The 57671-nt window shown below is 45.4% G+C and carries 45 protein-coding genes and 1 riboswitch (2 of these 46 running past the window's edge); of the genes, 11 read left to right on the top strand and 34 right to left on the bottom strand.

Annotated elements, in window-relative coordinates; genetic code table 11:
* The 6 genes from ABR189_RS04210 to ABR189_RS04185 all read right to left on the bottom strand — a co-directional run.
* Positions 1-2351, bottom strand: partial view of a SusC/RagA family TonB-linked outer membrane protein gene (locus tag ABR189_RS04210; RefSeq protein WP_354659195.1) — the 5' portion only. It extends 1060 nt beyond the left edge of the window; the window shows 2351 of its 3411 coding nt (coding positions 1-2351); the start codon lies at positions 2349-2351; its stop codon lies off the left edge, out of view.
* Between the two features lie 42 nt (positions 2352-2393).
* Complete coding sequence (locus ABR189_RS04205; protein WP_354659194.1) at positions 2394-3443, bottom strand: FecR family protein; 1050 nt, start codon at positions 3441-3443, stop codon at positions 2394-2396.
* Positions 3444-3494: 51 nt separating this feature from the next.
* Positions 3495-4145, bottom strand: coding sequence for an RNA polymerase sigma factor (locus ABR189_RS04200; protein WP_354659193.1), 651 nt, complete (start codon positions 4143-4145; stop codon positions 3495-3497).
* 58 nt (positions 4146-4203) lie between these two features.
* Positions 4204-5448, bottom strand: coding sequence for an NAD(P)/FAD-dependent oxidoreductase (locus ABR189_RS04195; protein WP_354659192.1), 1245 nt, complete (start codon positions 5446-5448; stop codon positions 4204-4206).
* Positions 5449-5496: 48 nt separating this feature from the next.
* Complete coding sequence (locus ABR189_RS04190; RefSeq protein WP_354659191.1) at positions 5497-6492, bottom strand: 4-hydroxyproline epimerase; 996 nt, start codon at positions 6490-6492, stop codon at positions 5497-5499.
* A gap of 139 nt (positions 6493-6631) precedes the next feature.
* The gene (locus ABR189_RS04185; RefSeq protein ID WP_354659190.1) at positions 6632-7555 is read right to left on the bottom strand and encodes a dihydrodipicolinate synthase family protein; all 924 of its coding nucleotides are present in this window, start codon (positions 7553-7555) and stop codon (positions 6632-6634) included.
* A 139-nt stretch (positions 7556-7694) separates the two neighbouring features.
* On the opposite strand from ABR189_RS04185, the gene ABR189_RS04180 reads away from it, so the two are divergent.
* Together ABR189_RS04180 and ABR189_RS04175 are read left to right on the top strand one after the other, a co-directional pair.
* A complete protein-coding gene (locus tag ABR189_RS04180) occupies positions 7695-8585 on the top strand; it encodes a helix-turn-helix domain-containing protein (protein ID WP_354659189.1) in 891 nt (296 codons plus the stop codon).
* Positions 8586-8752: 167 nt separating this feature from the next.
* Positions 8753-9550, top strand: a complete 798-nt coding sequence (locus ABR189_RS04175) for a M90 family metallopeptidase (protein ID WP_354659188.1) — start codon at positions 8753-8755, stop codon at positions 9548-9550.
* Here ABR189_RS04175 and ABR189_RS04170 read toward each other — a convergent pair.
* The 14 genes from ABR189_RS04170 to ABR189_RS04105 all read right to left on the bottom strand — a co-directional run bounded on the left by ABR189_RS04170 (position 9531) and on the right by ABR189_RS04105 (position 31177).
* Positions 9531-11366, bottom strand: a complete 1836-nt coding sequence (locus tag ABR189_RS04170) for a hypothetical protein (RefSeq protein WP_354659187.1) — start codon at positions 11364-11366, stop codon at positions 9531-9533. The two genes, ABR189_RS04175 and ABR189_RS04170, sit on opposite strands and share 20 nt — an antisense overlap.
* A gap of 1 nt (position 11367) precedes the next feature.
* On the bottom strand, positions 11368-12342 hold the full coding sequence (locus tag ABR189_RS04165; protein ID WP_354659186.1) for a hypothetical protein: 975 nt from the start codon (positions 12340-12342) through the stop codon (positions 11368-11370).
* Between the two features lie 23 nt (positions 12343-12365).
* The gene (locus tag ABR189_RS04160; protein WP_354659185.1) at positions 12366-13397 is read right to left on the bottom strand and encodes a hypothetical protein; all 1032 of its coding nucleotides are present in this window, start codon (positions 13395-13397) and stop codon (positions 12366-12368) included.
* Between the two features lie 25 nt (positions 13398-13422).
* The gene (locus ABR189_RS04155; RefSeq protein ID WP_354659184.1) at positions 13423-15045 is read right to left on the bottom strand and encodes a RagB/SusD family nutrient uptake outer membrane protein; all 1623 of its coding nucleotides are present in this window, start codon (positions 15043-15045) and stop codon (positions 13423-13425) included.
* 12 nt (positions 15046-15057) lie between these two features.
* Complete coding sequence (locus ABR189_RS04150) at positions 15058-18471, bottom strand: TonB-dependent receptor (protein WP_354659183.1); 3414 nt, start codon at positions 18469-18471, stop codon at positions 15058-15060.
* Positions 18472-18752: 281 nt separating this feature from the next.
* The gene (locus tag ABR189_RS04145) at positions 18753-19934 is read right to left on the bottom strand and encodes a FecR family protein (protein ID WP_354659182.1); all 1182 of its coding nucleotides are present in this window, start codon (positions 19932-19934) and stop codon (positions 18753-18755) included.
* Between the two features lie 92 nt (positions 19935-20026).
* Positions 20027-20611 (bottom strand): RNA polymerase sigma factor, encoded by a 585-nt coding sequence (locus tag ABR189_RS04140; RefSeq protein ID WP_354659181.1) that lies wholly within the window; start codon positions 20609-20611, stop codon positions 20027-20029.
* 453 nt (positions 20612-21064) lie between these two features.
* Positions 21065-21289 carry a hypothetical protein gene (locus ABR189_RS04135; RefSeq protein WP_354659180.1) on the bottom strand — a complete coding sequence of 75 codons (225 nt, stop codon included), beginning with the start codon at positions 21287-21289 and terminating at the stop codon, positions 21065-21067.
* Positions 21290-21790: 501 nt separating this feature from the next.
* A complete protein-coding gene (locus ABR189_RS04130) occupies positions 21791-25195 on the bottom strand; it encodes a DUF1080 domain-containing protein (RefSeq protein WP_354659179.1) in 3405 nt (1134 codons plus the stop codon).
* Between the two features lie 122 nt (positions 25196-25317).
* The gene (locus tag ABR189_RS04125; protein ID WP_354659178.1) at positions 25318-26595 is read right to left on the bottom strand and encodes a Gfo/Idh/MocA family oxidoreductase; all 1278 of its coding nucleotides are present in this window, start codon (positions 26593-26595) and stop codon (positions 25318-25320) included.
* 469 nt (positions 26596-27064) lie between these two features.
* Positions 27065-27706, bottom strand: coding sequence for a nitroreductase family protein (locus ABR189_RS04120; RefSeq protein ID WP_354659177.1), 642 nt, complete (start codon positions 27704-27706; stop codon positions 27065-27067).
* Between the two features lie 223 nt (positions 27707-27929).
* A complete protein-coding gene (locus tag ABR189_RS04115; protein WP_354659176.1) occupies positions 27930-28553 on the bottom strand; it encodes a TetR/AcrR family transcriptional regulator in 624 nt (207 codons plus the stop codon).
* A 185-nt stretch (positions 28554-28738) separates the two neighbouring features.
* Positions 28739-29818: a 3-oxoacyl-ACP synthase III family protein gene (locus ABR189_RS04110; protein ID WP_354659175.1), complete on the bottom strand. Its 1080-nt coding sequence runs from the start codon at positions 29816-29818 to the stop codon at positions 28739-28741.
* Between the two features lie 105 nt (positions 29819-29923).
* Positions 29924-31177 (bottom strand): DEAD/DEAH box helicase, encoded by a 1254-nt coding sequence (locus ABR189_RS04105; protein WP_354659174.1) that lies wholly within the window; start codon positions 31175-31177, stop codon positions 29924-29926.
* Between the two features lie 240 nt (positions 31178-31417).
* Between ABR189_RS04105 and ABR189_RS04100 the strand changes: the two genes are divergently transcribed.
* The 5 genes from ABR189_RS04100 (at position 31418) to ABR189_RS04080 (ending at position 38349) form a co-directional block, all read left to right on the top strand.
* Complete coding sequence (locus tag ABR189_RS04100) at positions 31418-31879, top strand: hypothetical protein (protein ID WP_354659173.1); 462 nt, start codon at positions 31418-31420, stop codon at positions 31877-31879.
* Between the two features lie 131 nt (positions 31880-32010).
* On the top strand, positions 32011-33399 hold the full coding sequence (locus ABR189_RS04095) for a TolC family protein (protein ID WP_354659172.1): 1389 nt from the start codon (positions 32011-32013) through the stop codon (positions 33397-33399).
* A 12-nt stretch (positions 33400-33411) separates the two neighbouring features.
* The gene (locus ABR189_RS04090) at positions 33412-36612 is read left to right on the top strand and encodes an efflux RND transporter permease subunit (protein ID WP_354659171.1); all 3201 of its coding nucleotides are present in this window, start codon (positions 33412-33414) and stop codon (positions 36610-36612) included.
* A gap of 68 nt (positions 36613-36680) precedes the next feature.
* On the top strand, positions 36681-37766 hold the full coding sequence (locus ABR189_RS04085) for an efflux RND transporter periplasmic adaptor subunit (RefSeq protein ID WP_354659170.1): 1086 nt from the start codon (positions 36681-36683) through the stop codon (positions 37764-37766).
* Positions 37753-38349 carry a TlpA family protein disulfide reductase gene (locus ABR189_RS04080; RefSeq protein WP_354659169.1) on the top strand — a complete coding sequence of 199 codons (597 nt, stop codon included), beginning with the start codon at positions 37753-37755 and terminating at the stop codon, positions 38347-38349. The genes ABR189_RS04085 and ABR189_RS04080 overlap by 14 nt, the downstream gene beginning before the upstream one ends.
* Before the next feature lie 81 nt (positions 38350-38430).
* On the opposite strand, the gene ABR189_RS04075 is transcribed toward ABR189_RS04080, so the two are convergent.
* From ABR189_RS04075 to ABR189_RS04025, 11 genes are all read right to left on the bottom strand, one after another.
* A complete protein-coding gene (locus ABR189_RS04075) occupies positions 38431-38946 on the bottom strand; it encodes a hypothetical protein (protein WP_354659168.1) in 516 nt (171 codons plus the stop codon).
* A gap of 89 nt (positions 38947-39035) precedes the next feature.
* Entirely contained in the window at positions 39036-39488 is a 453-nt protein-coding gene (locus ABR189_RS04070; RefSeq protein ID WP_354659167.1) for a hypothetical protein, read from the bottom strand.
* Between the two features lie 76 nt (positions 39489-39564).
* Complete coding sequence (locus ABR189_RS04065) at positions 39565-40332, bottom strand: ABC transporter permease (RefSeq protein WP_354659166.1); 768 nt, start codon at positions 40330-40332, stop codon at positions 39565-39567.
* Between the two features lie 25 nt (positions 40333-40357).
* Complete coding sequence (locus ABR189_RS04060; RefSeq protein WP_354659165.1) at positions 40358-41080, bottom strand: ABC transporter ATP-binding protein; 723 nt, start codon at positions 41078-41080, stop codon at positions 40358-40360.
* On the bottom strand, positions 41073-42320 hold the full coding sequence (locus ABR189_RS04055; protein ID WP_354659164.1) for a nitrous oxide reductase family maturation protein NosD: 1248 nt from the start codon (positions 42318-42320) through the stop codon (positions 41073-41075). The genes ABR189_RS04060 and ABR189_RS04055 overlap by 8 nt, the downstream gene beginning before the upstream one ends.
* Positions 42321-42327: 7 nt before the next feature.
* Positions 42328-42762 (bottom strand): nitrous oxide reductase accessory protein NosL, encoded by a 435-nt coding sequence (locus ABR189_RS04050; RefSeq protein WP_354659163.1) that lies wholly within the window; start codon positions 42760-42762, stop codon positions 42328-42330.
* Positions 42749-43333: a hypothetical protein gene (locus ABR189_RS04045; protein WP_354659162.1), complete on the bottom strand. Its 585-nt coding sequence runs from the start codon at positions 43331-43333 to the stop codon at positions 42749-42751. The genes ABR189_RS04050 and ABR189_RS04045 overlap by 14 nt, the downstream gene beginning before the upstream one ends.
* Positions 43334-43426: 93 nt before the next feature.
* Positions 43427-45409, bottom strand: a complete 1983-nt coding sequence (nosZ, locus tag ABR189_RS04040; RefSeq protein ID WP_354659161.1) for a Sec-dependent nitrous-oxide reductase — start codon at positions 45407-45409, stop codon at positions 43427-43429.
* A 53-nt stretch (positions 45410-45462) separates the two neighbouring features.
* Positions 45463-45948 (bottom strand): c-type cytochrome, encoded by a 486-nt coding sequence (locus ABR189_RS04035; protein ID WP_354659160.1) that lies wholly within the window; start codon positions 45946-45948, stop codon positions 45463-45465.
* A gap of 258 nt (positions 45949-46206) precedes the next feature.
* On the bottom strand, positions 46207-46965 hold the full coding sequence (gene ric / locus ABR189_RS04030; protein ID WP_354659159.1) for an iron-sulfur cluster repair di-iron protein: 759 nt from the start codon (positions 46963-46965) through the stop codon (positions 46207-46209).
* A 95-nt stretch (positions 46966-47060) separates the two neighbouring features.
* Complete coding sequence (locus tag ABR189_RS04025) at positions 47061-48314, bottom strand: hypothetical protein (protein WP_354659158.1); 1254 nt, start codon at positions 48312-48314, stop codon at positions 47061-47063.
* 199 nt (positions 48315-48513) lie between these two features.
* Between ABR189_RS04025 and ABR189_RS04020 the strand changes: the two genes are divergently transcribed.
* Positions 48514-49248 carry a lysophospholipid acyltransferase family protein gene (locus ABR189_RS04020; RefSeq protein WP_354659157.1) on the top strand — a complete coding sequence of 245 codons (735 nt, stop codon included), beginning with the start codon at positions 48514-48516 and terminating at the stop codon, positions 49246-49248.
* Between the two features lie 339 nt (positions 49249-49587).
* A riboswitch (cobalamin riboswitch) is annotated at positions 49588-49784 on the bottom strand.
* A 45-nt stretch (positions 49785-49829) separates the two neighbouring features.
* Here ABR189_RS04020 and ABR189_RS04015 read toward each other — a convergent pair.
* Positions 49830-51017, bottom strand: a complete 1188-nt coding sequence (locus ABR189_RS04015; RefSeq protein WP_354659156.1) for a multidrug effflux MFS transporter — start codon at positions 51015-51017, stop codon at positions 49830-49832.
* Positions 51018-51676: 659 nt separating this feature from the next.
* Between ABR189_RS04015 and ABR189_RS04010 the strand changes: the two genes are divergently transcribed.
* From ABR189_RS04010 to ABR189_RS04000, 3 genes are all read left to right on the top strand, one after another.
* A complete protein-coding gene (locus tag ABR189_RS04010; protein ID WP_354659155.1) occupies positions 51677-52918 on the top strand; it encodes a DEAD/DEAH box helicase in 1242 nt (413 codons plus the stop codon).
* 222 nt (positions 52919-53140) lie between these two features.
* Complete coding sequence (locus tag ABR189_RS04005; RefSeq protein WP_354659154.1) at positions 53141-53854, top strand: porin family protein; 714 nt, start codon at positions 53141-53143, stop codon at positions 53852-53854.
* Between the two features lie 12 nt (positions 53855-53866).
* The gene (locus ABR189_RS04000) at positions 53867-55075 is read left to right on the top strand and encodes a S41 family peptidase (RefSeq protein ID WP_354659153.1); all 1209 of its coding nucleotides are present in this window, start codon (positions 53867-53869) and stop codon (positions 55073-55075) included.
* A gap of 100 nt (positions 55076-55175) precedes the next feature.
* Here ABR189_RS04000 and ABR189_RS03995 read toward each other — a convergent pair whose 3' ends face one another.
* Positions 55176-56945, bottom strand: a complete 1770-nt coding sequence (locus tag ABR189_RS03995) for a hypothetical protein (RefSeq protein WP_354659152.1) — start codon at positions 56943-56945, stop codon at positions 55176-55178.
* A 69-nt stretch (positions 56946-57014) separates the two neighbouring features.
* Positions 57015-57671: the 3' portion of a RagB/SusD family nutrient uptake outer membrane protein gene (locus ABR189_RS03990; protein WP_354659151.1), read on the bottom strand. Its footprint extends 1077 nt past the window's final position; the window shows 657 of its 1734 coding nt (coding positions 1078-1734); its start codon lies beyond the right edge, outside the window; it ends in the stop codon at positions 57015-57017.

The following is a 57671-nucleotide window of genomic DNA, read 5'->3' as shown; positions in this document are numbered from 1 at the left end:
AGGTTCCAGGCAGCAGATCCTGGCCAGGAAGTACCACCAGAGCCTTGTACATAACCACCTGTCCAATCATTGTAAGTAAAGATCAGTGCCTGATGGTCATAATTTCTAAGCCCGCCTTCATTACCTAATTCACCATAGCTAGCTCTGAGTTTCAGCATATCCAGCCAGGTAACACTTTGCATAAAATCTTCTCTTTGCAGATTCCATCCTACAGAAATGGACGGATAAACGCCATATCTGCGGTTGCGGCCAAAGAGAGAAGAACCATCCCTGCGCACTGACATCTGCAGCAGGTATTTATCATCGTATGCATAGTTAATACGGCCTAAGGTAGACAACCGGATGTATTTATTGCGGGTACCGCTGTTACCAAAAGTACCGCCGGTACCACCATTGATGGTATTAAAGTTAGGATCCAGGAAACCGCCAGGTACTTCTGTTTCAACGATCTCCCCGTTTTCCACGGTACGCACAATAGTTTTACCTTCTGCCGTAGTGGCCATCCAGTTATTCGTTTTCTCCTGCGCGGTATAACCAGCTAATACATTAATACTATGTTTCCCAAATGCCACATCATAGTACAGCAGGTTTTCCATCAACCGTTCCCGGTAATTGGAACGTTTGTTCTCCAGGTAAGAATAAGAAATTTCAGGATCATTCTGATTAGAACGGAAAGGTGGATGAAAAGCATAATAGAAGTCATTGGCATTTACCATGTTCAGGTTGCTTACCACACGCAGGCCTTTCCATAATTGTAAACCCAGACGGACATTTCCATTAAAATACTGGGTGGTACTTTTGGTATCCCAGTAATGGTCTGCTGCCAAAGGGTTTTGAAATTTTGGCAATTCATCTACCAGCAAAGCATATCCATATTTTTCATTCTTATCAAATATGGGGAGCAAGGGTGACTGAAAGTAAGTGTCCGTTAAAGAAAACTTATAGTCCCTGGTAGCCGTTTCTGAATAGATAATGTTCGCCTCTGCTGTTAAACGGCCTTTTTTATATTCATTACGGGAGCGGATCGTTTTTTTCTTAAAATCGGATCCTATAAAAGTACCTTTATCATTCATGATATCACCACTCAGGGAATAGGTGAAATAGTCCCCGCCACCACGTAGATTAAGGTTATAGTTTTCCGTAATTCCCTGTTGCCTTACCTCATCCTGCCAGTTGGTATTCACCCCAGTATTCTTTGTGATATAAGCAGGCCAGTTGGCCGGATCTTCCCCTGCATTTTCATACATCATTTTATGCAGCGTCTTATAACCATTGGCATCCAGCAGCTTCAGTTTATTGGTAGGTGTTACTACGCCATAATAGGCATTAAAGTCGATCACCGGAGCGCCTTTCTTACCCTTTTTGGTAGTGATCAGAATCACTCCATTAGCACTCAAAGAACCGTAAATGGAAGCCGCAGCACCATCTTTCAAGACTTCTATGGAAGCGATATCATTATTGTTGAGATAAAAAGGGTTACCCGGTGTTCCATCAATAATATATAAAGGCTGATGTCCACCAATGGTACCTACTCCTCTTAACTTCACATCCGCCGCTGCACCGGGATTACCACCCGTGTTTGTAACGGACAATCCGGCCACACGCCCCTGCAGGGCATCTACCGGGTTGTTGGTTGCCATACTCTGAATAGCTTCCCCTTTTACGGAAGTAATCGCCGCACTTACATCTTTACGGCTTTGTGTACCATATCCCACTACCACCACCTGGTCCAGTATTTTGGAAGAAACCCCCAGAGATATTGCCAGTTCGGATTGTCCGTTCACAGGTACCTGTTTGGTTTCATATCCGATATAGGATATTTCCAGGACTGCATTAGCAGGAAGGCCTTTGAGCACAAACGCTCCTTTCACATCGGTGAGCACGCCTTTGCCGGTACCCAGCACCCGTACACTCACTCCTACCAGCAGTTCGCCGGAGGCAGCACGCACTACCCCCTTTACCTCACTGTCTGCCACTTTATCTATACCGGTAATAGCCTGTGTTGGAGCCGATACAGCTTTCACCAGGATCTGATCTTCCGTTATCTTAAACTGTAGATTTGTAACAGTCGTAATCTCATTCAGCAGCTCTTCCACTGTACGCACTTTTTTGTCAATAGACACCGGTGCCATACGTTCCAGATCATCACGGTTGTAAGAAAATTTAAGCCGGGTATTTCTTTCCAGATAAGCCAGCACTTTTACAGCGCTGGTATTTTTAAACCCAACATTTATTTTATCTTTTAGCCCTTCTGCTACCTGTACCCAGCTAAGCAGGGACAGTGCCAGGAGCAGGCAGATAAAGTTGCGGATGGTCCCCATTATGTTCAACGGGATAGTTCTTTTTTTCATAACGTTCGTATTTTATTAGTGGTATAGTGGCTTACGATGCCATTAAGGGTTTGCCTGTATATAAAGTGCCTGGTCTTTTTCTTTCACATAAAGCCCGTTTACAAAACAGATAGCTGACAGTACTTCATGCACTGATTTATTTACAAAAATGCCGTTGAAGCGGATAGGTTTATACTTTCCCGGAGTGAGATGCACTTTAACACCATACCAGTATTCCAGCGTAGCTGCAATATCCGTGAGGGAAGCGTCTTCAAAAATGAGTTTGCCGGAACGCCAGTTTAATTCGCGGTTCATATCAAAGGTGGTCCTGACAAACGTGTTACGGTGAGGTACTCCTGAGAGCTGTTGCCCTGGTGCCAGCTCCATAGCACTGGTTGCCTGCGCAGTATCCACTACCCTTACCCTGCCATTCACCAGCGCCACGTAAGTAGCAGTATCAAAAGCATACGCACGTACTTTAAAAGCAGTCCCTAATGCTTTTACGGCCAATTGATTGGCTGTTACCACAAAAGGTTTGGCAGCTACAGCTGCTACTTCAAAATAAGCCTCCCCTTCGAGGAATAGCTGGCGCTGTGTAACATTATAGGCAGCAGGTACTTTCAGTTTGCTATGGGTGTTCAATATCACCCGGCTGCCATCCGCCAGTACAATAGTTTTACGAATGCTGTCACCTGCTTCAAACAATGCATAATCAGCAGCACCGGTTCCTGTACTGTCGGGGTGGGTTGTTTTTCTTAACCAGGTAACGGTTGCCAACAGGAGTATGGCGGCGGCGGAAATGCGGAATATGGTTTTCCATCGCGACCGGATGGCAACAACCGAAGTGGCTATGGGAGGTTCCTCTGTAGCAGGTGTGATAGTGCTAATGCGCTCCTGGAGCGACTGAAACTCCGCTTCTTTTTCTTCAGGAGTAAGGCGAAGGCCGAGCATAAATATCCATTCCCTGGCCTTATCTACCTCAGCCTGCTTATGGGGATATCTCAGCAGCCAGTTTTCCCAGAATTGCACATCCGTATCATTACTGCGCAAACAGTAGCGTACAAAAGAATCATTAAGGATAAAATCTTCTGCTTTGTATTGTTGTAACTCCATGCCGGGCCTTTTTTATAAAGAGGCCCCGGTTTTGTACTTTTTACCAAAGAATCAGGAATTATTTTGCAAATCCAGCAAAAGCAGCAGCAGTGAGACGACAGCCACATCCGAATACACCTCCCGGATACGAACCAGGGCATTATGGATCGTATTATAGATCGTTCTGACAGAAGTAGCCGTTTTAAGAGAGATTTCTTCCATACTCAGGTTTTCATAGAACCGCATTCTGATGAACTCTTTCTGGCGCACGGTGAGCAACGCCAGCATACGTTCCATTTTCTGCTGCAGCTGGATATCAGTTTCCAGCTTTATCAGCACTTCTTCATAGGGCTTTTCTTCCGGCTCCCGGAATAACAGGCTATCCTGCTTTTCCAGCTCCCGGTGGCGGCGGGTCAACAATTTATACATCCTTCTTTTAAAACAAACAAAAATATACCCCTTTACATTCTTAGGCGTTTCCAGTTGTCCGCGTTTTTGCCAGAGCGAAACAAACACATCATTGATAGCTTCCTTTACCAGGGCTTTATCTAATACTACAGATACACCATAATGATAGAGATTATCATAGATGTCCTGGTAAATTTTATAAAGCGCCTGTTCATTATTTTGTTGTACTTCGTTCCAGAAACAGGCATAATCTTTTTCATATAAATGGCGGGGCTCTACATCTGCCATTGGCGGGGTTTGCTCCTGAATAACCATAATAGCAAGATTAAATAGTTGGTTGATAATAATCCGGGACTACTGATATACTTTGCTATCAGTTAAATCTACCGGGACTAAAATGGGATATCCCCACACTGGGTGCCTGATGTCCTGCCAGCTCTGCTATCAGCTTACCCGTAGCCGGACCAAGGCTTAGCCCCATCATGGCATGTCCTCCTGCCAGCAACAGGTTATCTGTTCCTTTCGCATATCCGATAAATGGCAGGCCATCCGGCGTACAAGGCCGGAAACCGTGCCACACTTCATTTTTATCCGGCATCGTGATATTTAAGTTCTCAAAATACTGACCAATAGACTGCACAATTCCTTCCACCCTTTTCATATTCACCGTATTATTAGCAGGCGCAATTTCCATGGTACCGCCAAAACGTAGTTTGCCACGCATCGGCGTAAGTGCTACCCTGGCCTCACACAAAATGGCAGGTACCTGCAGGCTCACGGCTGGTTGGTTTAAAGTGACAGAATATCCCTTCCCGGGTTGCAAGGGAATGTTAATACCAGCCATGCGGGCAATCGCCGCACTCCAGGAACCTGCTGCCACCACAAACAGATCAGCCGTATGACTTCCGGCAGCAGTAATCACTGCTTTCACTTTTCCATTACTGCTTATTATCTTTTCTACCTGCTGGCCTCCTGTTATTTTCACGCCCCGTTCCTGCAATGCCCGCAATAACTGTTGCATCAGGCCGTTTGGGTAGAGGTGTGCATCACAACGATAGTGTACCCCACCCAATACATTCAGTTGTACCGCCGGTTCTAATTGCTGCAATGCTGCTTTATCCAGTACAGCAGCATCCAGTCCCATTTTAACCGCTTTTTCTGCCAGGTGTGCTTCTTCATCGCGTACCGCCGCTGTTTTGTAATACATGATAATACCTTTCTGCTCCATGCCAAAGTTGAACCCTGGCGTAGTGGCCAACTGCTCATACAAATGCCTGCTCAGCAAATTAATATCCCGCAGTGGTGCAGCCGCCTGTTCTACTTTAGCAGCCGTAGCACTTTTCATGAATTGCCAACCCCAGGAAAATAACTCCCTGCTGAGCCTCGGCTTTACATAAAAGGGACTGCGGCTGTTGAACATCCACCGGATCCCTTGCTGTACCATACCAGGTGCAGCAAGTGGTACAAAGTGACTTGGTACAATCATTCCCATATTACCATAGGAACAATTGTTCGATAAATCACCTTTATCCAATACCGTTACCTCCCATCCATCCTGCAACAAATACCATGCACTGCAAAGACCTATGATGCCGCCACCTATTACAACTGCTTTCATGAATTATCTATTATTAATCAAAGACGGTTTCATCTCCTTTATCGTTGTTTATATTACCTGAAATCCATGAACATAAGGATCCTCCTCATCCATCAGGATAGTATTAAACCCCATCACCATGGCCCACCCTTCAATACCAGGTACAATAGCCGGTTTACCACCTACTGTGGTAACTGCTTCTACTGTTCCTGTAAACCGGGAACCGATAATACTTTCATGAATAAAACGGTCGCCTTCCTTTAGCTTTCCTTTAGCATACCACTGGGCCATCCTTGCAGACGTGCCTGTACCACAGGGCGACCTGTCAATTGCCTTATCACCATAAAAAACGGCGTTGCGTGCAGTAGCCTCCGGCGACAAGGTAGCCCCCGTCCATAACAAATGGCTCACCCCATGGATGTTTTCATTTTCGGGGTGAACAAAAGTGTATTTTTCATTTAACCGTTGCCGGCATACCCGGCTCCATGCTACCAGTTGTTCTGCCTTATAATGTTCCAGTCCGGGAAAGTTTTGCTGCGGGTCTACAATAGCATAAAAATTGCCCCCATAGGCCACATCTACGTGCAATGTGCCCAGGTCGGGGCATTCCACTTCCAATGCTGCTGCAGCTAAAAAGGATTTTACATTCACCAGCTTCACCGACTTTACTTTGCTGCCTTCCTGTACATAGGTTACCAGTACTAAACCTGCAGGCGTTTCCAACCGTAATTTACCTGGCACCTTTGGCGTGATCAATCCCTGCTCTATGGCAATCGTAACAGTGCCAATCGTACCATGCCCACACATAGGCAGGCAACCACTGGTTTCTATGTACAATACCCCGGCATCATTAGCCGGATCATGCGGCGGATAAAGAATACTGCCACTCATCATATCATGACCCCTTGGCTCAAACATCAACCCTTTTCTGATCCAGTCATATTCTGCCAGAAAGTGTAATCTTTTTTCCATCATATCATTTCCCTTCAACACGGGTCCCCCTCCTGCCACCAACCGGACAGGATTACCACAGGTATGCGCATCTATACAAAAGAATGTTTTCATTTGTTAAGCGATGAGCTATGAGCTGCTAATCTTGGGCTACTCATAGCAGAAATATTAACAATCAAATGTTAACCACGAACTGCCTACAACGTACTATTATCCGCTTTAATCAGCCTGAAACCCCATTCTCCGGTAATGATCATACAGGAATATTCAGATAAGCAGGCAACGCAGGGCGGTTGGCCAATGCGTCCTGGATCACTTTAGTTACCCGCTGGCGCTCTTCTCCTTCCAATACCAATCTTGGTGCACGTACATACTCCGAACCAATACCCGTTGCTTCAGCGGCCATCTTAATATACTGTACCAGCTTAGGTTGTATATCCAGCTCCAGTACCGGCATAAACCAACGGTAAATAGCCAGTGCTTCCTGTATCCGGCCTGCTTTAGCCAGACGATAGATAGCCACCGTTTCCTGTGGGAAAGCATCCACCAAACCAGCTACCCAGCCATCTGCCCCGATCAGCAAACATTCCAATGCCAGGGTATCTACACCGCCCAGGATACGGAACCGGTTACCAAAACGGTTAATCATCCGGGTCACATTCGTCGTATCACGGGTAGACTCTTTTACGGCCTGGATATTAGGCAACGCTGCCAGCTCCTCAAACATATCCAGGGTAACCATTATTTTGTAATCGATCGGATTATTATAGATCATCAATGACAGGGAAGTATTCGCTGCCACCGCTTTGAAAAAAGCTACCGTTTCCCTGTCGTCTGCCTTATAGCGCATTGGAGGTAAGAGCATCAGGCCATCTGCGCCTGCTTTTTCTGCAGCATGTGCGCTTTCTATGGCTGCCCGGGTAGTTTGTTCAGCAATATTCATGACCACCGGCACACTACCTTTCAATTGCGATTTGGCATGGGTTACCAATGCATATTTTTCTTCATTCAGCAAACTACTTGCCTCTCCCAGTGATCCCCCCAGGATAATACCATTTACACCAGCAGCCACCTGTGCCGCGAGGTTCTTATCAAACATGCTGTCATCAACCTGGTCATTGCTTGTAAAAGGCGTTAATAATGCAGGGAATACACCTTGCCAGTTCAGTTGTTTCATAATTATAGTGGAGATTTTGTTCTGTTAACAAATGTAACCGGCCTTCAGGGAACGTTTGGGGCTATAATTAATCATTTCTTTACCAAAATTAACCCCATTTCCGTATCTTGTAGATACAACATAAAAATTTCAGCAAATTTTGAAAGTCCTTTCTTTTAAAATACCTGTAGCAGAAAAAGCTACTGTCATTGTACAAGAGGACAAAATGCCTCATTTTTATGATCACCTCCACCAGCACCCGGAGATACAGATCAGCCTGATATTAAAAGGAGAGGGTACACTGATAGCGGGGAATTATATGGGTTTGTTTGCGCCGGGAGATATTTTCTGGATAGGTGCCAACCAACCTCATATCTTTAAAAGCGACCCCGCCTATTTTACCGGTGATCCTGCTTTATATATTCATGCACTTACCTTCTTTTTTCATCCCTCTCAAACGGGAGGAGAATTACTCCAGCTCCCTGAGATGCAGCAACTGCTGGAAATGGTAAAACATTCTGCCAACGGGTACCGGATCCTTCCGGGAAATAAAGCGCAGCTTACACAACTATTTGAGGACCTGTTCCGGCACGAAGGGGCCTATCGCCTGGTTTCCTTTATCCAATTGCTGGATAATATTTATAGCCGCTGCCAACTGACACCCTTATCTGCGGAAAAAAGCGACTGGAATTTCAGTGAAGAAGAAGGAATGCGGATGAATGAAATATACCAGCATAGCATCCGGCATTTTCACCGTGATATTACATTACAGGAAATTGCAGGTATTGCCCATATGACCGTACCTGCATTTTGCCGGTACTTTAAAAAACGTACCCGAAAAACATATATCCATTTTGTAAATGAATTAAGAATCAGTCATGCCTGTAAATTATTAAAGGGCGAAAAGGACCAGCCTTATGCGATGGTAGCTTATGAAGCCGGCTTTAATAATGTAACCAGTTTTAACCGCACCTTTAAAGCTATTATGGGGCATGCACCAGGTGCATATCAGAAACGTTATCAGCAAACAGAAGGTAGAAAAACTTCCTGATACGCCAGTGTGACAGCTATTCTGCGATGCCGGTGCAGCAATTGCCGGATAATAGTTACCTAAGCGTCACAGTGGCAGCAAAACAACCCACGAACGGGAAGGGCCCGAACCTTGTAATCAATAAACCTGCAGGTAATGATTGTTGATTTCATTTTCAAAAAAACGCCATGTACTTCCTGATCTCTTTAGTAAGCATTATATTGTTTTTCTTCATCCGCAGCCAGCTTAAAAAACGGGCAAAAAGAAGGAAGGCGGTACCTGTTGATCTTGTCCAGTTATTGGAGCAGGAAGTACCCTATTATCAACAGTTAAATGCGAATGAAAAAAATGTCTTTAAACAAAAAGCTACCAGGTTCCTGCGGCGTACCCACATTGAAGGAGTAGGAACTGCGGTCACCAATCTTGACAGAGTACTGATTGCTGCCGGTGCTATCATCCCTGTTTTTGGGTTTAAAGACTGGGAATATTTTAATCTTACCAATGTAATCCTCTATCCGGATACTTTTGATGAACAATACCAGTTTGAAGGCGACCGCCGTCATATATTAGGAATGGTAGGCAGCGGCTCCCTGAATGGCCAGATGATCCTGTCGCAATCTGCTTTAAGAGCGGGCTTTTCAAGTATATACGACTCCAGTAATACCGTTATACATGAATTTGTACATCTGCTGGACAAATCAGATGGCATAGTAGATGGTATGCCGCATAATCTGCTACAGGACCGCTACAGCGAAGCCTGGCTAAACCTGGTACACCAGGAAATTGCACGCATCAATGAAGGACTATCCAATATTAATCCCTATGGTGCAACCAATGACAGTGAATTTTTTGCAGTGATATCAGAATATTTCTTTAAACAACCGGTGCATCTGGCTGCCCATCATCCGGAACTATATGCTATGCTTAAACAAATTTTCCAGCAGGATCCGGCCAGTAAAGTTACAGCTACCTGGGTTGCAGGTTAAAGGCTAACACATTATCATCAATAGCATAAAAGGGCTTGCCTGTAGCAGACCGGCTAAGTATCCCCGGTGTAGTTCCGATTCCCAGCCGCTCCCCTTTTTTTACAACAAGTTCTTTTTCTACAAGCGCCTGAAAACAGGCAGCTGTGCCAGCCGCAATATATCCTTTCTTTAAAACACGCCCCTTTTCTCCCGGCAGCATATCATCCAAGGCAATACCTCCTATCTTATGCTCAATACCGGTTGCTCTCCGGAGTTTTCCGGCAGGATCATATACTACGGCCATCCCTTTCTGAATAGGTTCTTTTGCTACTGCGCGCGTTACATAATCCGTAAATTCAGGGAAATAGTCATTCCCGGCTATCCATAGTGATACCTCTGCTACCTCTCCAATTACCGCCTGAATAGCTGCAATGATCTGCTGATTGGAATAGGCCGCAGGAATACTATCACTCTTTATACCCTCCCCAATGTAATCCTGGTTAAAGACTACCTCATACTTTTTGCCGTTTACTATCATGCGCAGTGTTTTAGGAGTAACTGTACAATTCCCTAACCGCTTACCCAGTGATTTAATATAAGTGTTCTTTACCGTGCTTTCCTCCCCTACATCAACACAGCCCCTGGCATATGCTTTTATAACCCCTTTTCCTTTTCTGCGTACATAACCTCCTGATTGTACCTCGCCCGTTACCGTGGTGGAATACCGGTGGCTATTTTCATTATTCCCCATTATCAAAGCAAAAGCGCTGCTCGTGGTATCTATACTTACGGCACCACCATCTGATGCTTTCGAGGTAATTTTCAATACTTCCCCTCTGAAAGCTGGCAACCACAAAAAAGGGCTGTTTCCATGACCGGTTATTTTCAGGTCACAATGATTATAATGCTGGTCCTCTCTTTTATAGGACAAATAAGGCACATCATTCGCCTGCATGATATAACCATCATCCCAGGTGCAATTTTCCAATCTTACCTCATCCTGCTGATGGCTGCCCAGGCTTTGCAAACAGGCCAGCAACCTATGTTCGCCCGTTCCATTAAACCGGCAATTTCTGAAGATCAGTTTACTGGCCTTATTGAAATTACTATTGGTATGCATATAGAGCGGCCAGGAAGGAGATTGAAATATACATTCTTCTGCTACTATTACCTGTCCCTGTGATAATCCCAATCCGAGGGGATGCCAGCTTTTCCAGCGGGCAGCATCCCCCTCGTTGCCATAATGGATCAATGTTACCTCTTTGAAAGAGGTATATACATCAGACAATCCTGTAGCTCCGCCATCAATATGAACAGGATACCGCAAATTATGGGCTGTTATGGTAAGGTTCTTTATGCTGCTGTTATGGGCATGCCAATACATTGTCTGATAACTCTCATAAGAGAATGTAGCGCCCAGATTATCAGGCAATTCTCCGCGGATGATCACTTGCTCCCGGTCTGTACCTTGTAAGGACACATAGTCTTTTCCCCGGATAAAGGCGTAGTTGCCGGGACCGCTCTCCTTACTATTGAAAGCAGCTACTTCCAATGCCGCATACTCCCCCGGATAAACCTTAATCAGATAAGGTTTATCCGGACCGGCATCCCTGATATTTTCTATCGCATCCTGAATAGCCCTGTTGCCGGAAAAATCACAATCCTTACCCGCAACCCCATCTTTCCTTACAATGATCACCACCGGCATAACAGTATCCTGCTTGCTGACAAGTGAAATACTTTTCATGCTACCTGGAGAAGCAATCTCTTTGTGCATCCCATACACATCCGTATACCAACTACCTGTCAGGCTTAAAAATATAAACAGCTTCCACATACTATTTGCTTTTAGTGACTGCCTTTAAGCTGATTCCTTCCAGCTGTATGCCGGCATCAAAGGTGCCAGGTACTTCCCAACCGATATTCATTCCGGATACATACATATCTTCCAGTGTTGAAGATTTCAGAAAGCCGTTTTGCTGTGCTGTTTCGAATGCTTTTTTTATTGCCGGATGCAGATCTATTGATATCGGAGTCCATTGCCGATCATGCAAACTGCCATCAAACACTTCTTTTCCGGAAAGGCTGTAGATAAATTTGCCGGTAGCATCTTCCTTCCCCTGATCTTTTTCCTGGTATGCCGGGATATCTTTATAACGGTAATCATACAACGGCACACCAAACCAGATAAAATCTTTGTAACCGGCAGAGTTTTTATTCAGGTTATTTACAACCAGATACAATGAAAACTGGGCAGTATGCAATCCTTCATCATACTTACCTGCTTCGGTTTTATTATCACAATACATGAGCCTGGCACCCATCTTTAGCAACAATGCATTCATCTTATTCACACTTATCACCTGATTAAACTCCTGTTCGAGCAACAGATGTGGCCAGTCTTCATTAGCCTTTCGTGGGGCCTTAAATTCGCGGGAAGCCAGTACTTCAAAACTGATCTTCGCAGTGTTACCTTCCTGTTGAAACGTAATTTTCTTTCCGGTATCGCCATAAGCGATACCACTATCCAGTTGTTGCGGTTGCCTGGCGTCTAAACTATACCGGCTCCCCCATTCCGCCAGCTTCCATACTGATTGCCCGTTCTTCCTCTTAAAAGGAAATAGCGTATCCTTATCACCGGGAGCAGCGGAATTTGCACCTCTCAAAACAATCCCCTGTGTAAAACCAGGATCTGTAATGAGCGATACCGTTCCTGGCGGATCTGCTTTTGCAGCCGAACCGGATGTAATGGGCTGGGTGCTTGTACAAGCACCCAGTATAGAAACAAAAATGATCGTTAACCTATTTTTCATGTCTTGTATTTAAATCCTCCTGATCAGTTGGCTACCAGGCTCAGGTTTTTTATTTGCATCGTACCAATATTCAATCCCGGACATTCCCACCCCATTGTAAACAGCGAAATCTTATAATCATTGAAGCTCTGGGACTCTGTTAAGATACCACGATTCCAGGCTTCATTAAGGCCATCTTTTATCAACGGCAGAATATCTCCGCTAACCGTCTTCCACTGCCCTACCGTAAGACCGGTAGCAGAAAATGGGGCGAGCCCTACGTCATAAATGAGTTTCCCGGTAAAAAGGTCCGTAGATATAGACTTCCCTGGAAGCGGATACCTGTCATCAAATAACATCACCAGGAAATACATCGACTTTCCATAACCTGGATTGCCCGGTCGCAGGTTTTGTATCAGAAAAGTACAACTGAATTGAATAGCATGGATGGCTGCATTGTAACCTGCTTGCTGATTGCGGGTATGATATTGTAACAGCGCATCAATGTTGAACTGCACATTCGCAAGACTACCAATAAAAGGTGTTGCAGTACCCAGCCAACCATCAGGGTCTGCAATCTTCTGATCTGCCAGCAATGCGGGGAATGGATCTGTTGCTCCCCGGTAAACATTATTGAACTCACTTTGTCCGTTCATCGCAAAGATCAGGCTTCCATCTGCCGAGGTAACCGGCCCCAGGGTAACCGCCTTATTGGGGTTAGCAAATTGGGAAGAGCCGGAACCTAATACCACCGGTGTAGCACCATAAATACTGGATGCACTATACCACTGTGCCAGGTTCCATACCGGCGTTCCCAGTCCGGAATTATACTGCAATGGCCCCTGTACTACTCCTGTAACAGGATGTAACACATTAAACCCCTTTTGAAAATCCTGGTCCGTCAACAATGATAACGGGCTCAGCAGCGTCGCGCCTGCCCCCTTCATGGACGACTCCTGCATATTCACCGTTGCAGGAGTATCTGCTTGTACCTGCTGTTTAGTACAGGATATTAAACCTCCGCTACACATTGCCAACACCATCCCAGATAAATAGACTTTAATTGTATGGATCATGTTTTTGCGTTTTAAGTATCAGTTATTAATAACCTGGATTTTGTTCCAGCGGGCTTAATTCAATTTCTGTTCTGGGTATCGGGAACCATATTTTGTAAGGTTTCCAGTTTGTTTTAATGACCGGCACAATGGTATTCCATCTTCCTTTATCATTACTTAATCCTGCCAGGGAGGCCCCCAGTTTTCCAAACCGCACCAGGTCTATTCTCCGCCAGCTCTCAAAGCAGAGCTCACGGGAGCGTTCTTCCAACAATTCTTCCTTAAAATCTGTTTTGAAATAAGCAGTGGTTAATCCGGCTATATCAGCAGGTGCAGCTGCCGCCCTTTGCCGTACTTCTTTTAAGAGGGCTCTGGCACCTGGCTCATCTCCGGTATAATACAATGCCTCTGCATGTAATAACAGGATATCTGCATAGCGAAGCAGTAAGATATTTCCATCTGACCACGCCTGGGAAATCGTTTTGGTAACAGGGTCGCGGTACCTGAATTTACCCACACAGAAGTTGCCATTCCTGGGATCTGTACAGGGCAGCGGAATAAAGTATTTTATTCCTTCAATAGTTTCTGTCTGTCCTAACGGATCCAGGTAAAGCGTCATATTGTGCGCCCTTCTGATATCCGCCTCTTTATACTTATAAAAAAGCTCTCCTGTGGGCCGGAACCATCCATATCCGCCACCAGCAACACTGCTGCCTATTGGCACCTGCCAGAACAACCAGAGGTTATAATTACCGTTTACGGAGCTGGTACTTCCCTGAACGGTAAACAGGCTTTCTTCTTCCTGTTGTTTCCTGGTAGTTTCCCTGAAAAGATAATCGTAATGTTCCGTAAGTTTATAGCCGCTTTTGCTGACAATATCTGTCGTCACTGTCTTTAGTTTGTTATACATATCATCCGCGTCCACCCAGCTAAAGCTATTCAGTGCAAAGTTCAGCTCCTGTCCTACATTGTTCTTCTTACAAGCAGCCAGATAGGCATACACCTTCGCCAGATATCCTGCCGCCGACCATTTATTGGCTCTGCCTGACAGGCTTGCACGATGAGGCAGGGTTTCATAAGCTGCCTGAAGATCAGCAATAACCAGCTCATACACTTCCTGCAGGGGTGCACGCGGTACCGCAGGATCCTGTACGGATGATTTGTACACAGGTACGCCACCATACGTAGTAGCCAGATACATATACAGCATGCCCCGTAAAAAATGTCCCTCCCCGATCATCTCTTTTTTCCGGCTCTCATTTACAGCAGTTTGTGATATATTTTCCAGCAGGTAATTCACCCGGTTTATCCCTGCATAAAGAAAAAACCAGTTGTTCCGGATCGTTTCATTCTGACTGGTCACATCGGCAGTACCAAAGGGTGCATAGTTAGGATTGGTAAAACCGTCCTGCGTTACCAGTTCATCAGTCCCGGCACTTAACATAAAGGGCATTGCTACCGCAAAAGATTCACCAAACCCTGTTCCCTGAACAGCTGTAGTGTTCAGTATACTGTAACAACCTGTTAGTCCCAGTTCAGCATCTTCCGCTGTTTTATACAAACTTTCTACTGTATTAAAAGAATAAGGTTTGGTATCAAGATACTTGCTGCAGCCAGTGATCGTAATGATCAGCAATAACAGGTATATTTTATTATTAACTATTTTCATGGCAGGTTTTAATTAAAATGAAACATTCAATCCAAATACATACAACTTAGACCTTGGATAGGAAATACGGTCAAATCCAGGCAATAAGGGATTACCTGAATCCAGCTCCGGATCATAACCGGTGTATTTTGTCCAGGTGATCAGATTAGTTCCGGTAAAGTAGAGCCTTACACCGGAGATGCCTATCCTGTTTGTTAAAGCTCCTGGAAGCCTATACCCCAGCGATACATTTTTGAGTCTTAAATAAGATGCATCTTCCACATAATAACTCGAAGCCAGTGTAGCCGTTTTATTCAGTGCGTTAAAATCTCCGTAGCGGTTGGTTGGGTTTTCCGGTGTCCAGCGGTTATAAAAGAAGTCTTTGGTGATATTCATCCAGGTATCCAGTACTCCTCCTTCCAGCTGGTACAATGATTCATTAAAAACCTGGGCGCCATAGGAACCTTCGAAAAACAGGCTCAGATCAAATTGTTTAAAGGAGAAGCTGTTCGTGATCCCTCCAAAAAATTTGGGCTGACTTCTGCTGATAGTGGTGCGGTCATGGTCCAGATCTATTACCCCATCGTTATTCAGGTCTTTGAAACGGAACGATCCCGGACGCACATTTACACCTGCTACCTTCAGTAGTTTATCCTTCAGCTGATATTGCCTGTCTTCATGCGGGATAGCCGGATCATTATTATTCTGCCAGGTAAAATCGTTAAGCTGATATACGCCGTCAAAGACCAAACCATAAGCGGTACCTATTGGCTGGCCTACAGTAACCCTGCCTACATCCTGTATCCACCCACCTCCCATTGTAACAGGGATAAAGTTGATATTACCGATGTTCTTTACTTCGTTCCTGTTGCTGCTGATGTTAAAATTTGTCTGCCATTTGAAATATTTATTATCAATATTGGTGGAGGTTATCCCCAGCTCAATGCCTTTGTTGTCCACTCTTCCCAGGTTTTGCCATTGCTGCATATATCCGGTACGGCCGGGCACATATGCAGGCAGCAGCATATCTCTGGTTATTTTGTTATAGAGGTCCAGGGTGAGCGCTACCCGGTTATTGAGTATACCTATATCCAACCCCGCATTATACTGTATGGTTGTTTCCCATTTCAGGTCAGGGTTGGCACGGGAAGCCGGGGCCAGTCCCAGGTTGCCGTTATAATACGCATTTTCCAATGCCGAAAGATATCTGTAGGAAGCAATACGTTCATTGCCCGTTTGCCCGTAACTAAGCCTTAATTTCAGGTTGCTGAAAGTTTGTTGTGCTTTCATGAAAGGTTCTTCTGTTACCATCCAGGAATACGCCAGAGAAGGGAAATAACCGAATCGCTTACCCGGACCAAATTTATCAGAGCCATCCGCCCTTAAAGTGGCTGTAAATAAATGTTTGGCCAACAGCGTATAGTTAATTCTTCCGAAGTAGGAAAGCCGCTTGTTAACATCGCGGTAAGATCCGGTGGCTTTTACATTAGTGCCTTTATTAATATCATTGATACCGGTGGATTCATCAGCAAAATTTGATTTCTGCAATGAAAAGAACTCGTAATTATACATATTCGTTTCGAAGGCAACCATCGCATTTAAATAATGGTTTTTATTGAACCATTTCTGATAGGTCAGCTGATTGGTATTAAACAAGGAATAGGCACGCTGTTCCTGAATAATTCCCAGACCATTATCTCCAACACCCCAGCTGGTACGTTTACCATAGAATTCCTTTCCTTTGGAACTGGTCAGGATACCACCACCGGAAATATTCAATGACAGGCCCTTGGCCAGCTCATAATTCACATAACCACTCAGGTTACTTTGCATAAAAGAAACATTCTTATATGCGTTGTTGACCATAGTAACAGGAGAAATATACTGTCCGGCCCTGTCCCATACCGGGTCATAAAATTCTACCGGTTTTGAAATGACCAGATTTTGCACCACCCCGTTAAACAATGCATCTCCGCCTCCACTCTGGGTAGCCCCGTTCAGTTCACTGAATGCAGTACTTACATTCAACCCCAGCTTCAGATTGGTGTTCTGCTCATGATCAATTTTTAAACGCAGGTTATACCGCTGGTAATTATTATTTTTTATGATCGCTTCCTGGTTAAGATACCCTGCGCCACCTGCAAAAGAAGTCCCTCCTTTCTTTCCGCTTACAGACAGATTATGTGTTTGGCTCACACCTGTCTGAAGGATTTCATCCTGCCAGTTATGCTTTTCCAGTTTATCCAGATCCACCGGTTCATCCTGGTCATTATACAAACCATCTTTGTTTGTATCCTTGTAGAATAATATTGTATTCGGACTTACTATTTTCCGGTAGGCCAGATATTCTTCCGCACTGAGTACCGGTAATTTCCTGGTACTGGATGAAAACTGCAGGTTCCCGTCATAGTTTATTACAGATTGTCCTGCTTTTCCCGATTTGGTAGTGATGATCACCACGCCATTTGCACCACGGGAACCATAAATAGCAGTAGCAGAAGCATCTTTCAGTACATCCACCGATTCGATGTCTGCAGGATTAAGCGTAGCCATAGGATTGGAGGCGGTACCGTTGCCTATGCTCGCCGCAGCTACCTCATTCGAATTAGCATCATAAGGTACCCCGTCAATTACAAATAAAGGGCTGGTCCCCCCATAGATTGTGTTGGAGCCCCGGATAGAAATATTCATGGCAGAGCCTGGTTCACCGGAAGAAGAAGCTACTTTTACACCCGCCAGTTTACCCTGAATGGCTTCCTGAAAAGAAGTGGCCTTGGATTGTCCGATCTCATCTGCCCTGATACTAGCCACCGAGCCCGTTAAATCACGCTTGTTTACTTTTCCGTAACCTACTACTACTTCCACCTCGCTTAATCCGGTACTTTGTGTCTTCATGGTAACATCCAGCGATGTCTGGCCACTCAGAACCACCTCCCGGGTAGTATATCCCAGGTAGGTAAATACGAGTATTCCGCTATTGGCGGGTAAATGCAGGGAGTAGTATCCCGTTTCATTTGTCACAGTACCCACCTGGGAATCTTTCCATCTCACACTCACCCCAATAAGCGGCGCCCCTTTCTCATCGGTGACCTTCCCTTTAATATCAACCGGAGGAGCGATCTCTTTTTTTTCATTAACTGTAACCGGCACGTTTTCCAACTGCCGCACTACTACCGTTTTCCTGATAATGGTATAGGTGAGCGGTTGCTGATGAAAACATTGATCCAGCACATTGCTCAGGGGCATATTACTGGCTGCAATGCTAACATTCCCAATGTTATTGAGCCATTCATCCCTGTACACAAAATGGTAACCGGTTTGTTTTTCAATTTTCTTAAATACTTCCTTCAGAGAGGTGTTCTTTTCTGAGAGTGTAACGTTTTGGGAAAAACCTGTAGCACTCACCTGTAAACAGATTACTAACAGGAATAAAGCCGTCATTTTCATTATCAACCCTATTTTGTTGACTAACAGGCATTGTTTTAACATGCCTTTTAAAAGCGCAATCAAATGCATAATTTTACAGTGTTTGGGTAAAGCCGGAATCAGTTAATAAATGGATCATTTGTTAATGGTTTGGCCCGGACGCCTGCCGGAGGTGGTCTCAACACTTCCGGCTTTTTTGGGCCAAAACATCCTTCATCTAAAGTTGTTTCAGTTCATAAGTGGTGTTTAATTTAAGTTTGGTTTTGGTTGATACGTGGAATAAATGGTTGTTTGTATAGCTATTACATGACAATTATTTTTTTATTCTCCAGCCGGTAATGAAGGCCACTTAATTCCAGTATTTTCAGTACTTGGGCAAGGGTGAGGTCCATGGCAATTTTTCCTGAAATATGTCCTTCCGGCATCTTTCCTTCATACACGACCTCTACGTTATACCAACGGGATATTTGTCTCATCACAGCGGGAATATCAGCACTGTTTAACTGGAATACCCCATTTTTCCAGCCTGTCACTTCTTCCAGGTCTACCTGGTCCAATACCTGCAGGGTACCCTGTTGATCTATATTCCCTTGTTGTCCGGGTTTCAGCAAAACTGCAGCTTCTCCGGTCTTTAACTGGATGGCTCCTTCCAGCAAAGTGGTTTGCTGCATTTTTTCTTCTCCATAGGCCATTACATTAAAGCTGGTTCCAAGCACGGCAATATCTGTCTGGTTTACCTTTACATGAAAAGGTTTTGCAGCATTTGCCGTCACTTCAAAATAACCTTCACCGGTCAATTCCACCACCCGTTGTTTATCTGTAAAAGCAGTAGGATAAGTAAGTGAGCTTGCAGCGTTCAGCCATACCCGGGTACCGTCTGGTAAGGTCACCCGGTATTGCCCGCCACGGGGAGTAGTGAGTGTGTTATAACTTACCTTGCCGGGGCTGCCGGTGTTATTGTAAGTAAGCTGTCCGTTACCAGCCTTTATAACCTGTGCATTACCCTGATAAAGTAGTGTACCATTTCCGGCGCTGTCCAGCATTATCTGAGAGCCGTCACCCAGTGTAAGTATTCCGCTATTACCACCGGGTGGCACATCATTTACCATCATACCCTGCAAATCTTCTTGCTGTGCTTTACGTCCATCATGGGACCACCAGAACCATATGCCCGCTGTAACGATTAAAAGTACTGCTGCAGCAGCGGTCAGCCGCTGCAGGGAAAATATACCGATATACTTTCTGTTTTTATGTACTGCCGGCAGTTGTTCAAATTGCAATATCTTATTCACAATATGCTCCCAATCCGCAGCTTTATATAAAGGATCCTTCTCTCCTGCTGCCATCAATTGCTGCAGGCTATCTCCCCATCCTTCCGAATGGTCGTGTGCGAGTGCTTCAAACAGCATAGTGCGTTCTTCAGCGGTTATATTGCCTGCAAAATATTGTTTTAGCAAATACTGTATCCGTTCCTTATTCAACATGTTAGGATTTGAGCTATGATTGATTGATGGATGCCCTCATTATATATATAACGCAGCAGAAAGTAAGAAGGACTGTTCTCTTTTAAAAAAAATCAGAGGAGGGATAACAAGAGCAGTACAGAGATAGACACACCCGATTCTTTCCGGATATATTCCCTTATATATTTCAGCGCAATCACTAATTGGTCTTTCACCGTATTTTGAGAAAGAGATAATTTTTCGGCAATCTCTTTATGGTTAAGGCCATCCTGCCGGCTGAGCCGGTAAATCTGCTGACGCCTGGGCGGCAGTTGCCTGGCTGCTTTTTCAATTAATAATTGTATTTCCTTAGTGGTCAGTTTATCTATAACATCATTACGGGCAGGCGCTGAAGTGGTAGCCAGGTGTAACAATTTTTTTTCATTCACGGCTTCCTTCCGCAGATAGGAAATAGCAAGATTAGCAGCGACTTTGTACAACCAGGATACAGGCTGGTCCATATTAGCCAGGTCTTCGCGGTTAATCCATACCCGAAGAAAGACTTCCTGCACAATCTCTTCCGCTATCAAGGGTGATTTGCAAATCTTAAGAATAAAGGGCAACAGTCTGGCATTATATTCATGGAATATTTCCCGAAAGGCATTTTCATCACCATCCGCCACCCGCTGGAATAATTCTTTCTCATTAAACGTACTCATGTATCCTCATTAGACTAACCCTTTACAGTACCCAATACCTATATGCCTGGCCGTCGTTTGGCTAAAGCAGGACCGGTTGGTCTGACAGCTCTAAAAGTAATGAAAAAAGTAATGAATCATTCCGGCAACCTTCTGAGGTGGTCTTTAATGGCTATTGGTGGTTTTATCGGCAGTCTGTAACTGCTCCGGAAGTATATAAAATAAAAAAAGCGGTAAGAATACCGCCTAATTTTTTAACCATATCCTATGAAAAACCTTAACAAAGATAGCCATTACAGTGAGGCACGTATCGCTGTCTTCGTCAAACGCTTAATATTCCTCGTGAACGTGTGGATTACTCCCGTGTTAACATCCACTTAACAAGCATTCATAAACATGTTTTTACATAAGAATATAATTATCAATAGATTAATAAAATTCAAGTGTTTTCTTACATCCATAAGACCTTATGTATCAGGCATAATGCGCGGCAATGCCATCTGCTATTGCATTCAACAGGCTGATATTATAGGCCCGACGGTGCGGGGTACCTTCCCTGGCGCGGATGCACCCATCTTCATCCGTTTCCAACATTACCTCCTGATCATCAATCAGTACTTTAAAACGGCTGGCACGAGTTTCAAAATAGGAAATAACATCAAACCGCCGGCTGCCTATTTTTACAGTGAATGCTTCCATATGTATCTTTTTTTATACTTAGGAACAAATCACAGGCCAAAACAAGCACTTCAATACCATCATGATTTCCATTATTCCAGGTATTAAAAACGGGGAAAAAGCGCCGTAAAGTGGGGAGCCCCCCAGCACACATGCTGATAAATAAAATGTGGAGATTTAATGGGTTAGGCTTCAATAAAACGCCCTTCAGATATATAAAATAAAAAAAGCGGTAAGAATACCGCCTAATTTTTTAACCATATCCTATGAAAAACCTTAACAAAGATAGCCATTGCGGTGAAGCGTGGATCGCTGTCTTCGTCAAACGCTTATTATTCCTCGTAAACGTGCGGATTGTTCCCGTGTTAACATCCACTTAACAAATACCTGAAATCACGTTATATCTTAAACAATTAATAATCAACCAGGTAGCAAAAAAAACGCTGCATATGCATCCTAAGATACACATGCAGCGTTCCGGAACTTACAGGAAAATGGTCCCTGCAGCCTCCTTTGATTCAATTATTTTTTACCACTCAGGTCTTTTACCCGGATGTTTTTAAATTTCACCACAGAACCATGTCCGAGGAAACCGAAGTGTCCTTTTTCACGATGGATACCCGGATGTTTGTTACCATCCATTGCACCATTTTTGCGGGCTTCCGCCAGGTCGCCGTCCAGGATCACAGTACCATTCAGGGTTACTTTTACTTTACTACCCTTCATGGTTACTTCTTCATAGTTCCACTCGCCCACAGGCTTTAAAAAGCCGCGTTTGGCTGGAATGACACCATATACAGAGCCATGGTATTGATATACGTGCAGGTTTTTATAGATATCCGCTTCGTTGTCCAGAATCTGCAGTTCCATTCCTTCGTAAGCAGCATCCCCATTCAACGGAGCACGCACCCCTAAACCATTGTTGGCACCAGGTGTAAGCATGAACTCAAAACGGAAAGTAAAGTCGCTGAATTCTTCTTTAGTGTACAGGTTACCGCCATTACCACCATTAGGGTAGATAACAATAGCACCATCTTCGATCACGTAATCTTTGGTATTACCGGTCCAATTGTGCATGTTAGTACCATCAAACAGTATTTTGTATCCTTCTTTCTTTTCCTGGTCACTTAAAGTGAAAGGTTTAGGCGTAGGAATTTCGCGGATGTACAGATCACGGTAAGCTACATAAGTACCATGTGCCTGCAGCTCAATCTGTTCAGCAATAAAAATAGGCAGGTTACGATCCCAGAAGTTTTCCAGGATAATATTGTCTACCACCAGTACTCCATTGAGATAAACCGTAACACGATCACCCTTCATGATGATATGGAAGTTGTTCCACTCACCTACCGGGTTATCTGCCAGTTTTAAAGGTTTGCTTTCGTTCACCTGATTATTATACAAGCCACCGGAGCCTACCTGAGCACCCACATCTACGCGGGCAATATCCCAGATCTGTACCTGTGGGGTGCCACGCAGGTAGATACCAGCATCGCCATCTTTGGTAATTTTCCAGTCTACAAACATTTCAAAATCGCCGTATTTCTTTTCAGTGCAGAGGTTATTGCCTTTGCCGCCGAATACTAACAGGCCATCTTTAGCAGACCATCCGCTACGCATTTCTTCATCTGCTTTTTTCTGTTCAGCAGCCAGTGTTTTAGCATCCATTTTGGCGCGTTTCACCGGATCAGCTACCAGTCCTTTCCAACCGGTCAGGTCTTTTCCATTGAACATAGATACAAATCCATCGCCGGCAGGCATTTCTGCCAGATGCTTACGGATAGATTCTTTCTGATAATCACTGTCCTGGCCTTTCAGCACCTGGATAGTTTTTTCCAGCAGGCTCCGTACGGTAGTACCCGTAAAAGCTTTGTTGGATAAAGCAATATTCATTACTGCAGCAGCAGCTTCCTGCTGTACAGCAGGCTGATCTAAATAACTACCGGCAAAGATCAGTGCAGGTAAAGTTTTACACTTTTGTACACCTTTCATGATAGCTTTCTGCTGTGCAGGTGTTTTAGCCACTTCCATGGCATTGCGCAACATTAAGAATTTTTGTTCCGCTGGCGCATCTGCCTTTGCAGTCAGGTTGATATATCCCTGCAGGGCCTGATCCAGGTAAGCACCATTGCCTGCATTACGGCTGATGTTTAATAATGCCTGTGCAGCACCATCATCCGACCATTGGGACAAAGCCTTTACTGCGGCTTCTTTCGTTTGTGCATTTCCTTTATCAAAACCATCAGCTACTACCTGTAAAGCATCTTTACCACCGATACCTGCGAGGATATCAAAAAAGCGGTATTGCTGATCCGCAGGTGATTGTTTCATTTGTGCCAGCACTGCAGCAGCACGCTGTTCAGGCGTACTACCACTGGTAGCTGCTACCACTGCACTTTGCAGATTAGCGATATCATCCGGCTGAGAAGCAGTACCCAACAGCGTAAACAGGCTAGGCAGGTTATTGGCGGTTACCAGGTTCTTTAATGCACCCAGTGCAGATTTACGCACGGTTTCATCCTGACCCTGTGCCAGTGGTAATACATTACCAATGCCACTGTCTGCCTTACGTGCAGCCAGTACATCGATCAATGCCACCTGTGCTGCAGACGGCATACCAGGCAATGCATTACCTACCTGTGCTGCCACGTCACTTCCTTTCATGGTAAGCAGTGCGTTCTTTACAGCAGACAATTCAGCGGCATTACCATTTTTAAGGATAGGTAACAAAGCCGGTAATACATCCTGCTGGCCTATTTGTCCGGCAGCTGTAATGGCAGCTAATTTCACACCAGCATCCTTGCTTTGCAACAGCTTTAAAACAGCAGGCAACGCTGCTTTTACACCGTTATTACCCAGCATGGTAACGATACCTGCTTTAGTAGTAGCATTCCCCTTGCTCAGTTGTTTTAACCAGGGAGCGATATTATTGGCTACATAAGGTGCTGCAAATTTCAATGCAGCTTCCCGGTAAGTATTATTCTTGTCGGCAGCAGCAGTGGTGAGTAAGGATACGCTTTTCTCCCCCTGCATATCTACCAGGAATTTCAATGCAGCAGCACGGGTGTGTGCCTGTGTATCCTGCGTACATTGCTTTAACAGGGCAGCAGCTAATTTAGATGCCTGTGCAGTATGACCATTTGCGATCAGCTGTTTGATATATAGCAGGTAATTGCTGGTAGCATCTGTTACATCATATGTATAACCACTTTTAGCAGCTGCACTTCCCAACGCAGCAGCAGAAGAAGGATCTCCTATGCTGGCCAGGGCAAAAGAAGCTACTTTCACCAGTTTCTTATCATCATTGTTAACCAGTGGCGCAATAGCAGCCGCAGCCTCACTGTAACGCGTATCCGCCAATGCTTCTACCAATGAAATACGGGTAGCACCGCTGGCTGAAGACAATGCCTGCAGCAGTGCTTTATTGCCTGCAGATGTATTGATCTTCACCAAAGCCCGTGCAGCAGGATCACAAAGGCGCTCATCTGACAGATAGGATGTCAGGCAGTCCACTGCATCGTCTTTACCGGTTCTTTGCAGCTGGGAGATCAGGAATGCTTTATTTTCCTTATCAGCTACTTTGTTTAATGCCTGGCAATAAGCTTTTACCGCCCAGCTGCGCAGGTCATCTTTACCTGGTTGCATCACGTAAAAGGAAAAACCACCGATAGCGTATTGCAGTTGTGTGTTATCACCCTTGCCGGCAGGCGCCAGCATGGTAGCCATTTCCAGCAACCCTTTTTCACCCAGGGATGCCAGTGTTTCCATATTGGCATTTAATTTGGCCTGGTCTTGTGCAGGGAAAAGCATCAGCAGATCCGCAATCTTGGTATTAAATGCGCGCTGATCTGTTTTGGCCTGCGCTATTGTTTGCTGTTGTACGCTACAACAAAGCAGTAACAGCAAAACGATTAATATTCTTTTCATTCGTAAGTTTTTGTTCTTTACAGCGATCGAAGGAACCTCGCATCCAGCCCTCTGGGTAATGATCATCCCGGCCAGGTATTCATCTCACTATATTAACGTTTAGAGATTTTGAGATGGCAAACTTAAATGGTCCAGGGTCCGCGCATAGGTTGGAAAATAAGCCTGTTAGCCCCTTCGTCATCAATAAACTCCTGTTTAACAGGATCAAATTTCAGGTTGCGGCCTAACTGTAAAGCTATTTTACCCATGTTAACGATGGTAGCAGAGCGATGTCCGTTTTCTTCGTTCAGGGCAAATTTTTTGCGGCCTTTCACTGCTTCTACAAAATCAGTTACCTGTGGTGCAGGGTCAGGGAATGCAGCCAGCTTCTTGTCGAGGTCCTGAATATCAGAACGGAAACCAGGGTATAATTTTCCTTTTGGTCCTTCAATATAAGCGGCCTTATCATCCTTGCCTTCACCATCCAGTATGATCTGGCAGCCATCGGCATAGGTATAAGTGATCCGCTTCCAGGTACCTACGGCATCTGTATGTTGCTGAGGAGCATCTATTTCTACAGAAACAGGGCTGGTATCATCCTTACCCAGGAAATACTGGATAGGATCCAGATAATGTTGTCCCATATCACCTAATCCACCACCATCATAATCCCAGTAGCCACGGAAGGTCTGGTGTACACGATGCGGGTTATAAGGTTTGTAAGGAGCAGGGCCAAGCCACATATCGTAGTCCAGCTCTTTTGGCACAGCCATTGGCTCCAGGTTGGTTTTACCTACCCAGAAGAACTTCCAGTCGAAACCGGTGTGCTTGCTTACGGTCACTTTCAAAGGCCAGCCCAGCAATCCGCTATCTACCAGTTTTTTAATAGGTTTTACCGTAGTCCCCATTCCGTAGAACGTATCATCGAAACGGAACCAGGTATTGAGCCGGAATATACGGCCATGTTGCTGTACAGCCTCCACTAAGCGCTTTCCTTCACCTATAGTAGCTGTCATTGGCTTTTCGCACCAGATATCTTTGCCGGCGCGCGCTGCATCTGCAGCAATGATACCATGCCAGTGCGGAGGGGTAGCCACATGCACGATATCAACTTCGGGTAACTGGATCAACTCACGATAATCAGCAAACGTTTTGATGCCTTTGCCACTGCCGCCCAACATATCCAATCCCAGTTGTAAATGTTTACGGTCCACATCACAAAGTGCTACTACCCGGGTGCCAGCGTAACCAAAATGGCCACGCCCCATGCCGCCTGTACCTACTACCGCTTTGGTAAGTGTGTCACTGGGGGCCAGATAGCCACGCCCTAATACATGCCGTGGAACAATTGTGAAAGCGGCCAGGGTTCCGAGCGTGTTTTTAAGGAACGTCCGCCTTGAGTTGCTTTGTTTTTCAGCCATTGAACGTAGTAATAAAATTATAAAATTGGTTAAGTGAAGCGAACAAGATAAAAAGTTTTGCTAATTGCTCCTAGCCAAACAACAAATTATTGATAAGTGGTAAAAATATATGAGGCAACACTAATCTCCCGGGGCCAGACAATAAAAAAACCGGAATAGGAATATTCCGGTTATTTCTAAACCTACAACTGTTACTGTTCTGTCTTAAAAAGCTGCTAGCTGTGAGCTTTGAGCTCCGAGCTATTATGTTATGTTGAAGCTATTGGTGATTAGCCATTAGCTGTTAATTTAAAGAAGCTGTTAGCAATTGGCTTTTAGCCTTTAACTGCTTGTGTTATGTTGAGCTATTTACCCTTAATGTCATCTTATTTGTGTCCACCCTATGCTTTTCTCCCGCGGCATTAAGCTAATAGCTAAAAGCCAATTACTAACAGCTATGTCTTCGCTGCATTAAGCTAGCAGCTCGTGGCTAGTAGCTCGCAGCTACTTCCAAAACCATCTTCTCCTTTGGCCACCGTACTTTTTCCAGTCCTTGCAGCCAGTCATTGGGAGCATCCCTGTAGCCAAGGGGCAGCAAAGTGACACTGCGCAGTCCCTTTTCCTCCAATCCCAACAGTTCATCCAATGCAGCGGCGTTGAACCCTTCCATAGGGGTAGCATCTACCTGCTCTGTCGCTGCTGCTGCAATCGCAATTCCAAAAGCGATATAAGCCTGACGGGCTGCCCACTGGAAATTCTGCTCCGGTGTATTTCTCGTAATCACTCCCAGCAGCATATCCTTATAGCCTTCCAATGATTCTACCGTTACATTCCGTACTTGGGCCGTCAATTTAATAAAGTCGTTTACCTGTGCGATGGAGATATCTTTCCAGGCTGCAAAAATCAACAGGTGAGAGCTGTCAGCTATCTGACGCTGGTTGTTGCTCACTGCCATGATCTTTTCACGTAAAGCTTCATCTTCCACCACCAGGATGCTATAAGGCTGTAAACCTGCGGAAGAAGGTGATAACCGCGTCGCGTCTAGGATCCGGTCTATCTTTTCCTGCGGAACTTTTTGTCCGTTCATTTTTTTAGTAGCGTAGCGCCATTGCAGTGCTTCTAAAAGGCTCATATGAGTTTGATTTTATATTTTATTTTATATTTCTACTAGTACTATTAATTATAACACTGTTAACTATATACCTTAAAAAAAAGCGGTTTCCCGCAACATATGTACCCACACTCTCAAAACCATTCCCAGTTACCTAAAAATCAATCCGTTCTATCCTCCTTGTCTTACCGGAATAACAATCCTATTTATATTAACACCGTTAACCATCAGGGCAAAAAAAAAGTTAATACTTCAATGCTTTGATAAAACCAGCTACCGCATCCTTCAATACCATAGGACCACAATCATGGTACTTAGGTGTACTCTGTATCATATTGCCCCCATTATCCATCATATTGATAGAAATCAGACCGTGCAAAATAGACCAGAAGGTATGGTACTTTAAGAAAGGTTCAGCATCCGGATGTTTACTGTCTGCTATAATAGCGGCCAACGTAGATTGTACGATATGTGCAAACTGTTGCAACTCTGGAATCTTCGCTACCGTTTCGCAGGTAGGCATTCCCAAACCATACATCAGCTGGTAATACTCCCGGTTGTCAAAAGCAAAATCCCAATATGCCTGAGCAATTGCCTCCAGCTGGTTACACGGATCCTCATGCGCCGATTTAGCTGCCTCCAAAGCCTCACTGAGCAACTGGAAACCATCCCGGTTGAACTCCGTCAGAATAGCATCCTTATTTTCAAAGTGACTGTAAATAACCGGTACACTGTATTCAATGGCATCCGCGATTTTACGGATCGACAAGGATTGCCAGCCTTCCTCCTTTACCAGCGCCCATGCAGACTCCAGTATGGCAGACCGTACCTCCTCTTTTTGTCTTATCCTTCTTTCGGTGATTCCCATTATATGTGTTGTTATTTTTTATAACAGCGTTAGCAAAACTAAATAGAATAATTAATTCCACCAAAAAATATATCCCGCACTAAATTTTAATAGCGTTGCAGTCATGCTCAAAAAGAAAAAGCGCCCCGGTATATCGGAACGCCTGCTTACTTAAAAAACATGCTATACTTACAGCAATAGCTTTATTAAAACTGGTATACCAGCGCATTTATATTCATACCGGCTCCTACAGAAGCAATTACCACCTTATCACCGGCCTTTAACTGCTGATTGGCTATTTTTCCTTTGCGGATCAGGTCCAGCAAGGTAGGAATAGTAGCCACAGAGCTATTCCCCAGCCAGGAAATGGTCATCGGCATCAGTTCAGGTGAATGATTTTCGGCGCCATACAATTTAAACACCCGGTCCAGGATGGCAGCATCCATTTTACCGTTAGCCTGGTGCATCAGCAGTTTATTGATACCCGACAGCGGCACCCCTGCTTTATCCATGGCAGCTTTAATCACCTGCGGCACATGGCTGAGGGCAAATTCATACAACTTGCGGCCGTTCATTTTCAGGAAGATATCCTTTTCTCCTTCATACTCCGGTGCATAAGACTTATCCATGGTCAGCAACATCGCATGTTCGCTGGCATAAGTCTGGGTTTTATGTGCCAGGATACCTGCTGTACCTGTTGAAGAGGCTTCAATAATAGCTGCACCACTACCATCCGCATAGAGCATCGAATCACGGTCGTGCGGATCTATCACCCGCGATAATGTTTCCGTACCTATTATCAGGCAGCGTTTGGCATCACCGGAACGGATATAATAATCAGCCTGGATGAGTGCTTCCAGCCAGCCAGGGCAACCAAAAGCAATATCATACGCTACACAATCAGGATTTTTGATCTGCAACAGGTATTTGATACGGGAGGCCAGGGAGGGTACAAAATCTGAACGGTTGCTGCCTGCTGTTACATCTCCAAAATTATGTGCTACAATAATATAATCCAGTGTTTCTCTGTCAATACCAGAGCTGTCCAGTGCATCTTTTGCTGCCAGATAGCCTAGTTCCGATGCCTTTTGTTCGGGCCTGGCATACCTGCGCTCTTCGATATCCGTAATTTCTCTGAATTTTTCTATGATGCTGGCATTCTCCTTGGCAACCGGCGTACCATTTTTTTCAAAAAACCGGTGTGCAGCAAACTCCTGGTTGCTGATTTTTATTTCAGGTATATAGCTGCCCGTAGCAGCAAAAACGGAATGAATAGTATTGCTCATCTTAAGGCGTTTATAAAGCCATATCAGTACTTCAAACTGATTGAATATTGTTGCAGATCCCCGAAATGAGTATTAATTCTTCCAGGTATGGTCATTGGTTTGCTACTACCAATTGTCAATCCGTTGTCCGGCATTTCTGCCCTTCCCTCTGGCGGCATTGTGTGCTGCAATTTTACGGGGTGAAGATGGCGGACGTTGACTGCTGTTCTTTACTCCCGGGCTACGCATCGGGTAAGGATGCTCTTCAATTACAGGTATAGATTGTGCTATTAGTTTATTGATATCACGTAAATATTCTCTTTCCTCTGCATCGCAAAAAGACAATGCTATACCACTGGCGCCAGCTCTTCCGGTACGGCCTATCCGGTGCACATACGTTTCAGGCACGTTCGGTAGTTCAAAGTTAATCACATGTGACAAATCTTCCACATCTATTCCACGGGCGGCTATGTCTGTGGCCACCAGTACCCGGATCTGTCCGGTTTTAAAATTATTCAAAGCCCGCTGCCTGGCATTCTGCGATTTATTACCATGAATAGCATCAGCAGAAATATGGGATTTATTCAGCAATTTAGCGACTTTATCGGCGCCATGCTTTGTTCTGGTAAAAACCAATGCACTGGTGATGGCCGGGTTCTTTAAAACATGGATCAATAAGGCTGTCTTATTCCCTTTTTCCACCATAAACACTGATTGTTTCACTTTCACAGCAGTAGACGATACAGGCGTCACTTCTACTTTAGCCGGGTTAGTTAAAATCGTTTGTGCCAGCTTAGCGATCTCAGGTGGCATAGTTGCCGAGAAAAACAAAGTCTGGCGCTTGGCTGGTAAACGGGTAATGACCTTTTTTACATCATGGATAAAACCCATATCCAGCATACGATCCGCTTCATCCAGCACAAACAGCTGTATATGCTGCAGCTGGACGATCTTTTGTGATACCAGGTCCAGCAGCCGGCCAGGTGTAGCAATCAGGATGTCTACCCCGCGTCTGATGGCATTGGTTTGCTGATGCTGCGAAACTCCTCCGAAAATAACGGCATGCTTTAAACCGGTATGTTTACCATAGGCCGCAAAACTTTCATCTATCTGTATAGCCAGCTCTCTGGTAGGCGTTAAAATAAGTGCGTGTATATTACCAGGTAATTGCTCCTGTGTTTTTTGCTCGTGTAATAGTTGCAGAATGGGTATTGCAAAAGCTGCTGTTTTTCCGGTCCCTGTTTGTGCACATCCCAGCAGGTCTTTTCTTTGTAATACAATGGGAATGGATTGTTCCTGAATGGGGGTTGGAGTAGTATATCCTTCCGTTTTGAGAGCCTTCAGAATGGGCTCAATAATGCTTAAATTCTCGAATGACAAATTATTACTTTTTAAAATGATACTGTTACCTGAATGGTAAATACTTTCAGTAAGCGTGATTAATTGCATATCCCCTCATCGGTTTGACTTGATGAGCTTTACCAGGGAATAGAAGATTATCGAGTCGGCAAAAAGAGAGTATATAATCTATAAAGATATGCATTTTTTTCATAAAATCAGTGACTATCCCCAAAAGGATAACAAAAGCCCGCTGGCCAATGGCTACTTTGTAAAGATAAAATGCTTACTTTTGACCTCACCACTTTACGAAGTATGACGCTTACCAGACAAAACAAAAACCACCTTAACAGCAGAATTGCGCTTATTTTCCTGGCGCTGTTCCTGACATTTGTGGCTTCCTGTCCGGTTAAAAAGCTCGCGCAATCATACCTCAACGGCCCTTTTCAGACACAATCCAGCCGTACCGGCACTAACTTTACCGCAGCTACGAATTTCTTTACTGCCATCGCAAGAGATTGCTGTCAGCAAAAAACAGCCTTGCTCAGTAAAGTCACTGCCGGCATTGCACAGATAAAATTACCGGCTACTTTTCCCCTGCTGCTTACAACAGCCATTCTGCTGGTAGCTTTAACGCTTCCTTTATTATCAGGCCTGCTACGTGCTACAACGGGTACGCCACACAACCTGCTGCAAACAGCCACTATTCCCATTTTCCTGAAAAACAGGCACCTCCTTATCTGATAACTCCTCCTTCTTATTGCAAACAACGCCGTCCCTTCGGGAACGGGTAACCTATTACCATCTGGTATTGCTTTGCAATAACTGCTACGCATTAGCTATTAAATTATCTCGATTCAATTGATTGCTGTAATATGATAAAACAGTCGTTTTACCTGTTGGTGGGGTATCTGTCGCTGATACACACTACTTCCTATGCACAGGCACCCACCACTTTACCACTGGCAAAAGCCTGGGAGCTGGCATTTGAAAACTATCCGGGTCTGAAAGAAAAGAAAGCACAGATCTCCTTATCTGAATATCAGCAGCGCCTCGTAAAGCATCAGGCGCTGCCACAGGCACAACTGCAGCTGCAAAACACCTACGGTACGTATGCAGGCAGCAGCGGGGCCTTCTTTCCCCTACCAGGCATCTTTAATGTAAACAGTGGCAACACCCTGCCGGGTGAACCGGAGGCTACCACGAATGCCTATGGTTCACTGGTACTGGACTGGAAACTATTTGAATTTGGCAAACAACGGAAGTCCGTTGCCGCTGCGGCACAACTCACGGCAACAGCACAAAGCAATTTTACCGCTTACCAGCTGGCGGTACAATCCAAAGTAACCCGTCAGTATTTTGATATCCTTTTTTATCAATCCCTGCTCTCCTTAACCGGAGATAACCTGGCAAGGATAAAGGATATCCTGGAGCTGTCCAAAAGCCTGGGAGAAGCAGGCTTAAAACCTATGGCAGATACCCTGCTGGCGGCTGCTTCGTACAAACAGGTACAGGGCGAACAATCCCTGCAGACCGGACAACTCCAGGCAGGGAAAATACAACTGATGGAAATGCTTACCGTGCCTACCGCCCACTTCAATATACCGGCTGCAGCCTATTTAAATATTCCTGCTGCTATCACCGGCAATGATACCAGTATCCAGCCACATCATCCCTACCTGGATGTGATTGACCAGCAATTGCAATATGAATTATTGCAACAGGAAATTGTCAGCCGGAAAATATTTCCCTCCCTGTCCTTACTGGGTGGTGTAGCCAGCAGAGGCAGCGGTATCCATACGAATGGTAAGGTAAACAACAGCTGGCAGGCAGGCTTCGACAACCGCGCCAATAACTATCTCGCCGGCCTGGGGCTTACCTGGAATATGACCAATGCCTACAACAGCCTCACAGAAAAAAAGAAAGCGGCGCAACAGGTACAGGCAACCCGGTTCCACCAGCAAACACAGGCACTGCAACTGCATACCAATCTGCTGGCCGTGTACAGCAGGATCAGGGAACAATGGCAACAGGTACAGTTTACCACAGCTGCTGTACAACAGGCACAACAGGGATATGAACTATACCTGGCCCGGTATGAAAGCGGGTTGATCAGCCTCACGGAATTATTACAGATACAGGCATTATTGCAACAAGCCGAAAAGAATCATATTGATGCTTCCAGGCAATGGTGGGAACAACAGATTATTAAAGCAGAGCTGACCACAGATTTCACCTATCTGTTACAGCAATTTGAAAATTAAAGCAATTGACTCATGAATATGATCCGGCTTGCCTTACGAAGGCCCATAACAATTATGGTAGCAGTGCTGGCCATTGCCTACTTTTCTTTTACGGCCATACGAAAGATCAACGTAGATATCTTTCCGAAAATTGAACTGCCCGCAATTTACGTGGCCCTCCCCTATGGCGGACTTACACCCGCCTATATGGATGGCTTCATGGCCAATGAATTCCAGAAGGTGCTGATTTTTGTAAGTGGGGTGAAAGACATTGATTTTAAAAGTGTGCAGGGATTTACCCTGATGAAACTTACGTTTTATCCAGGTACGGATATGGCGCAGGCAGCAGCGGAATTATCAGCACAGGTATCCCGTGCAATGGGCTTTTTACCGCCTGGCGCTGTACCACCCCAGGTAGTACGGTTTGATGGCAGTTCGCTACCTATCGGTCAATTGGTATTTGAGAGTTCACAACGCTCTATTACCGAACTGCAGACATTAGCGCTGACCCGTGTACGCCCGATGTTTGTAAATATTCCCGGTGTTACAGCGCCTGCTCCTTTTGGAGGCAATGCACGTACTATCGTGGTAAAAGTGAACCAGGAAATGATGCAGTCCTATGGCTTCTCCGCAGAAGAGATTACCATGGCTATTGCGCAAAACAACCTGCCCTCTCCTGCGGGCAACATCCGTATCGGACAGCAAAACCTGATGGCTCCGGTAAATTCTATGGCCCGCAGTCCGGAAGAATTTCTGAACATACCGGTACGTACTACCAATGGTACGACCGTTTTCATAAAAGATATTGCTACCGTAGAAGATGCTGCAGACATTACAGTAGGTTATGCGGTGGTAAATGGTAAACGCTCCGTATACCTGCCGGTAATAAAAAAAGCGGATGCTTCCACGCTGAAAGTTGTGGAAAACCTGAAGCAGGCTATTCCCATGTTAGAGGCTGCTCTCCCCGAAGATGTGGCGGTAAAATATGTTTTTGATCAGTCTGGTTATATTGAGCGGTCGCTCAGTAACCTGGTCCATGAAGGGATACTGGGAGCATTGCTGACCGGAGTGATGGTACTGCTTTTCCTGGGCGACAAACGCGGAGCATTGATTGTAGTACTCACCATTCCCATTGCTATTCTCACTGCGGTGATCCTGCTTTACCTGTTTGGACAAACGATCAATATCATGACGCTCAGCGGGCTGGCGCTGGCCATCGGCATATTGGTAGATGAGGCTACAGTAACCATAGAAAATATACACCAGCACTTTGAAATGAAGAAGCCCAAAGAAAGAGCGATCCTGGATGCCCTTCTGGAAATATCCATTCCCAAGCTGCTCATCCTGCTGTGTATACTGGCGGTACTGGTACCCTCTTTTATGATGACGGGCATTCCTAAAGATATGTTCCTCCCTTTATCGCTGGCAGTAGCCTTTGCGATGATCGCCTCTTTTGTGGCATCTCAGACATTTGTACCTATTCTGGCCAACTGGCTGATGAAACCGGAACAGTTTCAGCACCATGCAGTCAGTTATCATAAGAAAAAACTGACCCGCTTCGAAAAGTTCAAGCGCCGCTACCTGCTGCTGATACGCCGCACCCAAAACAAACCTGTGCGTATCCTGCTTGTCTATGCCTTACTGGTGATCGTCATGATCATTGCAGGTGGGATTTCCATAGGCACCGACATTTTACCTGCCAGCAACAGCGGTGATATGCAACTGCGGATCGTGGCACCTCCCGGCACCCGCCTGGAAAAAACAGAAAAATATTTACAGCAGGTTACTGCGCTGATCAAAAAACAATTACCGGAAAATGGTGTAAAAATCAGCTCTGCCTATGTGGGTATGCAGCCTTCTGCCTCCGCTATCAATCCCATCTTCCTGTTTACCAGCGGTGCTCATGAAGCGGTATTGCAGGTGTCTGTAGATCAAAGCATTTACACGGATGAGATGGCCCTGCTGAAAGAACAGATCCGGAACAGCGTAAAAACAGCACTCCCGGAACTGCACCTCACTTTTGAACCCATGGAACTGGTGGAGAAGATCATGAGCCAGGGGGCTACTACTCCTATACAGGTAAAAGTAGCGGCCAGCCAACTGAAACAGGCTAACGCCTATGCAGGCAAAGTGGAAGCGGCGTTGAAAAAACATGCTTTTCTCCGGGATATCCGCATCGCAGAACCACTGGCATATCCCAGTTTGCAGATAGAAGTAAACCGGGAACTGGCAGCACAGTTTGGATTAAATATGCAGGATGTAACCCGTGCACTTACACTGGCTACTTCTTCCACACGCTTTACCAATAAAAACCTGTGGATAGATCCTAAGTCGGGGTTGGTATTCCAGGTACAGGTACAAATCCCCGAAGCGGATATGCAGTCGGTAGAAAAGCTGCGCTCCCTGCCTTTAAAACCTGGCAGTGCCCGGCCCGTACTGGAAGATGTGGCTACCGTTCAGATACAAAACCAGCCGGCGCAGGTAAACCGTCAGGGGCCTAACCGGTACGTAACCGTCCTGGCCAATACTTACCAAAAAGACCTGGGGGCAGCCTCCAAAGCAGTAGCTGCTGCACTGAAAGATGCCGGAGATCCTCCCCGGGGTGTGCTGGTAAGTACAGAAGGTACTTTGCAGTTGCTGGAAGAAACATTAAGTGGTTTACAAACCGGTTTAGTCGTAGCCGTGATCGTGATCTTCCTGTTGCTGGCAGCCTATTACCAGTCTTTTGCTATTTCCGGGCTGATACTGGCAGTAGTACCGGCCGTAATAGGCGGCAGCCTGCTGATGCTGCTGATCTGCGGCAGTACACTGAACCTGCAATCCTATATGGGTATTATCATGTCTGTAGGGGTATCTGTATCTAATGCGGTATTAATGATCAACCAGGCGGAATTTAACCGGCAGCACAGGGGCTTACTCGTAAAACAGGCATCCTTACTGGCGGCTTCTTCGAGGCTGCGCCCCATATTGATGACCACGATGGCAATGATTGCCGGGATGATCCCCATGGCTTCCGGTATGGGAGATGGTGGTGAACAGGTAGCGCCATTAGGCCAGGCAGTAATAGGTGGATTAATCCTTTCTACCTGCACAGCGCTGCTGGTACTGCCACACCTGTTTAACATAGTCCGGCGCAAAGCCTCCCGGATAAGTCCTTCCCTGGATCCGGACGACCCGGACAGCAGGTTTGCCTTAAAAGGAGGACAAATGAAAACGATACCGCCTGCTGTATAAGCAACAGGAATCATCGTACCACTATCAGTATTCAACTTATATCATTGACAATACAAATCTTATCATATATGCATCTCATTCACCGGTCCGTATATACGCTTTTATCAGGTGCTGTGCTGCTGGCCAGCTGTCATCAAAAACAGGCTCCTGCAGCAGCGGAAAAACAAGCCCCTGCTCCTCCTGCCGTACTGGAAACCGTAGCGGCGATCAGCGACAACCCTACCTATACACTTACCCTTCCGGGTGAATTGCTACCCTATGAGCAGGTATTGGTGTACCCCAAAGTAAAGGGTTTCATCAAAAAACTATACGCCGACCGGGGCAGCAAGGTAAAAAAGGGACAGCTCCTGGCGGTGCTGGAAGCTCCTGAGTTAAACCAGCAATTCTTATCTGCGCAGTCGGACGAGCGGAAGCTGTATGAAAACTATCTCTACAGCAAGCAGGCTTATCAAAGGCTGCAGAAAGCTGCGGCTAAAACCGGGGCAGTAGCAGCTATTGAGCTGGACAAAGCCTATACACAACTGCGGGCCGACAGTGCAGCCTATAATACGGCGGGCGCGAATAAAGGAGTGGTGGCACAGCTGCAGGGCTACCTGCGCATAACAGCCCCCTTTGACGGTACCATCGTAGCCAGGAATTTTTCCGAAGGGGCACTGGTGGGCGACAATGCCACTAAGAACGGGGCCCTCTTTGCAATTGCCCAGCAAACACATTTGCGGCTTACAGTAGCTATTCCTGAAAAACATGCCCAGTCCCTTCATCCCAATACGATGATTACCTTTACGGTAAGTGACCGACCGGGTAAAATATTTACCTCTGCGCTGTCGCGTAATAGTGGCCTGCTGCAAACGGACTCCCGCTCGGTAATGGCGGAGTTTGACGTAGACAATAAAGATGGCGCGCTCAACGGAGGAGAATACGCACAGGTGAAACTTACCTTGCGCCGTCCGGAACCTACTATATGGGTGCCCGCTTCCAGCGTAGTACGTGCGCAATCGGGTGTATTTATTCTCCGAAAAGATCCCGATGGTATTAAAAGAATTCCGGTGATAGAAGGCATAAAAAAAGATACCTTACAGGAGGTATTTGGCGAGGTAACTGCAGATCAGCAAATCATTAAAAAAGGAAGTGAAGAAATACATGAAAAACAATAAATTCTCCTTATCAAACATCATCACGGCATTGCTGGTAGGGCTGCTTTTGCTGATGCTCTTTAAGCCGGAGGCGAAAGCCTGGCTGATCCAGGGGCTGATGAAGATAGGCTTATTCCAGCCCTCCGTATCAACAGCGCCCGCAGCAGCCAATGCTACCAGTTTGTATACTGCTGATATCCGTTTTACAGGTACAGATGGCCGGGAAATAAAGCTGTCCGACCTACAGGGGAAAATAGTATTCATTAATTTCTGGGCTACCTGGTGCCCACCCTGTATTGCGGAAATGCCTTCAGTCAATGCGTTGTATGAACAATTCAAAGACAATTCACAAATAGTCTTCTTAACGGTAGATGCAGATGCAAAACCTGATAAGGCACAACAGTTCCTGGATAAAAACAATTACACCTTACCGTTATTTACCATTGCCAGCAGTATTCCCGCCAGTGTTTACAGTGGTACGCTACCCACTACGGTGATCATTGATAAAAAAGGGGTTGTGGTATTCAAACATACTGGTGCAGCAGACTATACTAATAAAAAGCTGGTGCAGTTTATAACAGACCTGAGTACCGCCGCGCCATAAAGTAACCTATTGGAAAAGCACATAAAAAAAGCGACCCGCGGGTCGCTTTTTTTATTACAATATGGCAAGCTTATTCATCCATTAAAAATTGTATCCGGCTTTGAGGCCAAAGAAACCAAGGTTGCCGTCTTTCATCCAGGCTTCATACTTGGCAGATACGTCCAGACCCAGTAAGCGTACGCCCACACTTGGCGCCAGGATAAAAGCAGACCCGCTGTTATTCCGGATATAATTGGCAGCACCAGTTTCCAGCTTTACATACAGGATGGAGATCAGGGAGTACTTAACACCTACGCGAACAGGAATTGCGCTCAGGGAACTTCCTTTCACCTGGTTGCCCTGTGCATCTGTAAATGTTTTTCCAGCAAAATACATTGCTCCTACGGAACCTGTTACGCCCAGGCCGGCTATTAACTTAATATCAGCACCGATACCGGCACCAATCCCGGTTTTATTGGTTTTGTTAAAGTCGCCCGCAGGAAAACCGGCTTCTACATAAGGTCCGATACTAAATCTTTTTAATTGCGCCCAGGAGGTCTGGATGCTGAAACAGGAGATCAACAAAGTGGCGGATATGGCCCAAAAGATTCTTTTCATCTTAAGATATTTTAAAAAAAGAAACATTAAAGATGGTGTAAATGTAAGTAAAATTATCATACGTAAGCCTGATAATCACACGATTATGATTATACGGGGACTTGTACAAGGGTATCTTTCGGTGTAGCCGGCTGCAGGGTATCCGTTGCCGGTAAAGGGATACTCCCCCCCAAAGTATCTTTCGATGATGTTTGTAAGGAATCTGGCATAGCAGCATGCTGCAGGGTATGCAACGTATCAGTTCCCTTTACTCCTTTAGTCATGCCGGGAGGCGGAGGTGGGGCATCTCTTACCACAGCAGATATTTTACCCTGCTTCTCCAGGTCTTTCTGCATTTTTTTGCTGAATAAATTCTGCGGGTGTTTCTGTCTTTTCAATCCATCCTCAAAACGGTACTCCGCACCCAGACGCGGAGGTTTGTACACACCGGAAGAGGAGGCACAACCTCCCAGTGTTATAACAACTATTGCAGATATGTTCAATAAAACCCGCTGCCGGACCCTACCTGGCTGGGAAACGCTTAAACGCTGAAGGGGAAACATAAGCCTGGTTTTACGGCACCGATTTTCCGTAAACCGGTACATACCTTCTCTAACGCGGGACCCAGGCGTTTATTGCTTACAGGTTCTTTTTGCGGAACAACTTCACCGACAACCATAAAGGCCATATGATCCATAACAGCATGAGGCCGCAGGCTACCATCACACCGGTATTATTGCCTAAAAACTGTTTATATACCGCTCCGGTATATCCCATCAGTGCAGCAATATCCAGCTTCAGCAGGATCGTGATACGGCCCAGATCAACCGGGTTAAAAACAGCACAGGCGAGCATCACTTTTTCCAGCGGGTATTCGCTGAAACTGAATAATACCGATAATACCAGGCCATCATACAAAATGGCAAAATAAAACCATATCAATAACGCTACTCCTACTCCTTTTGCTTTATCACGGGTAATCACAGCCGATAAAAACGCCAGGGAAACAAAGATCAGGGTTAATGCCATTACGGCTAATATCAACACTACACTCACCACAGACGGGGCAAAGCACAACAAAGGAACGGCTACTCCAATTACCAGCGCGCCTATCATCGCAATCCCCATCCCCAGGTAAATACCCAGTATAATATGCCCACGCGACACCGGCTGCGCTACCAGCAATTCTATAAACTCATAGGCATTATAAAAATATGTAGTGGCAAATACCATACTGATCAGGGGTACGATGATCAGGACGATGCTCATCAGGCTGCTGATTCCTTTGTTCACATCATTGTCCAGCAGGAATAAACTGCTGGTCACTATCAGTAAAAACAACGTATAGCCGATGATCACTTTATTCTTAAAAATATCCTGCAATACATATTTTGCAATCTTAAACATCTTATAACAATTTACTGGTGCGGTATCAACCGTTATTCATTTCCTGTAGTATATAATTGGCGATGGCCTTGCCAAGTTTTTCATCACCATATTCTGATTTAATGTCCGTAACTGTTTTCAGGAACTTTACTTTGCCTTCAAAAATATACAGGATAGCATCTGCCATCTCCTCTATTTCGCTCATGATATGAGAGGTGATCAATACCAGCTTTCCTGCCTCCCGTGCAGCAATGATTTTATGCTTCAGTATTTCGGCCGATAAGGGGTCCAATCCTGCTGTAGGTTCGTCCAGTATTAAAACCGGAGGATCAAACAAAAATGCTAATGCTGCACTTACCTTCTGGCGGGTACCTCCGGACAACGTGCTCATCGGCTTCTGGTACATGGCAGACAGCCTGAACCGCCTGATCAGTTCTTCATCCAGCACAGCAGGCCTGTTATGCACCCGGATGTCCTTCATCATTTCAAACAGCTGCCCCATCTTCATATTATCCGGATAGCGTCCTATCTGTGGCATGTAACCAATATGCTGCTTATAAGCTACTTCTCCATTTACCCTCTCATTATTGAGCAGGACATCCCCGGCATCCGGTAATACCATCCCCAGGATACACTTGATAAGCGTGGTTTTTCCGGAAGCATTAGGCCCAATGATCGCTACTACCTGCCCCTTCTCAAAACTGGCATCCATGCCCTGCAATACCTTTAACTGCCCGAACGATTTTTTGAGGTTACGGATCTCAATCATAATTATATTTTTTCATCACCGGCGTTTCATCCTTTACGGATTCCGGTGTTAGTGAGGGGATCGATTTTTCTGCCCTGTCCAGCAGGTTTACCATAAAGCTGCGCAACAGTATTACCGCAGCGGGGACTTTCTCTACCACCTGTGAATACAGGCTCATCGGACGGTAAGGCACATCTCCTACCTGATCTTTATTCAGGTCGTACCCTTCGTATTTATCCCAGTAATTGTGCTCAAACAGGTTCAGGTTAAGGGTGCCATTGGTGGTAACGTCAAATGTATTACTGATAAAATTGTTCCGGGAAAAAGTATTCTGCTCACAGTTGGCCAGCAAACGTACTGCCCAACCATTGCTGACAAAGGTATTTTTACTGATGTCTATACGGCTGGACCCTTCCAGGTATATCGCTACAGTATTTTTTCTAAACCGGTTGCCGGAGATATGACTATCCGTAATATCTTTCAGCAACAATCCATAGGCTGCACTTCCCCAGTTATCATCAAATTCATTGTGCAACATCTGTATACGCTTGGTATACATTACTGCTACTCCAGAACCATTTTTCCGGAAGATATTGCGCTCGTACACATCGTCATCGGAAAACATAAAATGCAGACCATAACGGATATTGCCTTCACTTACATTGTTTATTATCCTGCTTTGCCTGACAAATTCAAAGTAGATGCCATCCCGGTGGCCGTTGATATGATTATCTGTGATAGTGGCATGATAGGATTTCCACACATGGATACCATTGCCGGATTGCGTGGCTTTATTGGCACTACTGACCTGGTTATTCCGGACGGTACAGCTGTCTGTTTCGGCTAAGTAGATGCCAAAGAAATTACGTTCCAGCCGGTTATTGATGATCTGTACCTGGTTGGACTTGTGTACCCGGATGCCAGCATAATCCTTCAACGAGCCGTTGTTGGAATGCACTACCCGGAACCCCTCCATTATTACCCCGTTTGCCATGATAGTGATCCCTTCATCCTTACCCTGTGCATCTATCTCCGGCCAACCCTCCCCTTTCAGGTATACCGTTTTTTTTACTATAATATGTCCTTCCCGGTACACGCCTGCTTTTACAAGGATGGTATCGCGCTCCCCTGCTTTATCCAATGCCGCGGTAATCGTTTTCACCTCACTGGCTGCACTTACCGTAATGGTTTGTTGTGCATACAGTGCTGGCATGGTCAACAGTAAAAAGCATAAAAAAAAGTATTGTACTAAACCCTGCATGCCATTATTATTTTATCAGCTCCTCCCAGCTTTTCCATACCGCACCTGTTTCTTCCTGCAATGCTGCACCATTTCCTTTATTCTCAAAAGCAGCTAAATGTCCGCCCATCGGGCTTTTAATAGCATCACCTGATAAATAAACCGCTGATTCTCCTGCTACCAGCTTCCCTGGTACTGCATAGTCTGTCACATACACGCTGATCTTTTCGCCTTTATTTACCTCCAGATAGGTATGGGTATACCCTACCATACATTCTACTGCATCAAATTTGAATACCTTTCCTTTAGGTGTGATCATTTCTGCACCAAAACGGTCATCCATGATCGTCATCTTGCAATGTTCGCACATTTCATCTCCGTATCTGATGGCCTGTGGACCATCTGCACCACATCCTGTTATCATCAGCATCAGCCCTGCTATTGTTATATTACGCCAGTTCATATTGTTGCTTTTTACGTCTGATTTCAAATACCAGTACTCCTATGATGATCAATGCCGGTATAATAACCAGGTATCCCCCTGTGTCCGGAAAAGAACCTGCCAGAAAATTCAATAATTGTTTGTACCCCAGTAAAGGAGGCTGGTAAGTCATGCCGGGTACTTTGATCGCCGCAGTGGGATCCAGGTTATGTCCGTAATCATATTCCCACCGGTACAGGTCTATCGCCCCTACAATGCCAAACGACAGTAAAAAAATGCACAGTCCTTTCAGCCATTTCACACTCCGTTTCAGGGTGGTGATCAGTCCTGTGATAATAATAGCCCCTAATACAAAAGGGATGATCCTGAACTCCGGAAAGTCTTCCGCATGAATATGCTTCATACCAATGTAATGGTTCAATCCATTGATCTGCTCTACGTTCCCGCTCAAACCACTTACCCATATCTGCATGGATAATCCTTCAGGATATTGCGGCGCTTCCAGCACGATCTGCCAGAAAGGATAAAAGAATCCTCCTACCATCAGCAGTGTACACAAGAAGACAATGATTGTTGAGTATTTAGTCATCATGATATATTCCCTCCTATTGATCCATCTTCTTTTATAACTTAGTAAATACACCGGCAGGCCTTTTGCCTGCCAGTGTCCATTCACCCGTCAATACTATTTTGTTCCCGCAGGATTTTCACCAATAGAGAAGGTGATCGGAACGTTACTACCTGCATCAGATACCCGCACATAACCTTGCATTTCCTGGTGCAATGCAGAGCAGAAATCTGTACAATAGAACGGAATCACACCTATCCTGTCTGCTACCCATTTTAAAGTAGCGGTTTCGCCAGGCATCACCAGCAACTCGGCATTGTTGTTTCCTTTGATAGCAAAGCCGTGTGGCACATCCCAATCCTGTTCCAGGTTGGTTACGTGGAAGTACACTTCATCGCCTTTACGGATCCCTTCAATGTTGTCTGGCGCAATATGAGAGCGGATCGCCGTCATGTACACATCCACCCGGTTGCCTTTTCTTTCTACCCTTGTTTCTTTTTCTGATTTCGCTGCATGAGGATGTTTGTTGTCCGCCAGTTTAAAGAACTTAATCTGGTTCTTCAGGATCTTCTCAGCAGGAATAGATTGTGCATAGTGTGGCTCGCCAATGGTAGGAAAATCGAGCAACAACTTCATTTTTTCCCCGGTGATATCAATCAGCTGTGCAGACTGTGTCAGCTCAGGGCCTGTAGGCAGGTAACGGTCCTTGGTGATCTTATTCAGCGCTACTACATATTTTCCGAAAGGTACTTTAGAGTCTCCTCCGGGTACGCTCAGGTGACCGATAGAATAATAGGTAGGAATTCTGTCCAGTATTTCTTTGGTGTCCACTTTCCATTTCACAATTTCAGAAGATACGAACATGGAAGTGTAGGCATTTCCCTGTCCGTCAAACTCGGTGTGTAAAGGGCCTAATCCTGGTTTCTCCACTTCACCGTCCAATACTGCATCATATTGCAGTACAGGGATCCCGTCAAAATCGCCTTCAAATTGTTTGCCTTCAATAGCAGACAAGATCTTTTTGAAAGAGAACACCGGGATTACGGCAGCAAGTTTACCGCTGGCTACAATCCTTTCACCGTCCGGTGTTACATCCACGCCATGTGGTGATTTAGGGCAGGGAATGTAATACACGACATCCGGTACATCTTTTACATCCAGGATAGTCACTTCATTCATCATGGTAGAGTTACCGGTATGGGTAGCTTCATCCCAAACGTTGTGTGCATAGGCAGCAGGCATCTTTTTGCCCTTACCCTGGGCTACATATTCCGCCGCCTTTTTCCAGTTTACCGCCATGATAAAATCCTTATCGCGCTGGCTGGCATTTACTTCCAGCAGGGTATGCGCTTTTTCTGTGTTATAGCAGGTAAAGAAGATCCAGTCGTGAGAAGGCCCTTTACCGGCATGTGCCAGGTCATAGTCTACCCCTGGTACCAGCAATTGGAAATCCAGGTTCATCCTTCCATTCTCCTTATCTACCTTCACAAAGGACACTGCTCCCCGGAAGTTTTCCTTATAGGAATTAATAGGTACGTCCTGTTTATCGCCAACAGGTACAGAGAAACGGGTATTACCCACCACATACTCTGTATTTTCTGTACAGAAAGGAGAAGCGTGGTTACCGGCAGAATTGGGTAGTTCCATGATCTCCTCAGTTTTAAAAGTAGACAGGTTGATCCTGGCTATACGCGGGGTATTATTCCCATTGATAAAGATCCAGCGGCCATCATCTTCCCCGCTTGTTTTAGACAGTTCGGGGTGATGCGCATCATCCCAGGGAATAAGCCCATGGGAGGTGTTGAGCATGGGTTTTGTTTCTTCGGAATAGCCCCATCCGTTTTCTGCATTTTGTGAAAATACAGGGATCACTTTCAGCAGACGTCCGGACGGCAAGCCATAAGCAGCCAGCTGTCCGCTAAAACCACCGGAAGCAAACATGTACAATTCATCAAACTTCCCTGGTGCTACATATACTTTCTGTGCAGCATCCCCTTCTACCACCGTGCCTGCTTGTTTAGGCTTACAACTAAATAACATTGATGTTACTAATAATGCCCCCACAGCCTGGGTCATTACTGATTTCTTCTTAAGTATCATATGGGTATATTTAATTAAGGACAAAATTCTCCACTATACAGGCAAAAAAAAGGCTACTTCTCTGTATCATTTTTACGGAAGTATTCCAGTATCTCCCGTGCCTGTTCGTCGGATACATCCTGGAAAGTCATTTGTGTCAGATAAGTAGCCAGCAATTCTTTTGCGGTAGGATCCTGTTGCAGCATTTCCTGCGGGTTTGTGATCATATTCAGGATCCATTCCGGTTTGCGGCGTTCTGTAACACCTTTTAAGCCAGGTCCTACCAGGCGGTCTGCCGTAGGTTTGTGACAGGCAGCACATTTGGCTTCAAATATTTTATGCCCGTTTGTAGCCATCGCATCATCCAGTGCACCTATCTGCACTTCTTTAAATCGTCCTACGCCCTTGCCATCATCTGATGGCGCTGCGTTCTCTGCAGCAGTAGTGGTGGTAGTTGTTTCAGCAGCACTTTCTGTATCTGCTGAAGTGCTGCCTCCACACGCGTAAAACCCTGTTAATGCAACAGCCATCAATAGTGTGGCGCCAAGCTTGATTCTCATAAAAAAGGAAATTTAATTGCTGATTGGAATAACTGTTTTTCTTAAGGTAAAAGTAGGCTGCGTTTTTTCGTTTACCCATGACATACATCAGGTAGAAACATGATTTAAATCAAGTGCTGTTCACGGTTTTACAAAGCATACCTTTTCCCTGTCATTGTTTGTGTTAAACAACTAATTGTCTGGTAACCCATTAAAATAAATAGTGAAAAAATCAGTGCCCGGGGAGGCGGGCATTATTAAAGTGAAGTCCCTTACCGCTTATGCCAGCTGCATTTTTTCTTCCAGGCGGATGGCCGCAGGGAATAGAATATTGTTTTCCAGGTGAATATGCTGGTGCAGGTCTGATTCAAATTCTGCCAGTCGGTGAAACAATAACCGGAAACTGTTACAACATCTCTCCGGCGCCTGGTAATCATTGGTAAGTACCCGGATCCTTCTCATAATATCTCCTGCCAGTTCATGCTCTACTTCCATCATAGATACCGGTGCTTTTACATTGATATCTTCCATGCTCAAAGGCACCACATCTCCATTCACTTTAGCCTGCAACATTTTGATATAAGGGAACAATACCTCTTCTTCTTTTATCAGGTGATTCAGCAGCTCTACCTTTAACAAGCCAAACTGGTCATTGATTTCTCCCAGCGCAGGATGATGCTGTCCGTGTGCCAGGTATACCTTTTCTGCCAGGTATTCGATTTCTGCACTGTGGTGACGCACGTATGCGTGGTGCACATTCACAATGTAATCTGCGAGGAAGTCCGGCTTCCATTCTGCAAAGTGTAAGGACAGGGAAGATACGGCCCGCCCCGGTGCTTCTTCCAGTTCTTTGGCGATAGCCGCTGTATTTAATCCCTTTTCTTCACATACGGCAGCCAGTGTTTTTTTGCCGCCGCAACAAAAGTCCAGACCGTGCTTTTTTAAAACATCGGCCTTGCGCACATCCTGTGCTGCGATCTCTCCCAATGTTTGTCCGGCATGTAAGGCCGCTTCGTCCAGCATTGTTGTAGTTGTCATACCCATTTATTTAAATTGATGAATGTAATTTCTAAACAAAGATAAGCCCGAAATAATAAAAGACAAAAATATCTTTTATTATAGTAAATGAAAGATCAGCTTGTATTTCCAGGCAGGAATCCCCTCCGGCCCCTGATCCCTCCTGCTATCCCCAGGGTTCCCGCAAAAAGCAGGAGCGCGGCTGCCAGCAGCAGGATGTTAACACCAGCCAGATATCCTCCCAGCAGCGACACCATCCCGTGGGCAAATAATACTGCTTCATTAGCAAATAACCCGGCAAGAAATACCACCAGCAACAAACGGGTAACCTTACCGGTTATACGTAACATACCATGCTGTATCAGATAGCCCAGCAGGAAACAGGTGATAAAGCCCAGCAAGACCAGGTGCAGGTAACCAATGATAAAAGAACGGTAATGGTAGGCCCATTTCGCCGCTAATGGCCAGGCACTCATCAGCTGCAACAATACTTTGCTTATAAAAGCTATTCCGGCTATGCTCCATAAAACAAGGCCCCATCCGTTTAACCAATGCTGCAATTGTGCCCTGCCTGGGGCAATACTGCTGATCAGGTATACCGTTCCTGCTACCTGCATCCCGGCAGCAATCCCCGCCAGTACATAAACGACGGCGGGAGGCTGTGTCCATAGTACAGACAACAGGTAAGCGGGGATACAAGCTATATTGAGCCAACGGAAAGCCTGGCTTGCCGCAGCTTTGTTAAATTGTATCTGTTGCCGCTCCAGCGTATAAAAGAAAAGGGATAACACAGCAAACGTAAACCATCCGTTGTACTGAAAATGGAGATAAAAATAAATAGCGTTGTAATACAAGGGGGTACCACTATTGCCGGTAGCCATAATAGGCCCCAATGTAAAAGGGGCCACACTCGACAGCAACATATAGATCAAAGCCCACCTGGCCCATTTTAATGGAAAAGCGTAGGCCGTTGTCCTGCTGTCTTTTATAAAAATAATGGCAAACCATACACTGGCGATGATCAGTAAGGTAGAGAAGGCAATGGATACCGCACCATACCCCTGTACCGGAAAACTGCACAACATCCCCACACAGGCCACCTGGCCGGTCCAGAACGGCCTGTTATAACGGCGGGTGCGCCACCGTTCCTGTGGTACAAAAGCAGCTGTCAGCAAGGTGATCAGTACCAGCATCAGCCATCCCCCAAAGGCGAAATGGGAATGCGCATGCAACACATTCCGGTAATCCAGCCCCGGTACATCCCCTACAAAGAGGTATCTGAGCAGGCATCCCAGCAAGGCCACAATGCACAGGTTAATACCTGCAGTGAGCAACCAGTTTCTGTTATATGGCAGGGGACTTGGCGTCATAACAGCTGCAAAACTAATATCCTGCTTCCCTGTATCCTATGACTTTCATCATGTCTTGCCGCATTATATTGCCACTTAAATCCTTATTTTTGCCCTCGTCATTATTTTAATGTAGAAAACAAAGTATACCTCCTGGAATATCAACCGCATTTCCTGTAGAGTTATCGCTAAAAAAAAGTAACACCTATTTGCAAACAAAATGAATAAGTTCCTGGGATATATTTTTACGCCAATACATTACATCGTTTTCGGTTTATTATTGCTGATATTCCATCCTATCCAATGGCTGGGACTAAAGCTGGGAGGTTATAAAGGGCATAAGAAATGTGTAGACCTCCTCAATGGTTTCCTCGTAAGCACCTATTACCTGATGGGCAGCCGGGTTACCTTTACCAATAAACAAAATCTGCCTTTAAACCGGTCTATCATGTTTGTGGCCAATCACCAAAGCATGTACGACATTCCCCCCCTGATCTGGTTCTTAAGGAAGTACCATGCCAAATTCATCTCCAAGATTGAGCTGGCCAAAGGTATTCCCAGTATTTCCTTCAACCTGAAATATGGTGGCGGGGCCAATATAGACCGGAAAGACACCAAACAGGCCGTATCCGAGATCATTAAGCTGGGTAAGCGTATGAAGGATAATAACTGGTCGGTGGTGATTTTCCCGGAAGGTACCCGTTCCCGCGATGGCAGGCTCAAACCATTTGCCGTAGGGGGCATTGCTACCATCATCAAAAAAGTACCGGAAGTACTGATCGTACCGGTAGCTATTAATAATTCCTGGAAGTTTGTACGTTTCGGAAAATTCCCGCTGAGCTTCGGAGAGCATATGACCTGGGAAGTATTATCCCCCATTGAAATTGCGGGCCGCCCGGTAGAAGAAGTGCTGGAAGAAGCCCACAATGCTATACAGGCAGTGCTGCACCAGTAATACCTGTCTTATTAAAACAAAGCAGCCTGAACAGGCCCTATAAAACGCATACAGGTTTAAAAATAAACAAGGGGCTGACCGGATGTGTACTGGTCAGCCCCTTTCTCGTTGGTTTTTTATCAGGAGGGATGGTTTAGTACGCAGGAAATACAGGAACAACGGAAAGAAAAATCCATTATACCTGTAAGCAATGCCAGCTGCCAGGCTATTAGCTGTGTAATAAAAATCATACAACATATCCTGTTGCAAAAAACTTTTGCTACACATCACTTCACGGGAAATAAAAATGAGAAAGCACGAAAGGCTATTTCATCCAAGCTTCAATCCCCGAAAGCTACGAATCAGCGGATGCTACTGGCAGATATTCTGGCTTACTCCCCCTTTGCCCTGTCTTCCCATGCCAGGCTAATGGCACAGTGACGAAAAGAACGGGTACGGGTTGCTGGAGCTTACAGCTGCGGGACAGCTCCGGAATTACACCGGATTCCCTTTTAATTCCGGCTGTTACACCGGAAACCATCAAGCAGGGCGAAGGTAGGATAACTGTCCATCATTTACAAAAATGGTTGTAAATAAAGCAGTTAGCCTGGCTGTTGTTTTATCTGCATCCGGGAAAGTAACCACATGATGCTGGTAAGCACCAGGAAAAATACCGGCAATACAGTAAGCTGATCACTATGCAGCCAACTCATGATGCCGGTCACCATCCCGATCACGATATAGTAGTAAAGCATGAGAATAGCTCCTGCCCTGCCTAAAGCATCTTCGTAGTGTGTTAATGCGTTACTTAAACAATGCGGCAGTGCCATCCCTGAGCCACAGAAGATCACAAAAATACTGCAGACAAAACCACTGATAAACCATACCGGTGGTAAAGGCAACTGGCTTATCACCGTAAGTACCATGCTGCCGGACAACATTACCCCTATCCCCATACGAATAATAGCAGGTCCGCTGTAACGCTTCATCAGATGCCGGTTGAACATGGCCCCTACAAAAGCGGAGGAGGCTTCGCAAATGCCGATAAATCCGTATTGGCTGGAAGTAAATCCGAAATGATGTATAAAAATGAAGGGCGCTTCTCCGTAAAAGCTGAAAACAATACCATTCATGATGCCAATCCATGCTCCTGTGATCCAGATATGCGGGTCCCGCAACATTTTGCCAGCAGTAACCCGCAGGGGCTGATGAGATACGATAGCAGGCGGCCTGGTTTCTCCCAGCTTATAAAAAGTAGCGGTCACAATGACTGCCCCCAGGAGAATCAGGGTAAGAAATACGGCAGCTACACCAAGGTACTGTGTAATAAAGCCCCCCATTAAAGGGCCCAGTGCCGGAGAGAAAGCCAGCACGGCAAACATAGCTGCAAATACCCGGGCACGACGGGTATCCGTAAAACAATCGAGCAGCACGGTTTGGGTCACCACTTGTCCCGCAGCGGCACCTGCTGCCTGTACAAAACGACTCACCAGGAACCAGTGGATAGCAGGCGCCAGCAAGCAGCCTGCAGACCCGATAATGAACAGCCCAACACCATACAGCATGGCCGGACGGCGCCCCTGCTGATCTGCCAGCCGGCCCCATAAGAGTCCTCCCAGCGCAAAGCCGGCGAAATAAATACTTAAAGATGCCTGCATCCAGTTGCCCGAAGTATGCAGGTGCTCCGCCAGCTGTGGTAAAGCTGGCGTATAAATGGTTTCACTGATCTGCGGAAACCCGATCAAAATAACCAGCAGCCAGAAAGGTGGCGCGATAATAATATTCTTCATTGGAAATAAAACATAAGAAGTCCGTTCCGCGTATGGCGGAAAAATTGAAAACCAGGGGAATAAGGGGATACAGGGTATAACAACAATAAAAATCCAGGGGATAAGGGATGCCTGCCCAAAAAGAAAATGGTACAAGCCTGTGTGTAAGCTCCGTAAAGGTACAAAATTTTCCATTTCCGGACTATCTCCAGCTTATCCTCATAACCGCAGGGTTGTCAACCGCTACCAGGATTTATTAGCAAAAGGTGTAAACCTATACCAGGACTAGACCTAATCCCAACATGGGCCTGTGTTTGCATAGGGATATCCCGTAGATATCCCGTATATGTCCCGTATATATCCCGTAGATATCCCGACAATGTAGCTAGTCGGAATATCTACGGGATATCTATGGGATATTTATGGATAATATGCGGAACAACCTTAAGAAAGTATAAACTTTTCATAGGGGTTGACATAAGATATCTATATGATAATTAATCTCTTATAAAGCACCGCACTTATTGAATACCTGGCAAACAGGAAGTAGCGGCCAGGAAATATGGGGTCATAGACCCATCGGGGGGATTTATCTGGAAAGGAATTTGGGAAAGATGATTCTACATCTCCTTTATCTACTTATCTTTATATTATTACATTATTGAAAAAACAGACATATTTTGAATTTTTACGAATTTGGCCTGGACGACAGTGTGCTTGATGGTATAGATTCCATGGGTTATCAATCAGCAACCCCCGTACAAGAACTTGTTATCCCTCCTATTATAGCAGGCAAAGATGTTTTAGCATGTGCACAAACCGGCACCGGCAAAACGGCCGCCTTTTTATTACCGGTGATCCATAATTTAATCACTCAGCAACATGACCCGCATAAGATCAATGCGATGATCATCGTGCCTACCCGTGAGCTGGCCGTACAGATTGCCCAAACCCTGGAAGGGATTTCCTACTTTACTTCTATCAGCTCTATTGCAGTATATGGTGGTGGCAGCGGGGCATTATTCGCAACCGAAAGAAAGGCACTTTCTACCGGCGTGGATATTGTGATCTGTACTCCTGGCCGTATGATTGCCCACCTGAATATGGGTTATGTAAAACTGGACGGTTTAAAATACCTGGTATTAGATGAAGCCGACCGTATGCTCGACATGGGTTTTTCTGACGATATCATCAAGATCATCTCTTTTCTGCCCAAACAAAGGCAAAACCTGATGTTTTCTGCTACGATGCCGGATAATATCCGGAAGCTGGCGCTGAAGATCCTTCACCAACCGGTAGAGATCAATATTGCCATTTCCAAACCACCGGAGAAAATTGTACAGGAAGGTTTTGTGGTTTATGAGCAACAAAAAATTCCGCTGATCAAATACATTTTACAGCAAAAAGAATTTGGCAGCATCCTGATTTTCTGCTCCCGCAAACAAAATGTAAAACAATTATCCAGTGAGCTGAAACGGGCCAGATTTTCTGCAGCAGAGATTCACTCCGACCTGGAGCAGGAGCAACGCGAGCAGGTGCTGATCGACTTTAAAAACAAAAAGCTGAAAATCCTCGTAGCTACGGATATCCTGAGCCGTGGTATAGACATTGAAGATATTGACCTCGTTGTAAACTATGATGTACCCAACGACGGGGAAGACTATATCCACCGTATAGGACGTACTGCCAGAGCCGCTACGGAAGGCACTGCCTACACTTTTATCAGTGAAAAAGAACAAGGCAAAATGGCCCGCATTGAAAAGATCCTGGGCCATCCTATCACCAAAGCAGTAGTACCGGAACAATTTGGCGCTACCCCCGCTTATAAACCAGGCAATTCCAGAGGTGGTGGAAGGGGTAATACCGGCGGCAGAAAACATTATAAAAGTAAACACAGTAATAGCCGCCATCACAAAAAATAACTTTAAGTCCCCTACTTGTATTGCAGAAACAGTCCACCCGGGTCATTGCAGCAAAAGCTGCACTGACCGGGAATAGCGATACCCATAAGCACAAACGAAAATAAAACACACTAGCTTCCAGGAAAAGTGCTTTACTTTTTCCGCTGACTTCGAACAAAATGTTAATACATTTGTTCTGATGAATGATAACCCAATATTCTGTAATTAATTTTCACCTCCTACATGAAACGACTCTATTTATTGTTACCCTCTATGCTAATAGCTGTAGCACCATTACGTGCACAATTTTCTATTGGCATACAGGCTGGAGCCGGCAGAAATTACCTGCATACGGACATCTCCAACCGGCCATTTACCGCTTATAAAGCCAGTACCATATTTGAAGTAGGCGTGCCCGTAAGGTATACTTTCAATACCTGGTTAAGTGCGCAAACAGGCTTACAATTCGCGCAGAAAAATTATGAGATGTACCGTTCCGGTTATTACGATGGCATCTATGAAAAGACCATCAATAATTACCTGCAGTTACCAGTGATGGCACATTTCAGCTTTGGCGGCCCAAAGATAAAAGGCTTCCTTGATCTTGGTGGCTATACCGCCTGGTGGATGTCCAGCAAACGAAAGGGGACTCAGCCTAATATGGAGAATGTAGTGGAAACACCTGAAAAGTATACCTCCATCTTCGATATGTACCGGCCCTATCACTACAGCGAAAAATATACATTTAACGGTACCAAAGACCGGCGTATGGAATGGGGCGGACTAGCAGGCATTGGTGTGGAATACAGTCCTGTACCCAATTACCTGTTGTTCATTACAGGCCGCTATACAGTAGCGTTCACCGATCAGCAGAAAAACTACATGGTCCATCTCGTGCCACGTTACAATGAAACCTTTTCCGTACAACTGGGTGGTATGATCACTATCTCCCGTTAAAATTCAGCTCTTATGTATCTACGCTCAAAAAAATATATACTCCCGTTTTTTCTGTTGCTGATGGCATGCCATAAAAGTATCAGTCCGGTACCTGTACGGCCGGAACATTACAGCAGTATGGACTTCAACCAGATATTCGAAGCATTCTGGAATGGTCTTAATGTAAATTATCCTATATGGGATGTTGACTCCACCAATTGGGATGAGGTGTACCGTAAATACCAGCCATTGTTTGCCCACCTGGACCTGAACAAAGCAGAAGACAATACCAGGGCTAACCAGTATTTTTCGGAGATGATGGCACATATGCAGGAAGGACATTTGTGGATTACCCGCAGATACTGGGGGGCACAGGGTTATGATAATTTCTTTTATGCACCGGTCACTGCCCGTCAGCTAAACCGTGGCGACTATCATGATTCCATTCCGCTGCAGCATTTTATGAAAACCATCCCATCCCAATACCTGCAGGCAGGCTATGTAACAGGAACGGTACCCGAAGATCCCAATGACCCTAATGCCCTGGAAGTAAATGTAATATCGGGGCAATTGAAAACAAAACCAGTATTGTATTTACGCATCAGCTCCTTCCGGGTAAAAGACCTATATACAAAAGAGGACCACAATACCGTAAAGATAGCTATACAACACTATATCGATCAGGTAACCCACCCGTTGGCAGATATAAAGGGATTGATCATTGATATGCGTGGCAATGGTGGCGGTAACACTACCGATCTGGACTTTATAGTGGGCCGCCTTGCAGGAGAACCATATGTGTATGGAGCCAATCGCTTTAAAAATGGTAATGGTCGCCTGGACTATGGTCCCTGGGTACCCGCTTATGTAACACCACCCGCAGGATCCAAAGCATTCGACAAACCCGTCATTGTGCTCTGTGATATCCATACAGGTAGTATGGCAGAAGCCACTACGATGGCTGTAAAAGCCCTGCCCAACGGCAATGGACAAGCAGTGGGGGAACGCACCTTTGGGCGCACTGCTGCTATCTTCAGGAACATGGATATGAATAGTGGTCAATTCACTTTCGAAGATGGTAATTCCTCCCTTTCGTTGGGTTCCAGTGCATTCCGGTTTAAGGATGGCAGCCGTTATGAAGGTATTGGCGTGCCTCCGGATGTGGCAGTTCCTTATAACAAAGCCGCCATACAGGCTGGTCACGATCCCCAACTGGAAAAAGCATTGGAGCTTATCCCCTGACATGCATACAGTTGATATTTTTAATATATACCTCTCATTAAAAATAAGGGGCCGACCAAAAAATACTGGTCAGCCCCGCCCATATATCTATCAACTACTTTTAATTAATCATCTTGATATATTGGATTTGAAAAGATCCGCTAACGGGTGTACCAGGCATAGCATTACAGGGGTCAATGCGCAGCTGTTTTAAAGTACCTGTCCATCCGGGAACAGCAGACATGTCGATGGTATACGTGGTAAAATCAGTATTAGGATTTATACTAAAGGATAGCTCTTTTGTGTCATTCCATACCATATCAGTAGTGGTGGTAAAATAAACCTGTCCGATGGTTTGTGGAGAAGTGTTCCTGATCCTGACCACCACATAGCGGCAGTTGTCCAGGTTGATGTTCAGGTTATCCCCCGATACTATAAATGCATCGGCACCGGTAATATTTCCTCCTATGGCAGCGTTATTCCAGCCAAACCCGCTAATATCATTTCCTGCGGTCCAACCTGCTGCTTCCGTGGCAAATGACCATACCTTCACCTCTTTACCCAGCCATTTTTTTGCGGCCTGTACAAATGGGCTTGCAGGACTATGTGATACAGCAAAGTCGGAAGTGGCCGGTTCCCTACCCCAGCCGAATACGGCCACCATAGCTGCTCCATGACCAAACATATCGCCAAAATAAGCGTCGGCCTGTGCAAAAGAACCGTTTACACCAATGCTATAACCTTCTACATTACCAAAGTTGGTCTGTTGAGGATCTGCAAGCTGGATCTCTGCTTTTAACGTGTTCAGGTCATAAGGACAACTTACCGGCGAAAGGGTAAAACCCGGAATAGAATAATTATTAACTGCCGTCCAGATGGGTGGTGCAAATGTGGTCGATAAGTTCGGCTGACTGGACTTGATCCCCACAATATGAGAAAAGATCTTTTCCCTGGGAATGCCACTATCATAAACTGTTTTAGCTAAAAATTCTGAATAATCGTGGATCACCTGGTACAATCTTTCTTTGTTGTAGGCGGTGTAGCCTAAAGTATGCAAGGCAGCATATCCCAGTTTGCCCGCTTCCCAGGGCTGCATCTGATCTCCCAGATTGGCATTTACAGGCAATGCAGCAGGGTTTACGTTGTACAGGGTATTGTCTGCCGAATAATCGGGAATGTGGGTTTCCCAGCCAATAGCCATTCCTGCAAAGAGGTAGCCTTTCCCCTGTGTTTTTAATTGGTTGTACCGGGTATTCAGCACCGGTAATACCCCATTCTCCAGCTGGCTTTTTACAAAGGCCCTGAAACCAGGTGATTGTAAGTTGGGGAAAGCCTTGGCATGCATCCAGTTACCCCAATTGAACCAGTAGTAAGGTAAGCGTCCGTTGGCCTGCCCTCCCCAGGTTTCCCCTGCCCCGGGAAATGCCACCCATTCGCACCAGGAGGGGTTTTCATAAAATTTAGGAGTTGCATCACTCCCAAATTCAACGGTGTAATTGTTGATGTCATCCAACTGAAAATATACCGGTACGTTGTATTTTTCTGCAATATCAAAGGCTTTATTCACCTGGTATTGCATTTGTTGAACCGATTGGGTTAAAAGCATAGGCCCTGATAATCCAAATGCATACTTGTAGGGGGCATCAGCAGTTATCGGACCAAAAATATGCGGCAGCTCTCCTACAAAAGTATAGGCCGGATTGGCATCTCTTCCTATATTTTCACTATCGGCCTGGTCAACACTGGTATTGGTCAGAAAAAAAACGATATAACGTTCCTCCGCCGGCGTTAGTAATTGGCCCCCGTTATTTTGCCCCTCCTTTACTTCAATTGTCTCTTTATTTTCTACCAGGTTTTTATTGCAGCCCAAAATGGACGCAGCTAAAAGCATAAAGCTGACATAAAGGTTTATGGAAAACATAATGATCTTATTTAAGTTTACATACTTTGAAAACGGGCTTTACCAACCGGGATTCTGGTTGAGATTAAAATCCGGAATGATGGCAGTTTCCTTAATCGGTATCGGTAAGATCAGGAATTTATCACTCCATGCATTTCTGCGCTCGGTTACGAAACGTGAATAGGTAAAGCTATTGTCGGGTTGTTTGATGATTTCCATACCGGTCACCAGTTTATCCGTCTGGTTTAGTATTTTCCATCTGCGTACATCCCAGAAGCGATGCTCTTCAAAAGCCAGTTCTACCCTGCGTTCTTTACGGACACGCTCCTGAAACTGCTGCTGTGATAAGTTAGCCGGAAAATCAGGCATATTCACTCTGGCCCTTATTTTCCTCACGGCCTCCCGGGCGATATTTGTTGGCCCATGAGCTTCATTTTCAGCTTCGGCAAGGTTAAGGTAAAGCTCTGCCAAACGGTATTTTTTAAAGCGGGTATCTTCTGGCTGGCCAGATTGCAAACGGGGGTCAATGAATTTACGCAAATAGTAACCGGTCCGGGTAAATGCCCAGCCTATAGGTGCTTTCAATAGCTGATCGGTCCCCCCTACATAGGTTTCCATGATATGTGGACTTCCTCCTATGTTATCATACACAGCACCATTGTACCATACCGTTGCGTAAAATCTGGGATCGCGTCCCTCATAGGGCTGTGCAGGATT

Source organism: Chitinophaga sp. H8, from assembly GCF_040567655.1.
Lineage (GTDB): Bacteria > Bacteroidota > Bacteroidia > Chitinophagales > Chitinophagaceae > Chitinophaga > Chitinophaga defluvii.
This window is presented reverse-complemented; position numbering and strand designations above follow the sequence as displayed.

Excerpts from the sequence above, each read along its gene's own strand:
- ABR189_RS04205 (WP_354659194.1), bottom strand. The coding sequence starts at position 3,443 with ATGGAGTTACAACAATACAAAGCAGAAGATTTTATCCTTAATGATTCT.
- ABR189_RS04200 (WP_354659193.1), bottom strand. The coding sequence starts at position 4,145 with ATGGTTATTCAGGAGCAAACCCCGCCAATGGCAGATGTAGAGCCCCGC.
- ABR189_RS04195 (WP_354659192.1), bottom strand. The coding sequence starts at position 5,448 with ATGAAAGCAGTTGTAATAGGTGGCGGCATCATAGGTCTTTGCAGTGCA.
- ABR189_RS04190 (WP_354659191.1), bottom strand. The coding sequence starts at position 6,492 with ATGAAAACATTCTTTTGTATAGATGCGCATACCTGTGGTAATCCTGTC.
- ABR189_RS04185 (WP_354659190.1), bottom strand. The coding sequence starts at position 7,555 with ATGAAACAACTGAACTGGCAAGGTGTATTCCCTGCATTATTAACGCCT.
- ABR189_RS04175 (WP_354659188.1), top strand. The coding sequence starts at position 8,753 with ATGTACTTCCTGATCTCTTTAGTAAGCATTATATTGTTTTTCTTCATC.
- ABR189_RS04170 (WP_354659187.1), bottom strand. The coding sequence starts at position 11,366 with ATGTGGAAGCTGTTTATATTTTTAAGCCTGACAGGTAGTTGGTATACG.
- ABR189_RS04165 (WP_354659186.1), bottom strand. The coding sequence starts at position 12,342 with ATGAAAAATAGGTTAACGATCATTTTTGTTTCTATACTGGGTGCTTGT.
- ABR189_RS04160 (WP_354659185.1), bottom strand. The coding sequence starts at position 13,397 with ATGATCCATACAATTAAAGTCTATTTATCTGGGATGGTGTTGGCAATG.
- ABR189_RS04155 (WP_354659184.1), bottom strand. The coding sequence starts at position 15,045 with ATGAAAATAGTTAATAATAAAATATACCTGTTATTGCTGATCATTACG.
- ABR189_RS04150 (WP_354659183.1), bottom strand. The coding sequence starts at position 18,471 with ATGAAAATGACGGCTTTATTCCTGTTAGTAATCTGTTTACAGGTGAGT.
- ABR189_RS04145 (WP_354659182.1), bottom strand. The coding sequence starts at position 19,934 with ATGTTGAATAAGGAACGGATACAGTATTTGCTAAAACAATATTTTGCA.
- ABR189_RS04140 (WP_354659181.1), bottom strand. The coding sequence starts at position 20,611 with ATGAGTACGTTTAATGAGAAAGAATTATTCCAGCGGGTGGCGGATGGT.
- ABR189_RS04135 (WP_354659180.1), bottom strand. The coding sequence starts at position 21,289 with ATGGAAGCATTCACTGTAAAAATAGGCAGCCGGCGGTTTGATGTTATT.
- ABR189_RS04130 (WP_354659179.1), bottom strand. The coding sequence starts at position 25,195 with ATGAAAAGAATATTAATCGTTTTGCTGTTACTGCTTTGTTGTAGCGTA.
- ABR189_RS04125 (WP_354659178.1), bottom strand. The coding sequence starts at position 26,595 with ATGGCTGAAAAACAAAGCAACTCAAGGCGGACGTTCCTTAAAAACACG.
- ABR189_RS04120 (WP_354659177.1), bottom strand. The coding sequence starts at position 27,706 with ATGAGCCTTTTAGAAGCACTGCAATGGCGCTACGCTACTAAAAAAATG.
- ABR189_RS04115 (WP_354659176.1), bottom strand. The coding sequence starts at position 28,553 with ATGGGAATCACCGAAAGAAGGATAAGACAAAAAGAGGAGGTACGGTCT.
- ABR189_RS04110 (WP_354659175.1), bottom strand. The coding sequence starts at position 29,818 with ATGAGCAATACTATTCATTCCGTTTTTGCTGCTACGGGCAGCTATATA.
- ABR189_RS04100 (WP_354659173.1), top strand. The coding sequence starts at position 31,418 with ATGCTTACTTTTGACCTCACCACTTTACGAAGTATGACGCTTACCAGA.
- ABR189_RS04095 (WP_354659172.1), top strand. The coding sequence starts at position 32,011 with ATGATAAAACAGTCGTTTTACCTGTTGGTGGGGTATCTGTCGCTGATA.
- ABR189_RS04090 (WP_354659171.1), top strand. The coding sequence starts at position 33,412 with ATGAATATGATCCGGCTTGCCTTACGAAGGCCCATAACAATTATGGTA.
- ABR189_RS04085 (WP_354659170.1), top strand. The coding sequence starts at position 36,681 with ATGCATCTCATTCACCGGTCCGTATATACGCTTTTATCAGGTGCTGTG.
- ABR189_RS04080 (WP_354659169.1), top strand. The coding sequence starts at position 37,753 with ATGAAAAACAATAAATTCTCCTTATCAAACATCATCACGGCATTGCTG.
- ABR189_RS04075 (WP_354659168.1), bottom strand. The coding sequence starts at position 38,946 with ATGAAAAGAATCTTTTGGGCCATATCCGCCACTTTGTTGATCTCCTGT.
- ABR189_RS04070 (WP_354659167.1), bottom strand. The coding sequence starts at position 39,488 with ATGTTTCCCCTTCAGCGTTTAAGCGTTTCCCAGCCAGGTAGGGTCCGG.
- ABR189_RS04065 (WP_354659166.1), bottom strand. The coding sequence starts at position 40,332 with ATGTTTAAGATTGCAAAATATGTATTGCAGGATATTTTTAAGAATAAA.
- ABR189_RS04060 (WP_354659165.1), bottom strand. The coding sequence starts at position 41,080 with ATGATTGAGATCCGTAACCTCAAAAAATCGTTCGGGCAGTTAAAGGTA.
- ABR189_RS04055 (WP_354659164.1), bottom strand. The coding sequence starts at position 42,320 with ATGCAGGGTTTAGTACAATACTTTTTTTTATGCTTTTTACTGTTGACC.
- ABR189_RS04050 (WP_354659163.1), bottom strand. The coding sequence starts at position 42,762 with ATGAACTGGCGTAATATAACAATAGCAGGGCTGATGCTGATGATAACA.
- ABR189_RS04045 (WP_354659162.1), bottom strand. The coding sequence starts at position 43,333 with ATGATGACTAAATACTCAACAATCATTGTCTTCTTGTGTACACTGCTG.
- nosZ (WP_354659161.1), bottom strand. The coding sequence starts at position 45,409 with ATGATACTTAAGAAGAAATCAGTAATGACCCAGGCTGTGGGGGCATTA.
- ABR189_RS04035 (WP_354659160.1), bottom strand. The coding sequence starts at position 45,948 with ATGAGAATCAAGCTTGGCGCCACACTATTGATGGCTGTTGCATTAACA.
- ric (WP_354659159.1), bottom strand. The coding sequence starts at position 46,965 with ATGACAACTACAACAATGCTGGACGAAGCGGCCTTACATGCCGGACAA.
- ABR189_RS04025 (WP_354659158.1), bottom strand. The coding sequence starts at position 48,314 with ATGACGCCAAGTCCCCTGCCATATAACAGAAACTGGTTGCTCACTGCA.
- ABR189_RS04020 (WP_354659157.1), top strand. The coding sequence starts at position 48,514 with ATGAATAAGTTCCTGGGATATATTTTTACGCCAATACATTACATCGTT.
- ABR189_RS04015 (WP_354659156.1), bottom strand. The coding sequence starts at position 51,017 with ATGAAGAATATTATTATCGCGCCACCTTTCTGGCTGCTGGTTATTTTG.
- ABR189_RS04005 (WP_354659154.1), top strand. The coding sequence starts at position 53,141 with ATGAAACGACTCTATTTATTGTTACCCTCTATGCTAATAGCTGTAGCA.
- ABR189_RS04000 (WP_354659153.1), top strand. The coding sequence starts at position 53,867 with ATGTATCTACGCTCAAAAAAATATATACTCCCGTTTTTTCTGTTGCTG.
- ABR189_RS03995 (WP_354659152.1), bottom strand. The coding sequence starts at position 56,945 with ATGCTTTTAGCTGCGTCCATTTTGGGCTGCAATAAAAACCTGGTAGAA.